The organism is Yoonia sp. MH D7 (assembly GCF_054439475.1).
Genome location: NZ_JBTJCF010000003.1, coordinates 1 through 57,671, shown reverse-complemented (window position 1 = coordinate 57,671; position 57,671 = coordinate 1). Strand labels below are relative to the sequence as shown.

Annotated in this window: 55 protein-coding genes and 3 pseudogenes (1 of these 58 running past the window's edge); 32 read left to right on the top strand and 26 right to left on the bottom strand. The window is 53.6% G+C overall.

What is annotated here, in order from left to right; all coding sequences use genetic code 11:
• The 6 genes from ACXLHR_RS17420 to ACXLHR_RS17395 all read left to right on the top strand — a co-directional run.
• Positions 1-526, top strand: partial view of a TetR family transcriptional regulator gene (locus ACXLHR_RS17420; RefSeq protein ID WP_458792750.1) — the 3' portion only. Its footprint begins 155 nt before the window's first position; the window shows 526 of its 681 coding nt (coding positions 156-681); its start codon lies off the left edge, out of view; it ends in the stop codon at positions 524-526.
• A 78-nt stretch (positions 527-604) separates the two neighbouring features.
• Positions 605-1,411, top strand: a complete 807-nt coding sequence (locus tag ACXLHR_RS17415) for an ABC transporter permease (RefSeq protein ID WP_458792749.1) — start codon at positions 605-607, stop codon at positions 1,409-1,411.
• Positions 1,408-2,472: an NAD-dependent epimerase/dehydratase family protein gene (locus tag ACXLHR_RS17410; protein WP_458792748.1), complete on the top strand. Its 1,065-nt coding sequence runs from the start codon at positions 1,408-1,410 to the stop codon at positions 2,470-2,472. Before ACXLHR_RS17415 ends, ACXLHR_RS17410 begins: the two co-directional genes overlap by 4 nt.
• Positions 2,459-3,307 carry a GNAT family N-acetyltransferase gene (locus tag ACXLHR_RS17405; RefSeq protein WP_458792747.1) on the top strand — a complete coding sequence of 283 codons (849 nt, stop codon included), beginning with the start codon at positions 2,459-2,461 and terminating at the stop codon, positions 3,305-3,307. Before ACXLHR_RS17410 ends, ACXLHR_RS17405 begins: the two co-directional genes overlap by 14 nt.
• Before the next feature lie 10 nt (positions 3,308-3,317).
• A complete protein-coding gene (locus tag ACXLHR_RS17400; protein WP_458792746.1) occupies positions 3,318-4,382 on the top strand; it encodes a dihydrodipicolinate synthase family protein in 1,065 nt (354 codons plus the stop codon).
• Positions 4,379-5,173 (top strand): ABC transporter ATP-binding protein, encoded by a 795-nt coding sequence (locus ACXLHR_RS17395; RefSeq protein WP_458792745.1) that lies wholly within the window; start codon positions 4,379-4,381, stop codon positions 5,171-5,173. The genes ACXLHR_RS17400 and ACXLHR_RS17395 overlap by 4 nt, the downstream gene beginning before the upstream one ends.
• Positions 5,174-5,544: 371 nt before the next feature.
• Here ACXLHR_RS17395 and ACXLHR_RS17390 read toward each other — a convergent pair whose 3' ends face one another.
• A complete protein-coding gene (locus ACXLHR_RS17390) occupies positions 5,545-5,718 on the bottom strand; it encodes a hypothetical protein (RefSeq protein WP_458792744.1) in 174 nt (57 codons plus the stop codon).
• An 11-nt stretch (positions 5,719-5,729) separates the two neighbouring features.
• Between ACXLHR_RS17390 and ACXLHR_RS17385 the strand changes: the two genes are divergently transcribed.
• Entirely contained in the window at positions 5,730-6,485 is a 756-nt protein-coding gene (locus tag ACXLHR_RS17385) for a globin domain-containing protein (RefSeq protein ID WP_458792743.1), read from the top strand.
• Positions 6,486-6,636: 151 nt separating this feature from the next.
• Here the strand turns inward: ACXLHR_RS17385 and ACXLHR_RS17380 are convergent, their stop codons facing one another.
• The 7 genes from ACXLHR_RS17380 to dctP form a co-directional block, all read right to left on the bottom strand.
• The gene (locus ACXLHR_RS17380) at positions 6,637-7,638 is read right to left on the bottom strand and encodes an IS30 family transposase (RefSeq protein ID WP_458792742.1); all 1,002 of its coding nucleotides are present in this window, start codon (positions 7,636-7,638) and stop codon (positions 6,637-6,639) included.
• Between the two features lie 163 nt (positions 7,639-7,801).
• On the bottom strand, positions 7,802-8,398 hold the full coding sequence (locus tag ACXLHR_RS17375) for a carboxymuconolactone decarboxylase family protein (RefSeq protein WP_458792741.1): 597 nt from the start codon (positions 8,396-8,398) through the stop codon (positions 7,802-7,804).
• An 18-nt stretch (positions 8,399-8,416) separates the two neighbouring features.
• The gene (locus ACXLHR_RS17370) at positions 8,417-8,917 is read right to left on the bottom strand and encodes an OsmC family protein (RefSeq protein WP_458792740.1); all 501 of its coding nucleotides are present in this window, start codon (positions 8,915-8,917) and stop codon (positions 8,417-8,419) included.
• An 11-nt stretch (positions 8,918-8,928) separates the two neighbouring features.
• Complete coding sequence (locus ACXLHR_RS17365; protein WP_458792739.1) at positions 8,929-9,834, bottom strand: SMP-30/gluconolactonase/LRE family protein; 906 nt, start codon at positions 9,832-9,834, stop codon at positions 8,929-8,931.
• Positions 9,835-11,145: a TRAP transporter large permease gene (locus ACXLHR_RS17360; protein WP_458792738.1), complete on the bottom strand. Its 1,311-nt coding sequence runs from the start codon at positions 11,143-11,145 to the stop codon at positions 9,835-9,837.
• A 9-nt stretch (positions 11,146-11,154) separates the two neighbouring features.
• Positions 11,155-11,703, bottom strand: coding sequence for a TRAP transporter small permease (locus tag ACXLHR_RS17355; protein WP_458792737.1), 549 nt, complete (start codon positions 11,701-11,703; stop codon positions 11,155-11,157).
• Between the two features lie 96 nt (positions 11,704-11,799).
• Positions 11,800-12,804 (bottom strand): TRAP transporter substrate-binding protein DctP, encoded by a 1,005-nt coding sequence (gene dctP / locus ACXLHR_RS17350; RefSeq protein ID WP_458792736.1) that lies wholly within the window; start codon positions 12,802-12,804, stop codon positions 11,800-11,802.
• A gap of 208 nt (positions 12,805-13,012) precedes the next feature.
• On the opposite strand from dctP, the gene ACXLHR_RS17345 reads away from it, so the two are divergent.
• A complete protein-coding gene (locus tag ACXLHR_RS17345) occupies positions 13,013-14,011 on the top strand; it encodes a LacI family DNA-binding transcriptional regulator (protein ID WP_458792735.1) in 999 nt (332 codons plus the stop codon).
• A gap of 285 nt (positions 14,012-14,296) precedes the next feature.
• Positions 14,297-14,656: a hypothetical protein gene (locus ACXLHR_RS17340; protein WP_458792912.1), complete on the top strand. Its 360-nt coding sequence runs from the start codon at positions 14,297-14,299 to the stop codon at positions 14,654-14,656.
• Here ACXLHR_RS17340 and ACXLHR_RS17335 read toward each other — a convergent pair.
• From ACXLHR_RS17335 to ACXLHR_RS17305, 7 genes are all read right to left on the bottom strand, one after another.
• Positions 14,612-15,741 (bottom strand): IS3 family transposase gene (locus tag ACXLHR_RS17335; RefSeq protein WP_458792049.1). Its coding sequence is split into 2 segments (ribosomal slippage): positions 14,612-15,495 and positions 15,495-15,741, totalling 1,131 coding nucleotides; the frame shifts between segments, so codons are not numbered across the junction. The genes ACXLHR_RS17340 and ACXLHR_RS17335 overlap by 45 nt on opposite strands.
• Positions 15,742-15,940: 199 nt before the next feature.
• Positions 15,941-16,699 carry an SDR family NAD(P)-dependent oxidoreductase gene (locus tag ACXLHR_RS17330; protein ID WP_458792734.1) on the bottom strand — a complete coding sequence of 253 codons (759 nt, stop codon included), beginning with the start codon at positions 16,697-16,699 and terminating at the stop codon, positions 15,941-15,943.
• A 55-nt stretch (positions 16,700-16,754) separates the two neighbouring features.
• Positions 16,755-18,086, bottom strand: a complete 1,332-nt coding sequence (gene hisD, locus ACXLHR_RS17325; RefSeq protein WP_458792733.1) for a histidinol dehydrogenase — start codon at positions 18,084-18,086, stop codon at positions 16,755-16,757.
• Entirely contained in the window at positions 18,083-18,862 is a 780-nt protein-coding gene (locus ACXLHR_RS17320; RefSeq protein WP_458792732.1) for an HpcH/HpaI aldolase family protein, read from the bottom strand. Before ACXLHR_RS17320 ends, hisD begins: the two co-directional genes overlap by 4 nt.
• A 1-nt stretch (position 18,863) precedes the next feature.
• Complete coding sequence (locus ACXLHR_RS17315) at positions 18,864-20,780, bottom strand: TRAP transporter permease (protein ID WP_458792731.1); 1,917 nt, start codon at positions 20,778-20,780, stop codon at positions 18,864-18,866.
• Positions 20,781-20,842: 62 nt separating this feature from the next.
• Positions 20,843-21,808 (bottom strand): TAXI family TRAP transporter solute-binding subunit, encoded by a 966-nt coding sequence (locus ACXLHR_RS17310; RefSeq protein ID WP_458792730.1) that lies wholly within the window; start codon positions 21,806-21,808, stop codon positions 20,843-20,845.
• Between the two features lie 130 nt (positions 21,809-21,938).
• On the bottom strand, positions 21,939-22,919 hold the full coding sequence (locus ACXLHR_RS17305; protein ID WP_458792729.1) for a LacI family DNA-binding transcriptional regulator: 981 nt from the start codon (positions 22,917-22,919) through the stop codon (positions 21,939-21,941).
• A gap of 346 nt (positions 22,920-23,265) precedes the next feature.
• Between ACXLHR_RS17305 and ACXLHR_RS17300 the strand changes: the two genes are divergently transcribed.
• Positions 23,266-24,615 carry a hypothetical protein gene (locus tag ACXLHR_RS17300; RefSeq protein ID WP_458792728.1) on the top strand — a complete coding sequence of 450 codons (1,350 nt, stop codon included), beginning with the start codon at positions 23,266-23,268 and terminating at the stop codon, positions 24,613-24,615.
• 354 nt (positions 24,616-24,969) lie between these two features.
• Here the strand turns inward: ACXLHR_RS17300 and ACXLHR_RS17295 are convergent, their stop codons facing one another.
• On the bottom strand, positions 24,970-28,065 hold the full coding sequence (locus ACXLHR_RS17295; RefSeq protein ID WP_458792727.1) for an efflux RND transporter permease subunit: 3,096 nt from the start codon (positions 28,063-28,065) through the stop codon (positions 24,970-24,972).
• Positions 28,066-28,074: 9 nt separating this feature from the next.
• Positions 28,075-29,172: an efflux RND transporter periplasmic adaptor subunit gene (locus ACXLHR_RS17290; protein ID WP_458792726.1), complete on the bottom strand. Its 1,098-nt coding sequence runs from the start codon at positions 29,170-29,172 to the stop codon at positions 28,075-28,077.
• Positions 29,173-29,293: 121 nt separating this feature from the next.
• Here ACXLHR_RS17290 and ACXLHR_RS17285 point away from each other — a divergent pair.
• A pseudogene (locus ACXLHR_RS17285) lies at positions 29,294-30,062 on the top strand (transposase); the annotation flags it as partial.
• A gap of 264 nt (positions 30,063-30,326) precedes the next feature.
• Here the strand turns inward: ACXLHR_RS17285 and ACXLHR_RS17280 are convergent.
• Positions 30,327-31,559: an IS110 family RNA-guided transposase gene (locus ACXLHR_RS17280; RefSeq protein WP_458790809.1), complete on the bottom strand. Its 1,233-nt coding sequence runs from the start codon at positions 31,557-31,559 to the stop codon at positions 30,327-30,329.
• Positions 31,560-31,834: 275 nt separating this feature from the next.
• On the opposite strand from ACXLHR_RS17280, the pseudogene ACXLHR_RS17275 reads away from it, so the two are divergent.
• Positions 31,835-33,026: pseudogene (locus tag ACXLHR_RS17275) on the top strand (IS3 family transposase).
• Positions 33,027-33,171: 145 nt separating this feature from the next.
• Positions 33,172-33,315: an entericidin A/B family lipoprotein gene (locus tag ACXLHR_RS17270; RefSeq protein ID WP_458792725.1), complete on the top strand. Its 144-nt coding sequence runs from the start codon at positions 33,172-33,174 to the stop codon at positions 33,313-33,315.
• A 251-nt stretch (positions 33,316-33,566) separates the two neighbouring features.
• On the opposite strand, the gene ACXLHR_RS17265 is transcribed toward ACXLHR_RS17270, so the two are convergent.
• Genes ACXLHR_RS17265 through ACXLHR_RS17250 form a run of 4 tightly spaced genes read right to left on the bottom strand, consistent with a single transcriptional unit; the run spans position 33,567 to position 37,366 of the window.
• A complete protein-coding gene (locus tag ACXLHR_RS17265; RefSeq protein WP_458792724.1) occupies positions 33,567-34,364 on the bottom strand; it encodes a heme ABC transporter ATP-binding protein in 798 nt (265 codons plus the stop codon).
• Position 34,365: 1 nt separating this feature from the next.
• Positions 34,366-35,415 carry a FecCD family ABC transporter permease gene (locus tag ACXLHR_RS17260; protein ID WP_458792723.1) on the bottom strand — a complete coding sequence of 350 codons (1,050 nt, stop codon included), beginning with the start codon at positions 35,413-35,415 and terminating at the stop codon, positions 34,366-34,368.
• 33 nt (positions 35,416-35,448) lie between these two features.
• A complete protein-coding gene (locus tag ACXLHR_RS17255; protein ID WP_458792722.1) occupies positions 35,449-36,315 on the bottom strand; it encodes a heme/hemin ABC transporter substrate-binding protein in 867 nt (288 codons plus the stop codon).
• 1 nt (position 36,316) lies between these two features.
• Positions 36,317-37,366 carry a hemin-degrading factor gene (locus tag ACXLHR_RS17250; RefSeq protein ID WP_458792721.1) on the bottom strand — a complete coding sequence of 350 codons (1,050 nt, stop codon included), beginning with the start codon at positions 37,364-37,366 and terminating at the stop codon, positions 36,317-36,319.
• Positions 37,367-37,587: 221 nt separating this feature from the next.
• On the opposite strand from ACXLHR_RS17250, the gene ACXLHR_RS17245 reads away from it, so the two are divergent.
• From ACXLHR_RS17245 to ACXLHR_RS17220, 6 genes are read left to right on the top strand one after another with little or no spacing between them, the layout of a single operon-like run.
• Positions 37,588-39,633, top strand: a complete 2,046-nt coding sequence (locus ACXLHR_RS17245) for a TonB-dependent receptor domain-containing protein (protein WP_458792720.1) — start codon at positions 37,588-37,590, stop codon at positions 39,631-39,633.
• A gap of 29 nt (positions 39,634-39,662) precedes the next feature.
• Positions 39,663-40,088, top strand: coding sequence for a hypothetical protein (locus ACXLHR_RS17240; protein ID WP_458792719.1), 426 nt, complete (start codon positions 39,663-39,665; stop codon positions 40,086-40,088).
• Positions 40,085-40,714, top strand: a complete 630-nt coding sequence (locus ACXLHR_RS17235; protein ID WP_458792718.1) for a MotA/TolQ/ExbB proton channel family protein — start codon at positions 40,085-40,087, stop codon at positions 40,712-40,714. The genes ACXLHR_RS17240 and ACXLHR_RS17235 overlap by 4 nt, the downstream gene beginning before the upstream one ends.
• 3 nt (positions 40,715-40,717) lie before the next feature.
• Positions 40,718-41,107, top strand: a complete 390-nt coding sequence (locus ACXLHR_RS17230; RefSeq protein ID WP_458792717.1) for an ExbD/TolR family protein — start codon at positions 40,718-40,720, stop codon at positions 41,105-41,107.
• Positions 41,108-41,110: 3 nt separating this feature from the next.
• Complete coding sequence (locus tag ACXLHR_RS17225; protein ID WP_458792716.1) at positions 41,111-41,500, top strand: ExbD/TolR family protein; 390 nt, start codon at positions 41,111-41,113, stop codon at positions 41,498-41,500.
• Position 41,501: 1 nt separating this feature from the next.
• The gene (locus tag ACXLHR_RS17220; RefSeq protein WP_458792715.1) at positions 41,502-42,296 is read left to right on the top strand and encodes a TonB family protein; all 795 of its coding nucleotides are present in this window, start codon (positions 41,502-41,504) and stop codon (positions 42,294-42,296) included.
• Between the two features lie 109 nt (positions 42,297-42,405).
• Here ACXLHR_RS17220 and ACXLHR_RS17215 read toward each other — a convergent pair whose 3' ends face one another.
• Complete coding sequence (locus ACXLHR_RS17215; RefSeq protein WP_458792714.1) at positions 42,406-42,699, bottom strand: DUF2218 domain-containing protein; 294 nt, start codon at positions 42,697-42,699, stop codon at positions 42,406-42,408.
• A gap of 125 nt (positions 42,700-42,824) precedes the next feature.
• Between ACXLHR_RS17215 and ACXLHR_RS17210 the strand changes: the two genes are divergently transcribed.
• The 6 genes from ACXLHR_RS17210 to hemP all read left to right on the top strand — a co-directional run bounded on the left by ACXLHR_RS17210 (position 42,825) and on the right by hemP (position 46,976).
• The gene (locus ACXLHR_RS17210; protein WP_458792713.1) at positions 42,825-43,733 is read left to right on the top strand and encodes a siderophore ABC transporter substrate-binding protein; all 909 of its coding nucleotides are present in this window, start codon (positions 42,825-42,827) and stop codon (positions 43,731-43,733) included.
• Between the two features lie 46 nt (positions 43,734-43,779).
• Positions 43,780-44,667, top strand: coding sequence for an ABC transporter permease (locus ACXLHR_RS17205; protein WP_458792712.1), 888 nt, complete (start codon positions 43,780-43,782; stop codon positions 44,665-44,667).
• Positions 44,668-44,689: 22 nt separating this feature from the next.
• On the top strand, positions 44,690-45,604 hold the full coding sequence (locus ACXLHR_RS17200) for an iron chelate uptake ABC transporter family permease subunit (protein ID WP_458792711.1): 915 nt from the start codon (positions 44,690-44,692) through the stop codon (positions 45,602-45,604).
• Positions 45,601-46,359, top strand: coding sequence for an iron ABC transporter ATP-binding protein (locus ACXLHR_RS17195; protein ID WP_458792710.1), 759 nt, complete (start codon positions 45,601-45,603; stop codon positions 46,357-46,359). Before ACXLHR_RS17200 ends, ACXLHR_RS17195 begins: the two co-directional genes overlap by 4 nt.
• 273 nt (positions 46,360-46,632) lie before the next feature.
• Positions 46,633-46,815 (top strand): hypothetical protein, encoded by a 183-nt coding sequence (locus ACXLHR_RS17190; RefSeq protein WP_458792709.1) that lies wholly within the window; start codon positions 46,633-46,635, stop codon positions 46,813-46,815.
• Entirely contained in the window at positions 46,812-46,976 is a 165-nt protein-coding gene (gene hemP / locus ACXLHR_RS17185) for a hemin uptake protein HemP (protein ID WP_458792708.1), read from the top strand. Before ACXLHR_RS17190 ends, hemP begins: the two co-directional genes overlap by 4 nt.
• A gap of 100 nt (positions 46,977-47,076) precedes the next feature.
• Here hemP and cls read toward each other — a convergent pair whose 3' ends face one another.
• Positions 47,077-48,507, bottom strand: a complete 1,431-nt coding sequence (cls, locus tag ACXLHR_RS17180; RefSeq protein WP_458792707.1) for a cardiolipin synthase — start codon at positions 48,505-48,507, stop codon at positions 47,077-47,079.
• Between the two features lie 134 nt (positions 48,508-48,641).
• Here cls and ACXLHR_RS17175 point away from each other — a divergent pair.
• Positions 48,642-50,063, top strand: a pseudogene (locus ACXLHR_RS17175) (aldehyde dehydrogenase family protein); the annotation flags it as partial.
• A 32-nt stretch (positions 50,064-50,095) separates the two neighbouring features.
• On the opposite strand, the gene ACXLHR_RS17170 reads toward ACXLHR_RS17175, so the two are convergent.
• Positions 50,096-50,812 carry an endonuclease/exonuclease/phosphatase family protein gene (locus ACXLHR_RS17170; protein ID WP_458792706.1) on the bottom strand — a complete coding sequence of 239 codons (717 nt, stop codon included), beginning with the start codon at positions 50,810-50,812 and terminating at the stop codon, positions 50,096-50,098.
• Between the two features lie 6 nt (positions 50,813-50,818).
• On the opposite strand from ACXLHR_RS17170, the gene ACXLHR_RS17165 reads away from it, so the two are divergent.
• The 3 genes from ACXLHR_RS17165 to ACXLHR_RS17155 are packed head-to-tail and all read left to right on the top strand — an operon-like array spanning position 50,819 to position 52,243.
• Positions 50,819-50,956 carry a hypothetical protein gene (locus ACXLHR_RS17165; protein ID WP_458792705.1) on the top strand — a complete coding sequence of 46 codons (138 nt, stop codon included), beginning with the start codon at positions 50,819-50,821 and terminating at the stop codon, positions 50,954-50,956.
• 34 nt (positions 50,957-50,990) lie between these two features.
• Positions 50,991-51,920 (top strand): DnaJ C-terminal domain-containing protein, encoded by a 930-nt coding sequence (locus ACXLHR_RS17160; protein ID WP_458792704.1) that lies wholly within the window; start codon positions 50,991-50,993, stop codon positions 51,918-51,920.
• Entirely contained in the window at positions 51,920-52,243 is a 324-nt protein-coding gene (locus ACXLHR_RS17155) for a chaperone modulator CbpM (protein ID WP_458792703.1), read from the top strand. Before ACXLHR_RS17160 ends, ACXLHR_RS17155 begins: the two co-directional genes overlap by 1 nt.
• A gap of 23 nt (positions 52,244-52,266) precedes the next feature.
• Here the strand turns inward: ACXLHR_RS17155 and ACXLHR_RS17150 are convergent, their stop codons facing one another.
• Positions 52,267-53,202, bottom strand: a complete 936-nt coding sequence (locus ACXLHR_RS17150) for a LysR family transcriptional regulator (RefSeq protein ID WP_458792702.1) — start codon at positions 53,200-53,202, stop codon at positions 52,267-52,269.
• Between the two features lie 123 nt (positions 53,203-53,325).
• On the opposite strand from ACXLHR_RS17150, the gene xdhA reads away from it, so the two are divergent.
• The 3 genes from xdhA to ACXLHR_RS17135 form a co-directional block, all read left to right on the top strand.
• Positions 53,326-54,783: a xanthine dehydrogenase small subunit gene (gene xdhA / locus ACXLHR_RS17145; RefSeq protein ID WP_458792701.1), complete on the top strand. Its 1,458-nt coding sequence runs from the start codon at positions 53,326-53,328 to the stop codon at positions 54,781-54,783.
• Between the two features lie 55 nt (positions 54,784-54,838).
• A complete protein-coding gene (gene xdhB / locus ACXLHR_RS17140) occupies positions 54,839-57,211 on the top strand; it encodes a xanthine dehydrogenase molybdopterin binding subunit (RefSeq protein ID WP_458792911.1) in 2,373 nt (790 codons plus the stop codon).
• A partial coding sequence (locus ACXLHR_RS17135) for an XdhC family protein (protein ID WP_458792700.1) occupies positions 57,204-57,671 on the top strand: 468 nt, incomplete at its 3' end. The genes xdhB and ACXLHR_RS17135, both read left to right, overlap by 8 nt.

Here is a 57,671-nt window from a genome sequence, read left to right as displayed (position 1 = left end):
GGATCGTATCGCCCGCCTTGCTGGCGTTAATAAGCAATTAGTTTATCATCACTTTGGCAGTAAAGCCGATCTCTATCGTGCCACGCTGGAAGAGGTCTATCGCGAGATTCGTGCGCGCGAACAGCAGCTTCATCTTGAAGAGCATGAACCGGTGGCCGCGATGCGGGTTCTCGTAGAGTTTTCGTTTGATTATCTTGCAGAACATCCTGAATTCGTCACTCTAATCAATGATGAAAACCGAATGGAGGCGGTTCACTTAAAAACGTCTGATAAGGTCACAGATATGCATTCTCCGCTCATACACCTGGTTGAGGAAACGCTGGATCGTGGTGTAACTGCAGGTGTTTTTAATAATCGCTTTGACCCGATCGATCTATACCTCTCGATCGCAGGGCTTACCTATTTCTACTTTTCTAATCGCCACACCGCCTCGGTTATTTTTAATCGAGACATAACTACAGCCAAACAGATGCAGCAACGGCGCGCTCATATCGTAGATTTCGTACTATCGTCTTTGCGGCGCTAATAAATCACCTGTCAACCAACTGGTTGGTTGACAGGTGATTTCCTATTGTCTAGCCTTCTTTAAAATAGGGGGCGCAAGATGAACTCAGAAACCGACACAGGACTAGACGAGCGCGCGCGGCTGGAGCGTCGCCAGCGCAACCGCAGCAGGCTGGTTGCATTCATGTCTCACGTCATGCTTCTCTTCGTTTGGGAGTTGGCTGTTAAACTCTTTGAGGTGCCACGCTTTATCCTTCCCGCGCCGAGCGAGATTATTATGACCCTTGGTTCCAGTCGTTATGACTGGGTCGGCAACACTTGGGTAACAGCGCTGGAAATCTGCGGCGGCTATTTCTTTGCCATAGTTTTGGGCGTTATTACTGCGTTGATCTTCTCATGGTCCAAAACACTCTCCATGATGTTTTTTCCCCTGCTAATTACACTCAACATGATTCCAAAGGTGGCACTTGGCCCGTTGGTGATTGTTTGGTTTAGCTATGGTATCTCTACCAACATCCTGATCACCTTTTCACTTTGCTTTTTCCCCATCCTACTGACGACTGTCAGGGGACTGCGCGAAGTGGAGCCTGATCTGCTTGATTTGGTGAAATCGTTGCGTGGATCACGTTGGCAAACCTTCTTTTACATCCAGCTACCCGGCGCGCTTCCGTACATATTTTCTGGCATGAAAGTTGCGGCGATCCTTGCTGTTGCTGGTGCTGTTGTCGGTGAATTTATTGCCTCTGACCGCGGGCTTGGCTACTTGATGATCCAAGTGCAAGCTGCCCTTGATACACCCGCCATGTTTATGGCTGTAACCTTAATCACGCTTATCGGCATTGCGCTTTACATGGCAGTGCTGCTTGTCGAACACATTGTACTCCCTAAAGACGCGAGGATGTCATGAACGATATCAATAAAACACCTGTTACTCTTCTAGATGGGGCATGTCTGCCCGAGCGTTTCGAAAGTGTTGAAGCTTTAGATGCCTTCATCGCACAGCCTTCTCAGGCGCTGATTGATGATCTTGCTGCCATCGATGGCGACATTATGATCCTCGGCGCGAGTGGCAAGATGGGTCCATCTCTTGCGCGCCTTGCACACAATGCGGCTCCTGACAAAAAAATCATTGCCGTGGCGCGGTTTTCCGATCTTGCCTCAAAAGTCGAACTGGAAGCGAACGGCATCGAAACTATTACCTGCGATCTGTTTGATGCTACCGCGATTGAAGCCCTGCCTAAGGTCAAAAATATCATCTTTATGGCAGGTCGTAAGTTCGGGTCAGACGGAAATCAGCCTCTTACATGGGCGGCAAATACACATATTCCTGCGCTCGTTGCACAGGCATTCCCGTCGTCACGTATCGTCGCTTTTTCTACAGGGTGCGTTTATGCGTTTTCACAGGTTGACAGCATGGGCTCTGACGAGGGGGACCTGCTTGATCCGCCCGGAGAATATGCGCAATCGTGTATCGGGCGTGAGCGAATGTTTGAACATTTCTCTGCTGTCCACGACACGCCGGGTAAAATTTATCGCCTCAACTACGCGATCGATCTACGTTACGGTGTTCTTCACGATATCGCTGTGAAAGTCCGTGATGGACTGCCTATTGATGTCACTATGGGCCATGTCAACGTGATCTGGCAGGGAGATGCGAATTCAATTGCTCTGCGCTGCCTCAAGCAGGCGACGACTCCGACAAGTCCGATCAATGTCACCGGTCCCGAAGTGATTTCCGTACGTTGGTTGGCCGAAAAGTTGGGCGAAAAGTTGGGCTGCACTCCTGTCATCACGGGCGAAGAAGCCCCTGAAGCATGGTTGTCAAACACGCGCGTATCTAACGGTATTTTTGGTTACCCAATCGTGCCGCTTGATCGAATGATGGATTGGACTGCCAGTTGGGTTTCTGACAATTTGCCGTCGCACAACAAACCAACCCATTTTGAGGCACGTGATGGGGCCTACTGAGACGGCTTCTGCTTCAGACATCATCACATTGTCGCTAGACGATATTGGTGATTTGATGGAGCTTTCAATCGAAGCAGCTTGGAACCAAACTGCAAAGGATTGGCAACTTTTTTTAGGCCGCGGTGCGGTGTTTGGCATCGTGGAAGATGGCGTGTTGTCTGCCAGCGCAGCGATCATGCCTTATGGTACTGAGGTTGCGTGGATTAGCATGGTCCTCACACGCAAAAGCAGACGCGGATGCGGTTTGGGGACAAGACTGCTTAAGCACTGCCTGTCACAGATTGATGCCCAAGGCCGCACTGCCGTGCTGGATGCCACACCCGCAGGGGAAATCATCTATCGCAAGCTGGGCTTTGAAGGCTATAAGGCCTTTACTCGTTGGGCTGGAACTGGTGGTGATAAACCGTGCCATGATGTTATGGAACCTGATTTTGATGCTGCGACTTTAGCTGCAAACCAGGTCTTTGGTGCGGATAGAACAGGGCTACTCTCTAACTTTGCTCGCCGTCGCTCGGATCTATGTCGTTATGAGCCTGACACAACGCTGTGGGCCTTCGGTCGAAATGGCCGTCTGGCCACTCAGATTGGCCCTGTTGGGTCGGCTTCACCACTTTCGGATGGCGCTAAAATCGCTGCCCTCGTCGCTGATCTCATAGGTACTATATCTGGGCCAGTTTTTATGGATGTGGCTGATGACTGTATGCCGCTTACCGCCCGCTTGGAAGCGCTGGGGTTCGAGCCGCAACGACCTTTTTTACGCATGAAACGCGGCCCGTGGCTGCACCCTGAAAATGGATCGACGATTGCCGCAATCGCCGGACCTGAATTTGGATAGGAACAAATAAATGGGTCTTCACCACTCTGATCTTCCCAAAGATGTTATTGCACTTTTGCGTAAAGGGGCTGTCATTCCTGCGCATCCGTTAGCGCTTGACGAAAATCGTGAATTCGACCGCGCGCGCCAACGCGCATTAACCCGTTACTACGTTGATGCTGGGTCAGGGGGGCTGGCTGTCGGGGTTCACACAACTCAATTCGCCATTCGCGACACCGGGCTCTACGAGCCTGTGCTGAAAGCCGCAGCAGAGGATGCTCGCGCATGGACAGATCGCCCAATGGTGATGGTTGCAGGCGTTGCAGGGCAAACGAAACAGGCCGTTGCGGAAGCAAAAATTGCCTGTTCACATGGCTATCACGCTGTCCTTGTGTCTATGGGGGCCTTGCGCGGCCAATCTCCAGAACAGTTGATTGCGCATTGCCGTGCCGTTGCCGATGAAATGCCAATTATTGGTTTTTATATGCAGTCCGCAGTGGGCGGAATTGATTTGGATGCCAATTTCTGGCGTGAATTTTCCGGCATAGACAACGCGGTTGCGATTAAAATGGCGCCGTTCAATCGTTATAAAACTTTAGACGTTATGAAGGGCGTTGTGGCAGCCAACGCTGAAGATCGCATCACCTTATACACTGGCAATGATGATCATATTGTAGCCGACTTGATTACCCCTTTTGATATCCCGCGCGGTGATCAAATTGTGCGGCTGCGCATTCGTGGTGGTCTTTTAGGACACTGGTCGGTTTGGACGCGCAAGGCAGTTGAGCTGCTGGATCGGATTCATACTGTAGTCGACAGCGGTGTTGATTTGCCTCTTGATCTTGCCGCGCTTGATGCGCGCGTCACAGACTGCAATGCGGCATTTTTTGATGTCGCCAATAACTTTCACGGCTGTATCGCTGGGTGTCATGAAGTGCTGCGTCGCCAGCGTTTACTTGCAACGATCAATTGTCTTGATCCCGACGAAGGGCTTTCTTTGGGACAAGCAGAAGAAATCAACCGGGTCTATGCGGCCCATCCTGATCTCGCCGATGATGATTTCATCGCTGACAACCTCGAAAGGTGGCTTGCATGACCGTTAATACTAAATCCGATCCTCTGAGCGAAGAACCGTTCATCCAAATGCAAAACGTGCGCAAGGTTTACCGGACTGGCACTAAAGAGCATGTAGCTGTGTCCGATGTGACGCTGAATATCAATGATGGTGAATTGCTCTCAGTAGTCGGGCCGTCGGGCTGCGGCAAGACGACGATGCTTAAAATCCTCGCGGGATTGCACGAGACTGATGGTGGCACCGTAAAGATTGGTTCAAGTGTGGCCAATTTTGAAGAGGGGCGTGATGTCGGCATGGTGTTTCAACAACCCATGCTTCTCAAGTGGCGCACAATTGCCGAAAATGTATTGCTGCCAGCCCAAATCCTCGGCCTGCCAATGAAGGCGGCGCGGGAGCGCGCACAAGATTTGTTGCAGATGGTCGGGTTAGGCCATGCGGGTAAAAAATATCCGTTTGAACTCTCGGGCGGCATGCAGCAACGCGCCGCAATTGCTCGTGCGCTGATCCATGATCCAAAACTAGTGCTAATGGATGAACCTTTTGGGGCGCTTGATGCTATGACGCGCGAAAAGATGAACCTCGAAATGCTGCGGATTTGGCAAGAAAGTCAGAAAACAATCGTCTTCATTACGCACGGTATTCAAGAAGCGATTTTCCTTGGATCTCATTGCGCAGTGCTCTCGGCTGGTCCCGCACGTATGGCCGATCATTTCAAGATCGACCTGCCTCATCCTCGAACACTCGACATTAAAACGACTGATGCATTTGGCGAATATGTTAAACGGGTCTACCGCCAGCTTGGGATGCACTAAATGCTCATTTAAACGCTTCGCCAATGGTTGTATTTTGTCTTTTGGCCGGTAGCAGAACAACAGCGACCAAAGGCAATTTTAATGGGCTGCGGTGCAGAATTATAGTCCAAGTATGATGCCCTGTTTGGACCGCGGTTTGTCGGTCTGAAATCCACTGACGTTGGTATCATTTAATGGCCGTTTCCGCGACTTGGGCTGCATCGCAGCACGAAATATGCTGCGTGAGCAATAGCCGCGCGGGCACAAGGCCGCTTAGTCCGCGTTATGTCAGTTCGTGCGTCGTGCAGCGAATGTCTGCATCACCGGAAGACTTGATCCTATCAACTTTTCGATCCTAGATTGGCCAGCGTAAGAACTCGCAGCAGCTTTCCTTAGGACACTTCGTAAAACACTTCTCCGAGGGAGGATCGCCTGTTTGCACCTATTGCCCCCTCAAATGCCACGAGGGTTGAATGTCCTGCGTTCTCTTCATACGTCATCGGTCCGCCACCAAGCCAAGCCTCGGTGAAATTCAATCCAACATCATAGAGAGCGAAATATCCCACGAAAGCACATCATGGCACATGTTGACCTCCCCAAGTTCCCGACAAAACAGGGCTATATGACCGAGAAAATCCAGCGGGATTACATTCAGGCTGTGATGGCCAAGGACCTATTGCCCGCACAAGCGCATCGCATGGCTGACATTCTGTCACTGACGGCCCCAAGTGATGTGTCAAAACCGATCCAGTTTTGGCAACTGTACTCTGTGCTTGGTCAGGACCCTATCGTGGCGATCGTCCAGAGCTTCTATCAACGTGTGTTTGAACAAGACGAATGGTTCAGATCTGTTTTCGAGCGCGTCGGAGGTACCAACCACCACATCAACACACAAGCATCGATGTGGATCGACGTGATGGGTGGCGGGCCGTATTACCATGGCGCTGAGTTCCGACTGAACTTTCATCATACGCACAACGCAATGCCGCTGATGAACGACAAGGGGGCGGAGCTTTGGTCCAAACTCATGCTAGAGACCTTGGATGCCTCAATGCATCTGATGGCAGATGACCCCCGCATTCGGACAAGCATCAATACGTTTCTGTCGTTCTTCATGGGTAAATACGCCGACGAGTTTGCATTTGAGAACCGTAGCTTTTTTGGGGCAACGAACCCGCCGTACAAACGCAAGATTAACTTCATGAAGATGACAGAACAAGCGATCGAAGCGCTGAGCGAAGCTGAACTTGCTGAGGCACTGTCTCAGCAAGGGGTGGATCTTACTCAATATGAGGGCAAAGCCGCAAAGGTGAACAAGGCACTGATGATGTAATCTGACACCGCCCCTCGCCTGCAAGCTGGAATGGGGGCGGCACATCTCATGAAGATTGGTCCAGAGCCGCGTCCAACTCACCGTTTTCGCGTCAACTCGAAATGTGCGCGATACGTGAACCGCGACTCTTGTAATGGTCAGGGTAGGGCGGTCATCGCATTTCCTCCATCATCTTTTCGCGGAACACCTCGGCGGGTGTCTTCCATCCAAGGCATTTGCGGGGCGTGTTGTTGAGGCGGTCACTGATCTCTTTGATATCGTGATCTGACATGGAGCGGATGTCGCGTTTGCGCGGCAGCCAGCGTCTTGCACGTCGATTAGTGTTTTCAACCGTGCCTTTTTGCCAGGGTGAGGACGGATCGCAGAACCAGGTTTGCGTGCCTGTTTCTGCCTGCAGATGTGGCCAGTTCATAAACTCTGAACCACGATCGAAGGTGATCGATCTGCGCGCGTGATGGGGCAGGTCTTTGATCGCTTTGATGATCTTTCCCATGACTGGTTTGGTGCGTCTGTTCGGGTTTTTGAGAATTACGGTGAACCTGCTAACGCGTTCAACAAGCGAAGTTACGTTGTTCTGACCAAGCTTCTGTTTAAATAGCATTAAATCTCCCTCCCAGTGGCCAAACTCACGGCGGTGCGCCACATCATCCGGACGGAATAGAATGCTGACATCACGGTGGAATTTGGGTTCTCGGCGTTTGCGGGTGCGTCGTGGTCTGCGCGCGACGCGATGCGTTGGCAAGTACCACCACAGATCCTCTCGCATGCCTTCTTTGGAGTAGATGTAACGATAAATGGTTTCTTGGCAAACCCGCAGCTTTGCCCGTTCTTGGATCATCCGATTGCCGATCTGTTCGGGTGTCCACCCATCTTTGATCCGTTCGATCACACGCTTGCACAGCTCAGGATGTTTGATCAACTTACGATCTCGCGCACGTCGATTAGCCTGCATCAAATGTGCGGCTGCACCATAGTAGCCATCACATTTTGGCATGCTTTCATCACTGAAATAATTACGATTCAGCTCACGGAAAATCGTCGACCTGCAGCGCTTCAATACGCGCGCCATCTCATCGACAGGGACTTTTGCGTGCCTCCAGCGTTCTATTCTACGTCGTTCTATGGTACTAAGTTGCTTGTAGACGGCTCCCATACCGATTCCTCTCGCTAGATAAACTACTGTTTTCTAACAAGAGTCGCAGTTGGGGGTAGCGCGCGCCCTTTGGAAGGTTTTAATCGTATAATGAACATTATGTTAAGTAGTTTAATTTTCGATGCACATGACTCTTCAGTTTCGTGAAGTATTCAGTCGGATATTATTTATGTTGTCCAATCTGCCAACCTTTCTCACCGATAGTTTTCTCAGCTGCGGTACGTGGGCCTTCCTCCAGCGTCGTTGCCAAAGTGTCGTTCCAGCGATTCATGAATCCCATCACTGAGATACAGGCAAGTATTTCAACGATCTCATCATTCGAAAAATACTCCCTCATTTCATCCACCATTTCATCTGTGACTAAGTTTGGCACGGCAGCCGCTGACATAGCAAACCGCAAGGCAACTTTCTCGGAAACAGAAAACAAGTCATCTGTTTCAAACTCCCAGATTCTGGTCATCTTCTGCTCGTCTTCATCCAACTCCGCCACGATTTTTGCCGTATGCGCCTGACAATAGAGACAACCGGCAGCATAGCTGGCCATATGTTGTACCATTCGGCGCAAAATAACTGGCGTTGTCATTTCGGGACCGAAAATTACAGCGTCTGACAATTTTACATAGGCTTCGCCCACGCTCGGCCGCCGGGCCATAACCTTTATCGAATTGGGTACAAAGCCCAACACCTCTTCGCGGGCTTTCAGGAAGGCATCTGTGGCCGGCGAATAATTTGCTGGGTCAGCTGGGGGTATACGTGTCATAGTTTTTCCAATGCTTGTTCAGGACGCGGTGGCACGCGTACGCCATGTGACGTTCATCTCGACATCCGCACTCTCGAATAGATTCATAACAGGACAGCGCTGCTCGACGTTCCTTCGTAGAAGTTCGAGCCTTCTGTCGCCCTCATCTGTCGTCAACTCAATTGTCATCGTAACCGATGAAAAATATGGTCTAACGCCTTTGACGCCGCGTGCGCCCCGCATGTCAGCGGTACCTTCACATTCGATTGTCAACTCGTCGTAGGCAAAACCAATCGCCTCGGCGACCAGTTTCAATACGACACTTTCGCACCCCACGAGCGAGCCCAGCAAAGACTCTAGCGGAGTCGGGCCGAGGTCGGAGCCGCCTTTGATTTCGGGTTCATCTACAATCCAACGATGAGAGCGGGAACTTACAGACACATACGTCCCGCTTGTGCTGCGCGACTTGACCGAGGGATGAACAAGTGTAGCGGTTTTGGTATTTTCAATAGTCGGGGCTATTTCATATTCGGTTTCCATACTGGGCTCTCCTAGAACATTGCAAGGCCGGTAAGGCCGGTTTGAATTCGGTAAACTGATGTTGATGCTGTGATGTACAGCGTGCTGAAATCGATACCGCCAAAACAAAAATTCGTCGATTTTTGCGGTGTCAAAATCACTCCCAAACATTCGGCATTTGCATCGAATATGTGCACACCACCCGGACCGTTACATAGAATATGGCCGTCTGTTGTGGTTTTCATTCCGTCGGGAACGCCTTCGCCGTCACCTGTGACGTCGGCCCAAATACGGTCATTGCTGACACTGCCGTCATCCGCAACGTCCATGACACGAATATGCCCGCCCCAGCTGTCGTTGACAAAAAGCCGAGTTTCATCAGGAGAAAAGCACAACCCATTGGGTTGCTGAAAATTGTCACTCACAAGATGGAGGGTACCGTCAGTATCTAGACGAAAGACGCCCTGATATTCCAACTCCTGATCGCGCAGGATCCCCAAATCTTCGCGGATGCGCCCAAAGCTGGGGTCGGTAAACCAGATACGTCCCTTACTGTCACAAACGACATCATTGGGGCTGTTAAATTCCCGTCCTTGAAACGTCGTGGCTATAGCGGTCACCCTCTTTCCACCATGATCATGACGGACAAGATGAGAGCTTGCATGTTCGCAACTGATGATCTGACCGTCTCTGTCAAAACAATTGCCGTTGGCCTGATTTGACGGGGTACGGAAAACGCTCAATCCCTCTTTCTCGCTCCATTTGTATTGATGGCTTTCCTGTATGTCCGAAAACACCAGCCAGTTTTCTGTAGGATGCCAAATGGGACCTTCTGTAAATCCTAGAGAGCTGGCAATTTCTTCCAACGGAGCGCTTTCAGAAAGAACCGTATTAAATTTGTCCGAACGAATTTCGAATGGCATATTGATTTCCTTCATTTAGCCAGCGCCTAAAACTAGGGTTGGCAGAAACAACGTGATTGATGGGAAAATGATCAACAGTGCCACAGTTACGATGTCGATCATGACAAAGGGCCAGATGGCGCGGAAGATACTATTTATCGGGATGTCTGGTCGAATGCCCCCAACAACATACACATTCAGGCCAACTGGTGGAGTGATGAACCCGATCTCGACCATCTTGATAACAAGAATACCAAACAGGATCGGATCAATACCAAGCTCAACAATGGCCGGAAAAATGACTGGCAAGGTTAACAACATCATGCCCGACGCACTGAGGAACATGCCCAAGAGCGCATAGCCTGCCAAAATGGCAATTAGGATAACGGTTGTGGGGTACGGCAGCGCGACCAACCATTCCGCGATCTCTGTAGGCAGGCGGGTAAAGGCGAGAAAGCGGGAGAAGATAAACACACCCCAGAAGGTGGAGAAGATCATCACAGTCAGCTTTGCAGTTTCGATCAAAGAGCTTTGAAGTCCCGCGAAAGAGAGTTTTCGACGCAAGATCGCATATGTAAACACAATCGCAGCACCTGTAGCGCCCGCTTCCGTAGGTGTGGTCCATCCTGTGGACATGCCGCCCAAAATCATCAGCATCACAAGAAAAATGGGCATAACACCGCCAATAGATTTCCCACGCTCTGCCCAACCAATTCCTTTGATCGGCCGCCCTAGTTCTGGGTTTGCAGCAAAGCGAAACATGATGAAGCCGGCATATAGAAAGGCCGAAAAAATGCCCGGAATAAATCCTGCCAACAGCAGACGTCCAATGCTCTCATCAACAATCGCCCCATAGATCACCAATGCGGCGGATGGAGGGATTAATGACGCCAGAGTTCCCGATGCAGCCACAGCGGCAGCCGACACGGACGGGTTATATTTGAACTTCAGCAATTCGGGGATGGCGACACGTGCGAAGACTGCGGCAGTTGCCTGACTTGCACCGGACACGGCGCCGAACCCACCTGCCGCCAATACTGTGGCAACAGCAAGACCACCAGGCATCCAGCCGATCCAGGCGCGGGCCGCCCTGTAGGCCCCCTGTACCATCCCGGACGAATGGGCAAAGAACCCGATCAGAATGAACATTGGCAGCACGCTGAACAAATAATTAGATCCAGCGCTATGCGGAATGATGCCCGCGATATTAACGGCGACAGTCCATCCTTTTAAGGCAACTATTCCTAAAAATCCGGTGACGGCGGTTGCAAAAACGATGTGTACTCCGCTCATCACCATGATGACGAGACCGATGAAACCGATCGCTCCAATTGTTGAAGGGTCCATGATTTTTCCTTACACGTCCATGTCTTCGAGGGGGTTGGGCACACACGGTACGCCCACTGGTTTCAGCGTAGGGTCGACAACGAGGCGGCCGAATACCCAAAGCTCAAGCGTTAGGCGCAAAGCCAGAATGCCCAGCCCGACCGGAGCGGCGAGTTTTGAAGGCCACGTCGGCAATCCGATGCCGATGGTACTGTCACCCAGTGTCCAGGCCCGCATGAAGTGTGTCCAGGTTCCCGGCAAAATTGCTATGATCAGAAACAGGCCAACGCATGTTGCGAATAGATGTGTTCCCCATCCCAACCGCCCGGTGAATGCCTTTTGCAGCATGTCCATACGGATGTGACCCGCTTGACGGTAACAATACGAAATGCACAGCAAGCTAAATGTGACCATTGCGAGGGAGACGAAGTCGACTTGCCCCTGAATGGGGGCATTGAACAGTCGCCGCATAAGAACCTCAGCGGTGACCAGCAGCATGACAACCAGGATTGTAAGGCCCGCAATCCAAGCACTAAGGTATTCGACCCGCATGAGGGCCTTATCTAATTTGTCCAGCATGATACCTCCTGTCCGCAAGATCGCGAACTTGATAAAAAGGGGGGGTGAGTAAAAAGCAGGGAGCGGCGCGCGCTATTGGCGCGCCGTTCTCTTTGCTTAGGGTTTTGCGTTCAACACAAGATCCAGAAGCTCTTGGCCCGGTAGATTCTTGGAGGCCATGTCTGCGACATATGCATCCCAAACCGGCTTAGCGGCCTCTGTCCGCAATTTGTCGATAGTCTCTTCGCTGATCTCTACTTTTTGCAGTTCGTGCTTCTCGAAATCCGGCTCATAGCTGGCAGCAGCACCATTCTGCGCCTTTATTGTTTCAGCAGTTGCATATGCATTCGCTTCAACAAATAGCGCCTTCATGTCATCTGGAAGGGCGTCATATGAAGCCGCATTGCCAACTAAAGTAACATGGGCAGTGCCAGCCTCCATGCCCACGGTGTACCAATCCGATAATTCAAACAGTTTATATCCGCCGAGTGCCGAGGGCGATGCGGCAACTGCATCGATCACACCAGTCTGAAGCGCATTGTACTGTTCGGGCCCACTGACATCGACAAGCCTTACCCCGTAAACAGCAAGCGCATTCCCGATTCCGCTGGTCGCCTTCATCCGCATGCCGGAAAGCGTCTCCAGATTCTCCGGCGGTGCGCCCTTGCCCATCATTTCATAGTTGGGCTGCACAACAGTCATGATCGGCACCACGCTCCAGCTCGCGAACTCTTTCTTCACCGCTTCGTGCTCATAAACCAACTCGGCAATGGCAACACGGTCTTCCATTGTTTCAATTGGCAAAAATGGCAAATCCAAAACTGACAGAAGCGGGTTTTTACCGGGATGGTAGCTCGAGATTACATAACCAAGCTCGAATGCGCCAATGGATACGTTGTCCAGAATTTCGCGCGACGGCGAGAGAGTGCCATTGTGAACTGTGATCTCCATCTTTCCGTTGCTGTTCGCGTTTACATACTCGGCGAATTTTTCGCCGGCGACACGGAACGCAGGGCTGCCATAAATCGCCATATCCCAGGTGATCTCTTGGGCGTGGGCCCCTCCAGCCATTAACCCCATCGTGATGCCGACAGCGAGACCTTTGATTTTTACAAATTTCATGTGTTTTCCTCCCGTTTTTTTATGTGCAGCCTCGCCTCCTCGCAAGACATGCACACGCGTGCAATAAAATTGCGTTGTGAGCAAAATTTAGTCAATAAATATATTGTTCACTGAAATATTTCGCTGCACGCGGTTGCATGGATTTCACTTAGTAAGACCTGTGCAGGCGTCACAGTATAGTGTACTGCAACTTTAAGGAGGGCTTCAGATGACTGATGAAAGAGTGACCGCAGATGATGTCGCATTGCGAGCAGGCGTGTCACGTTCCACCGTTTCCCGCGCCTTTTCACCGGGGCGCCCCGTTCAGGAACAGACCCGGCAACGAATCCTGAAAGCCGCAGAAGAACTTGGGTATCAGCCTAATGCCTTAGCTCAGGCACTTACCTCACGCCGTTCACAGATTGTCGGCATTCTGATGGGTGAGCTCAGCAATCCGTTTCATGCCGTCCTGCATCAGTCTCTAAGCCACGAATTGCAGTTGAGCGGCTTTATTCCAATTTCCGCGCAAATGGGTCCTAAAGATGACGTAAAGAAAATCATTTCCACCTTCCGTCAATATCAAGTTGGGGTTGTGATACTGACCTCCATGAATATCCCGACGAGTTTGGTTCGGGTATTTCAAGATGCGGGGCTTCAGGTTCTTCTGGTGAACCGTGTTGATGTTGATGGCACAACCGCCTCTGTATGTGTCGATGTCACACAAGGCGGATCACTCGCTGCACGTCTGCTCGTAGAAAAAGGGTGCAAGCGCATTGTCGTGGCTAAAGGAGCCCCGGGCAGTTGGACAAGCGAGGCAAGATTGGCTGGCCACCTCGCAGGGCTTGATCAACTTAACTGCGCGCCCATAGAAATTGTCTCTGGCGGATACACATACGACGACGGTGCAAAAATGGCGAATAATATGTGCGCCTCAACTGCAGAACGGCCTGACGGTATACTGTGTCCAAACGACCTATTCGCCATCGGCTTCATGGACCGCTTCAAGGCGGCTTCTGGGGGATCATTTCCCGACGACATTCGCCTTGTAGGTTTTGACGATATTCCGATGGCATCTTGGGAGAGTCAGCAATTGACGACCATTAGACTGCCCGTTTCCGTCATGGCCAAGCGTGCGGCCGAGATGATCATACGCATCTCTAATGACACTGAGGCGGTAGAGGAAAAAATTTGGATTCCCTGTCGATTGATCGAACGACGCTCGACCTGAGTAACAATTACTTTTTACATCATTTGAAGCCAGGTCGATCAACAGGCGCGACCGTTCCATTGGAGATGGAAATGATTAGTTCTGCGGTCGCTTCAGGATCCGTCAGCATAGCGTCATGCCCTGCGTCTTGTTGAAGATGATATTATGGAGCAGTTCGGGGCCACGCGACATCATGTAAGAATTGCCCTTGAAGGTCTTGTGCAGGAAGGCCTTGCAAGAAAACTGCGCAACAAAGGTGTTCAAGTGCGCAGTTTTACGTCGTAAGAAGTCGAGGAGTTATACGAAATTCGCGACATTCTGCAGACTGCGGCAATCCAACGAATGCCTCTTCCTTGTTCGCAATCATTTGTCGAAAGCTTGCAGGATCTATGCGATGAGCATCGCAATGCAGTCACGCCGCAAGAACTGCTGCTTTTCAATAACCGCTTTCACGAATATTTCTTCGGACTATGTGAAAATAAAACTCTCGTGACAGAGATCGCGGCGCACACCCGCGCAACACATCCTATCCGGTCACGTGGTTTTTTTGATGCAAACTATATCGAGATAGCTCGCTCTGAACTGGTCTTGTCGCGTTTACGTTCCGGTCTCTCAGTTCATTTAGGCAGCCTTTCGTTCGAAGGCCAAGGGGCTTTTACCTCCTAACGACGAGTGCCGGCGTCGTGGATTGTAGAACCCATTGATATACTGAAATATCGCCCCTTCGGCTTGACGTCTGGTTTCCCAACGGTTGCGCCAGATCAGCTCAGCCTTGAGGGATTTGAAGAACGTTTCAACCATGGAATTGTCGTAACAATTGCCTTTTCCGCTCATCGATACTTCGAAGCCACGTTTGTTCAGGCGCTTCTGATAGTCGCCTGAACAATATTGCGACCCGCGATCCGTATGATGAATGCAGCCCTTAGGCGGCTGTCGCAGCGCGACAGCCATATCCAATGCCCGGATTGCCAGGTCCCTCTTCATACGATTGCTGACCGCCCAACCGATGACGCGTCGGGAGTATAGGTCGAGAATGACCGCCAGATACAGCCAGCCTTCACTGGTCCAGATATATGAAATGTCGCCTGCCCATTTCTGGTTTGGGGCATCAGCAGAAAAATCCTGATCCAACAGATTGGGGGCGATGTTAAAGGTGTGATTGCTGTCGGTTGTAGCCTTGAATTTACGAGTTCTGACAATCTTTATGCTGTTGTCTCGCATCAAGCGCCCCACACGCCGGTGGCCTACCGCCAGCCCCAGTTCCTGTAACTCTTCAGTCATCCGGGGGCGGCCGTAGCTTTGCAGGCTGAGACGGTGTTGGGCACGAATATGAGCTAAGATCACCATATCATCACGCTGTCGCTGACACATTGGGCGGACCCGCCACGCACGATACCCACGTGATGTGACCTGCATAACCCAGCACAGAAACTCAACCGGCCATTCTTCTCTCCAGGCGTCAATGAAGGCAAACCTCACCGACTTTGGCCTGCAAAGAAGATCGCCGCTTTTTTTAACACTTCCCTCTCCTCTCGCAGCACGCGGACTTCCTTGCGAAGGCGTTCGTTCTCCCGCTCCACATCTTCATGAGGACCCGACATCAAATCATCATGCTGGTGTTTCTGAACCCATTTGTTCAGGGTCGAAAGCCCAACACCCAAATCAGATGAAACCTGAGGGCGTGTTAAGCCGCTGGTCGTGGCGATGCGTACCGCATCACGTCGAAACTCGTCTGTGTATCTCGTTGCCATTTCTTGTCTCCTTCATAGCAAACATTGCTCGAAAGAGACCGGAACTAAACCGGGACAAGACCACATCAAAAAATCGTCGATGCGCTTGGTGCAGGTGATCGTGACCGTTTGGTTCAATTAAATTCACAGCACATTGATCGACCCAAACAGATGTATATTGCACAGCAATTCTCATAAGTTGACCTATGGTTAACAACAGCTAGTCCGCCGTCCACCCGCCATCAATCAGCAAGGAAGTTCCAGTCACCATCGCTGATGCGCTTGTAGCGAGATAGGTGACAGCGCCCATGATGTCCTCCACTTCGCCGACGCGCCCGAGTTTTATTTTCTCTGCGATCCATGCTGCTCTTTCGGGGTCATCAAACGTGGCTGCGGTAAGAGGTGTACGGATGAAGGTTGGGCAGACTGTGTTGATCCTGATCTGCTCAGGTCCCCACTCAATCGCCATCGCTTTGACCATTCCTTCCAGACCATGTTTAGCTGCGCAGTATACCGCACGGTCAATGCCGCCCACATGACCCATTTGACTTGAAATATGGATAATTGAACCGCCTTTACCCAGCATTCCTTTCGCCGCACCTACAGATAGAAAATAGGCAGCCCTGAGGTCGAGGTTCATCACGGCATCATAATCTTCGGGCGTTGTTTCAAACGCGGGGCCGTGCCGGGCAAGTCCTGCAGAATTAACCACAACATCAAACGGTCCCTGAGTTGCAAACATTTCCGTGACGGCTGGAAGGTCGCTCATATCTAGCGCCAAGGCCTCTGCTGACCAACCTTCAGCAATCATTGCATCCACGCTTGATTGCAGCTTGTCCAATCCACGAGCGGCACAGACAACATGCGCGCCCGCCTCTGCCAAGGCCACCGCGCAGCCCTGCCCGATACCAGAGGATGCACCCGTCACAAGCGCTCGCTTACCATCAAGTCGTTGGGAAGGCGTTCGAGGTAGCGTCATCATTTTTCCTTTGTTCTATCAGAACGGCACCATTCCTGACGCCGTTCCGTTTGCATTATTCCGCTGCGATACGGGCGGGCGCGGCTTCACCGTAAGGCACATTTGTCCCGCCATAACGTCGAATTCGGACATTGCATTGCTCTGCATGGCCAACAAATCCCTCTAGCATGCATAGGCGCGACCCATATTCAGCGATCATTGCCGCAGCCTCATCTGTCAAAACCCTTTGATAGGAGTGAGTCTTTAGGTACTTTCCGACCCATAAACCACCCGTGTAACGACCTGCCTTTTTGGTAGGCAAGGTGTGGTTGGTCCCGATCACCTTGTCACCGTTGGCAACATTCGTGCGCGGCCCAAGGAACAACGCGCCGTAGCACGTCATCTTTGCCAAGAACCAGTCATCGCGATCGGTCATGACCTGCACATGCTCAGAGGCATAGTCATCGGCTACCGCAAGCATTTCATCGTAGGTATCGCAAACGATGACCTCTCCATATGTATCCCATGACACCCGCGCGGTTGGCTCTGTCGGTAAAATTGAAAGCAGGCGATCAATCTCGGCCAACGTCTCTTCCGCCAATTTCTGTGAGGTCGTCAGCAACACGCAAGGACTGTTATAGCCATGCTCTGCCTGCCCTAGCAGATCAGTTGCACAGAGTTCTGCATCGGCAGCAGTTTTATCTGCGATCACCATTGTCTCAGTTGGTCCCGCGAACAGGTCAATCCCGACACGACCAAACAACTGACGCTTTGCCTCGGCTACAAATGCGTTACCTGGTCCGACTAATAGATGCACCGGATCAATTGTTTCTGTCCCGATCGCCATTGCGCCAATCGCCTGAATGCCGCCCATAACATATATCTCATGGGCGCCGCCCAGATGCATTGCGGCAATCACAGCGGGGTTGGGTTTGCCGTTGAACGGCGGGGTGCAGGCGATGATGCGCGGCACACCTGCTACGGTCGCGGTGGCCACGGACATATGTGCCGAAGCCACCATCGGAAACTTACCACCGGGAACATAACAACCCACGGATTGAACAGGGATGTTTTTGTGACCTAAGATCACACCCGGCAGTGTTTCAATTTCGATATCCAGCATCGAGTCCCGCTGCGCCTGCGCGAATTTGCGAACCTGCTCTTGTGCAAATTTAATGTCATGCAGTTCTTGATCGGTAAGCTGCGCCATCAACTCCTCAATCTCACTCTCGGAGAGCCGGAAAGAGTGCGGAGAGTAATTGTCAAATTTCTCGGACAACTCCCGCACAGCGGTATCACCACGCGCTTCAATGTCCTTTAATGTCGCTTCGACTACAGTACGAGTCTGGGCATCATCTTCGGCTCGGTCCGCTTCGGGTTTGCCTTTTTTAAGGTAGCTTACGGTCATTTCAGTGTATCCTTCATGCTGCGTAGTGTGTTGAATTTTTCGGAAAGAGCGGCGCCGCCAGAGGTCATCAGCGAATGTTCAGACCCGACGACAAACAAAGACCCCCCAGCAGCTTGTAGAGGCTCCATGTTTTCGCTTGGAGGGCAATATAATCCGGTGGCCGCCCCTGAGCTGCACAGTATTTTTTGCGTCATCTCAGCCACTTCGGGGGCAAAGAAATCTGTGTATCCGTGCGACACGGCCAGATCAGCCCGCCCAATGAACAGTGCATCAACACCGTCAACCGCAGCGATATCTGCGTGATTGATCACGCCGTCAGGATCTTCGATCTGGCAGATAAGCGACACCTCATCGCGCGCCTTCTCTAGATGTTCAATCAAGGGGCGACGTGCGTAATCTGCCGCCCTCGATGTACCTGCAAATCCGCGCCCGCCGGGACCGTAATTGACTGATTGGGCTAGTTTTTGTGCTTGCTCGGCTGTCTCGACATGCGGCACCATAATCCCAGCGGCGCCTGCATCCAAAACATTGAGCACCCATTCTGGTGTGGAATTTGGAACTCGGACAATGATCGGGCAGTTTTCTGCGCGGCCCGCGATTAACATCATATCGATGGTAGTTCTGTCAAACGGAGCGTGCTCCGCATCAAGAACAAGAAAGTCAAATCCGGCGTTTGCCATGATCTCAATGATGATGGGGTGCGGGGTTTTGATGAAAGTTCCTAAGAGCGGTACTTTTGCGATCAACTTTTTCTTAAACTCAGAATTTACAGACATATCATGCCCCTTCTTGAACTGTGGCGATTGCGGTGACACTTGAACCCCGTGTGGACAACATCCAAAACACTATTACCAAGCCAACCCCGATGAGTGTTGCGGACCAATATGGGAACAACAGCAAGACCGCTGGAGCTGCCCAGAGTAGGAATGTAAAACGTCCAAATATCTGTTGTCCTGCAAAGAATGCCGCGACGCTGAGGGTGAAGCCGACGCCCGCGAGTACAGCCATAGCAATAGCAGCGGCCCCGCCTTGCAAGAGAAGTCCGGGATAGATCAACATCAGCATTGGAATTGCGTAGGCGGTTACACCAAGCCGCAATGATTGGCTGGCAACGCCAGTCCAATTTGTCTTAGCAATAGTCGCGGCAACGAATACAGCCACACAAACAGGTGGCGTGATGACAGACAGCACCGCGTAATAAAGCACAAACAAGTGCACGGTGATCGGCTCTAATCCTTGTTGGATTAAAACGGGCGCAAAAACTGCAGCAACCAGAACGTAAGCCGCTGATGTGGGCAGGCCCATACCGGCAATCAAACACACGACGGCCATGATAAGTGCGATCGCGATCAGATTGCCCTGCGCCAATGCGAGGATGGATGACGTCACCGCAACACCAACACCTGTCAAATTTATTATGGCGACAAAAACCTGTGCTGCGACCAGCAAGATGCCGACGATCACAACCCCTTTGCCTCCGTCCTCAAGTGCACGAACAAGAGTAAGGACAATTTCTCGAATGGTGCCGCCAGAGGCTAAGGTAGCAACTGTGTAAGAGATAATGATACCAACCATGCCGTAGCAGGCGGTCAACTGGATTGAGTTACCATTCATAATTCCAAATGCTAGACCCGCTACACCCGCGATGATCGGACTCATCCGCCGCCAGTTTAGCGCAGCACGCCAGTCAGGGAGTTCGTTTTGTTCAACGGCGCCCAATCCCGTGCGTTTCGCGATCAGATGAATGGTCGTAAAGACACCAAGGTAAAACAGAAATGCAGGAAGCACGGCTACCGCAGCGATGGTCCAGTAATTGACACCTACAAGCTCAGCCATGACAAATGCGGCGGTACCCATAATTGGCGGTGCAATTTGACCGCCAGTGGATGCAACAGCCTCAACCGCGCCAGCAAAGGAGGACGGATAACGAAGGCGTTTCATCAATGGGATCGTGAAATTACCAGTTGTCGCAATGTTGGCAACCGACGAACCCGATATCGATCCAAAAAGACCAGACGCGATTGTCGCAATTTTTGCAGCTCCACCCGGGCTCCTTCCACCGGCCCGTGCGCTTAAATCAAAAAACGTTTGGCCCGCGCCAGTATGCAACAACAATGCGCCAAATAGAATGAAAGCGGCCAACGTAGTAGAAGCGATGGAAACCAGCATCCCCCAAAGACCGCGATCGGACAGGAAGATAACTTCGGTCAGGTAATCCGCTCCAAATCCTCGATGCCCAAATGCTCCGGGAATTTTGTTGCCAAAATAGGCATAGACTACAACGGCGCCCACGATCAGTGGAAAGACAAACGACGCACTACGACGGGCCATTTCAAGGATTATCAACAAGGTACCGAAGCCCAAAACCACGTCGATCTGTTCCGCAAAAGGGAGATCGTTCATGATGCGCTCGAAATTCAACACAATGTAGCTTGCTGAAACGATGACGAAGACAGAAATTGCTACGTCAATGATCGCACCCAGCGGTCGCCATGCTTTACCGCGCCCTAATGGGAACAAGAGCACACTCAGCGGCACAATCATGGCAACGAATACCGCGCGTTGGATCAAAGTCTCGAACGAACCAAAATACGAGGTGTAGAATACAAAAAGGCCTATCCCCACTGCAAGCCCCGCAGCAAGCCAGTCGAGCCATGTTTCTGGCGCTGCAACTTTTTCTGAAAACTCTGACATGATTAGCCCCTCCCGAACAAAAACGCCTGACGCCACACATAGACGTCGTCAGGCTGATTAATTTACTTTAACGCATCGGGAACTGTGAGACCGATGTCCTCAAAGTAACGGATCGCACCAGGATGCAATTTGGAAGTGGCATATTGCAGTGTTAGCTCCGCGAGGTTCTGCCCCTTTACGTTAGGAAATGCAGTTGCTTGCTCAACGGTATCCTCCATGACGGCCTTAACGATATTATAGGCCACCTCATCAGGCAGGTCGGGACGCGCAGAGACGCCAATCATAAAGCCCCATGCGGTGTAGGGACCAGAGTTCTCCATTTCGCCGCCCGGCATTTGAACAATCGAAAGTTCTGGTAGCTCAGTTTTGACGGTGTTCACTTGCTCTTCGGTTAGGCCCAGCACCTGGACTGGCGTAAAGGTTGCAATATCAGTCGTCAGGGCATCAAATTTGGTACCAACCGCAGACTTTACAAAACCCGACGATCGGTTGTCTTTTATCGCGGCTGCAAGCTCGCTGTTCGAGCCGCGCACCCAATCGGGTTCGATACCAAGCGTGGACAACACATCCAACGCTGTAGCTTCGGTCGAGCTGCCGCGCATGCCGGGACCAAATCGTGCATCCGCCAATTCGGACAATGACGTAATTCCGGAATCTTTACGAACCACCACGTTTTGGGGGGCAAGCGAATAAGCCCAGAGTAACTTGGATTCGATAGGGTTTCCCTCAAACGTCTTAATGCCGTTGTTGGCGTGGTAGAGGGCACTCGTTGTAATCAAGCCAATATCAAGCTGTCCGCGTTCCATCCTCTTGAGATTGTCAACCGTGGCACCGGTCTCAACAATGGAAGCCTGGTAGTCAGGATAAGCTTGGTTCACGATCTTGGTAAGAGCAGCAAAATACGCATAGTGCGCACTCTGTGCGTTGGTCGCCCCAAACGCGAGCCGCTCCTCTGCCGCGGCGGAAAATGGCATAATCGCGGTAGCCATTACCAGTACCGCTGGCTTCAATATTCTTGGAAATTTCATGATGCACTCCTCCTTACATGAATGTGGAAGAGCAAATGAACTTCACGAACCTTTCCACGACTCTAAGAGTTAGCGATGTTGAAATATACTGCAATATTAAAATTAAATTGTGAAATATTTCACTGGCAAGTTATCCGCTCGTACGTTCGACCAGACCGCATCTGACCATGCGCAACGCTCCTTCGGTTTCCGGATTCTCCCACACCTCCTCAACCAAACTGACAGCATCTGACACCATCTGCCCTATGCGTTGCCTGAAGGTAGTGAGCTCGTAGGCAGTCCATGCCGCCATTGGCACGTCATCGAATCCAAGCACCGAGATGTCTTGCCCAACGACCATCCCAATGCGCCGCGCCGCATCAATGGCGGCAAACGCCATGATATCATTTGCACAAAACAGGCCATCCGGCCGCTGCGAACCTTCCAGAAGGTTGCTGACAACGTCGAATGCAACATCATAACTATATGCTCCCTCCCCTTCAAAAGTCAGGTCAGAATTCTGACGTGCTAACTCATCCAAAAAACCGCGCCTGCGCTCCAGATGTGTAGAGGTGTCGCGTATCCCCCCCAGAAATCCAATGGATGTACAATTACGTGACAAAAGTCGCTTCGCCGCCAATAAGCCGCCATTATAATTATCCGCACAGACAGCGTTTGAATTGGGATCAGCTTGCACCCGGTTGAACAAAAGTACTGGCATTCCGCGGAGTTTGCACTGCCTGGCCAGTTCCGATGACAGGTTTGCAGACGCAATAATAGCGGCGTCCGACCCACTTCTGAGCACCTGAGAAATGGTGCTATCTACCGTCTCGCCCTGAGGCACGACGTGTACAAGCATATAGTGATTGCGGGCCTCAATTTCCTTTGCAAATCTCTCAAGAACACTTGGATAAAACGGATTTGCAACGTCGCCGACTACAATTGAAATCGTTTTCCGTCCCTCCGTACGCTTCGTCCGTTTCGCTGGTGGCGCATAGCCTAATCCCCTTGCTGTCGACAGAATCGCTGTCCTTAGTTCGGGATTGATTGTCGCCTCCGCTCTAAACGCGCGAGAAACGGCAGCGGTAGAAGTATTGCACCGCTCGGCGACATCTTTTGCTGTAATTTTCATATTTGGCCTTGCAAATTTTACCTCCATGAATGACGTATAAGGTTGAAAATTGCAAGGCAATCACAATGCACACTTGTTAGGCGCCACGCAGAATGGGGCGAAAGCTTGCGGGCCAATTCGGACCTTATGCTTTTTTGCTTCTCAAAAATGCTGTTGATCCCAGCCATCAGCTCCCGCACGGATCTTAATGAAAGATTGAAATGGAAAATTCAGATTTTTTTCTCACAGCATGCGTTAAACATAGCATTCTAAAATTCTCGGAAGCGCGTTTCTACTTTGTGTGCTCTTGCTAGGGGGGTGCGCGCGCCGAGATCGCGTTGGTGGCATCCTGATAGCAGGAACTCTTTTGACCACCATTCCGACCGAATTCTGGCACGCCCCTTTCCTGTCATACTTGGCCATAGGGTTTATGGTGGCCAGTCTGGTTTGCTTTGCCCCTCAGGTTACACGCTCAGGGCAGATGTTCCTCGCAATTGGCTTAGCATTACTTTTCCTTGCGATGGTTATACTTGACGATTGGCAAGATGCGCTTCTCGTTGCTCTGTCACGTGCCAGCTTTATCGCCGCTTTCTTCACCGCACTTAGCACTATCCGCAGCGCCGCCATCACCGACACCGGCATTCTTGAATGCGGACGCTTCTTAGTCAATCAGCCTCCTGGACGACGGTATCTCGCACTCACGTTGGGCGGAAATTTATTTGGCCTTCTACTCACATATGGCTCAATTTCCCTCCTGGGAACGCTCGCCAAAGAAAACGCAGATCGAGAACCAAATTTGGAAATTCGAGGACATCGGACCCGCAGGGTGCTTATCGCCATTCAGCGCGGCTTCATCTCGACATTGCCTTGGTCACCGCTCGCTTTTGCTTCTGCAATCACATTGCCGATCGTACCGGGTGCAACTTGGTCCGCCGCCGCCCCGTTAACAATCGTGAGCGGGTTTATCCTTGCCGGTACTGGCTGGGCGCTTGATACGGCTTTCAAGCCGCGTCTTTCGATACAACCTCCTCTGCGGGGCCCAGCAGAGGGGCAGTGGTTTAGCCATATGAAACCACTTTACTTTTTACTCGCCACCCTTGTTTCGTCGACCGCTGTAGTACACTTTTTGACAGGGGTTCGAATTTTCGGTGTCGTGATGACCCTCGTGCCACTCACCGCCCTCATCTGGGTCGCAGTGCAGCACAGCAGCCGTATAGGTACTTTGCCAAACCTAGGGCGACGCGCTCTAGAGTTTACAACAACTGACATACCTAAATTAAAATCGGAGATTGTTATTCTGGTAATGGCGGGCTTTATCGGTTCGTTGGGCGCCGCGACCTTATCGCCCCTCATGACGGGAGAAATGGGTTCAAACTTAGCTGCAGTGCCGACCTGGCTGCTGTTGCTTTGTATTTTCTGGATCGTCCCCATAACGGGACAATTTGGCATGAACCCGATCCTGTCGGTGTCCCTGTTCGCACCGTTCCTACCAACTCCGGAAGTGCTTGGGGTCGATCCTGCAATCGTAGTTTGCGCAATTACTAGTGGATGGGCACTGAGCGGCGTGACCTCGCCATTCACAGCTTCAGTCCTACTCGTCGCCGCTCTCGGGAAGGTGAGCCCAACACACGTAGGGCTACATTGGAACGGATTGTACGCATTTGTCTGTGGTATAGCTATGTCACTTTGGCTCCTTTTACTGAAACAAATGTTATAATATAGGCGGTAAGGTGGCACCTTCGGTGTTATGATTATGCTCACAGCGGTATAATACTGCCGCGAACTCTTTCGTCGGCCTCTTTGCAAACAGACCCACGAGAGTAGCATCAGGCACCAATTTTTGGATTTAAAAACTCCTTTCGAAGTGTCTGACGTCAGCGCCTATGGGTCCAAATAGGGTAAATTGCTAAGAGAGTGTTCTTGGCTCATCGTAACCACTGATGAGTGGAAGATGAGACAGACAACTGGTGGCTTATGCGCTGACTTTACCTGCAATCGCAGTATTGCTCACGGTAAATATGCTGGCACAATAGGAAAGTGTACGATGGTGCGCCGCTGCACCATCGTAGCTCTATTCAACTTTTGCCGCGTCAGGATCTGCAAACATTTTCTCATGCTTGGCCGTCGATTTGCGGTACGCTTCATCTGATTTTGAAATCAGTGTATAGAACATCGGTACCACAAACAGGGTAAACATCGTCCCGATTAACAAACCTGTAAAGATTACCAAGCCCATGGTTTGACGCGCCGCAGCCCCCGCCCCTTCTGCGATCATCAACGGCACAACAGCCAGCGCCATCGCAGCGGTCGTCATCAAAATCGGACGCAGTCGGGTTTTTGCAGCGGCAACAATAGCCTCACGGCGGGTCAAATTATGCTCATGTCGTTGCTGATTGGCAAATTCCACAATTAAAATACCATGCTTGGTAATCAAACCAATCAGTGTAATCAGACCCACCTGCGAATAGATATTCAGCGTGCCAAGACCCAGATTCAGCGGCAAAATCGCGCCAAAGATTGACAGTGGCACCGACATCAAAATGATGAACGGATCGCGGAAACTCTCGAATTGTGCGGCCAGCACCAGATAAATCACCACAACTGCTGCCGCAAAAGCAAGCAGGATCGTGTTGCCCTGCGCTACCTCCAAGCGGGATTGGCCCGCGTAATCCAGGAAAAATCCGTCGGGTAGCGCTTCCAAGGCGATTTCTTCGAGTTGGGCTAAACCGTCACCGGTTGAGGTGCCGATTGATGGCAATGCGGTCAATGTCGCAGAATTCAACTGGTTAAACTGCTCGATCGAGGCCGCACTTGCGCCGGTTTTGACAGATACTACAGAGGACAAGGGAACCATTTGGCCAGTCGAAGAACGCACAAAAAACTGTCCCAAACGCTCGGGGTTGTTGCGCCATTCTTGAGGGACTTGCATGATAATATCATAGCTGTTGCTATCCAGATCGAACTGCGACACGGCGTTGCCGCCCACCAGTAACGCTAGCGTGTTACCGATTTCCGAAACTGGTACGTTCAAACTTGCCGCCCGTTCGCGGTCAATGGTGACGGTGATCTGTGGCGCGTCAAAACTTAGCGAGTTTTGCACAACGATGAAACGTCCTGAGGCCATCGCTTTGCCGCGGATTTCCTCGGCAACCTCGACCACACGTTCGGGCGCATAGATCGACTGAATTACCAGCGATACAGGCAATCCGCCTCCTGCGCCTGGCAACGATGGCGGCGCAAAAACAAAGCCTTCCAAACCGGTATTTTTACCCAGACGCGCCTGAATATCTGCCTGCACTTCGGATTGACTACGGTCGCGATTTGCCCAGTCTTTTAAAGACCAGATATAGATGCCCGTGTTCTTCGCGCCGCCAAATCCTGCGATGGAAAATCCAAGGTCCACTTCCGCGATGTCGGCAGTATCTTCAGTGACCTTGTCGATATACATCGAGGTGTAATCGGTTGTCGCATAGCGCGGCCCGTTCAGGAACGCGAACAGCGCGCCTTGATCCTCTTCGGGGGCAAGTTCGGTGGTGGTATTGGTAAACATAAATGCGGTCGCACCAAGCAAGGCAAGCACCATCAAAATGGTCACAGGGCGATAATCCAGCGAGGATTCAACCCGCCGCTCGTACCAGTTTGACACGCGGTCAGAAGTACGGTCCACAACTTGCTGGAATTTGCTGGTGTTGTCATGTTTCAGCAAACGTGCCGCCATCATTGGCGTGATGGTCAACGCGACAATGCCCGAAATAACCACCGCACCCGCGAGGGTTAGCGCAAATTCCGAAAATAACGCTCCCGTCAGACCGCCGGTAAAGGCAAGCGGGGCAAGAACAGCGGCAAGGGTAATGGTCATCGCGATTACGGGACCGGTGATTTCGCGCATGCCGACAATAGATGCGCGCGCAGGGGTCATGCCCTCTTCGATGTGACGGTGAATGTTTTCAACAACCACAATCGCGTCATCGACCACCAGACCAATCGCCAGCGTCATCGCCAGCAGCGTCAGCAGATTGATCGAATACCCCAACGCCAAAAGGATCGTACACACCCCGATCAGTGACAACGGAATAGTGGCCACAGGCATCAACACCGACCGGAACGATCCCAGGAACAGGAAAATCACCAGGACAACAATAACCACTGCTTCCGCGATGGTTTTGAACACCTCTTTGATCGAGGCACTGATGGTCTCGGTCGAATCGTACACCATCGACAGCGTCATACCCTCGGGCAAACTTTCGCTCAGCGCAGGCAATTCCGCAATCACAGCCTGCGCCGTGGTCAGCGGGTTGGCAGCGGGAGTCGCGGTGATCCCGATAAAAGTGCCGCCTTTGCCGTCGAACGTGACGATTTCGTTCTGGTCTTTCGACGCCAGTTCGACCCGTGCGACATCGCGCAACCGCACCACACCGTTGCCGGTGTTTATAATCGGCAGGCGGCCAAAAGCCTCTGCCGTTTGCAAGGTGGATTCCAGCGTGATCGCATAGGTCACGTATTCGTTTTCGGTTTTGCCCGGTGCGGACAAAAAGTTAGAAGCGCGGATCGCCCCCAAAACTTCACTCGCTGTCACGCCGCGTGCAGCCAGCCGCAGCGGATCAATCCAGACCCGCATCGCATAATTGGCACCACCGATGATCTGCATTTCGGCAACACCTTCGATGGTCGACACGCGCGGGCGCACGACGCGTTCCAGATATTCGGTCAACTGCTCGGGCGTCATATTGGGGTTTTGCGCCGCGAGATACATCAACGCAAATGTCTGGCCAGTGCCTTTGGAAATCACAGGATCCTCGGCATCACCCGGTAGCTGTCCGCGCACTTGCTGCACTTTTGACAACACCTCGGTGAGGGCGACATCCGGATCTGATCCCAGCTTCATCTGCACCGACACAACTGATGCCGAAGGGCGCGACTGGCTGGTGACATAGTCGATGTTTTCCGTGGTCGCCACCGCAGAGGCGATGGGTGCAGTCACAAATCCCTGAATCAATTCGGGCGCGGCCCCCGGATAGACGGTTGTAATCGTGACAACGGTTTCCTCAACTTCGGGATACTGCCGCACGGGCAGGTTCATAATCGACTGCAAACCCAGCAAAATAATCAACGCGGCCAGCACGGACGACAGCACAGGGCGGCGGATAAATATTTCGGAAAAACTCATGATGTGATCCTATTCCGTCGCCAATGTGGGAGACACAGTGTTGTCGATCACCACAACCGCGCCACCGGTCAACCGGTTCTGCCCCGCGTTCACGACCTCGTCGCCGGCGGACAGGCCACTGGTAATTTCAACCATCCCCCCTGCTCTGCGACCGACCTCTACGAACACCTGCGCCACCCGCAATTTATCGTCGTCTTCACTGCTGCGCACCACAAAAACGGAATCGCCATAAAGCGATGAGCTGACGGCGGTTTGCGGCAAGGCCAGGATGCCGGTCTCAACGGGCAGGTTCACGTTGACGCGCAAAAACTGCCCCGGAAACAAGGTGCCGTTGGTGTCGTCGATCAATGCACGCACACTGACCAGACGCGACACAGGATCAACGCGCGGCTCTACGGCGATGATGCGGCCCTGAAACGTCAGATCGCCCACTTCGCTAGAGGCGGTCACAGTGTTGCCGATCGACACCTTATTGATGTCTTGCTCTGGCACGGTAAAATCGACCTGCATTTCCTCGAGATTCTGCAAGGTCGCGTAGATCATGCCGGGGGTCACATATTGGCCCGGCTCGACCTGTGAAATCCCAATCACGCCGCCAAATGGCGCGCGCATCTCTTTTTGGTCCAGCACGGCAGTCAATTTGGCAACCTGTGCACGCGCGCTTTTTTCCTGCACTTCGGCAGTATCAACAGTGTTGGTCGTGCTGATGCCGCGCTCCTGCAGCGTCTTGTTACGCTCTAATTGGGTCACGGCCAGATCAAGGGCAGCTTGAGCGGCGCCTAGATCGGCGCGCTCGATACGCTCGTCGATCTGGACCAACTTTTGATCTTGCGTTATTTTATCATTGGCTTGAAAATTAACTTCGCGCACAAGACCTGCGGCCTCAACGGCCAAATCAACGCCCTGCGCGGATAGCGCCGTGCCGATCGTCTCGATACCGGAGCGCCAATCGATCGGGTCTACGGTCACAACCGAGACGGCCACGGGCGGAGCTGTGCGTCCTGCAAAAAACTCGGCGATCATTTTGTCGCGAAACTGATTGAAACCAACAATGCCACCCACAACAAGGATGAGCAGCAGAATTGCTAATGCGAGACGTTTTTTCATAGTGGACTCCAATTTATGCGCACTACAAGCACTGATCACGCCAATAGTCTAGCATTTGAACGCAGACCGGTCCTATATGGCGTCCTAAGAGTCAATCGAATTTGTTCGAAACTGTCGGTAACTGTGTTTTTCCTGTCAAGGCAATGATGGTACGACGGTTGCGGAGATTTGCCGTAAGTCTGGGATAAGTCCGGCGACGTATTTCAACTGGTAGAAAAAACACGAAGGGCTGATGCCGTCAGAGATGCGCCGGTTGCGCGATTTGGAAAATGAGAACAATCGGTTGAAACGAATTGTCGCTGATTTGACGTTGGATCGCGAGATGTTGTGAGGCACGTTATCAAACGAAAGCTCTGAGGTCGGATCGAAAGCGTGAGCTTGTCGACGAGATGTGTTCTGATTGGCGTGTGTCTATCCGAAAAGCGTGTGGTGCTTTGCGGTTTGACCGGTCGACATTTCATTATAAATCGCGTCGCACCGATCCGTCCGCGTTAAAAATGCGCATTAAAAAGATTTGCGAGACACGGGTGCGATATGGTTATCGCCGTGTTGACTTTGTATTTCACAGAGAGGGGTAGCATGTGAGTATCAAGAAAACTTTCCGTATTTAGGGCTTCAATTGCGTAACAAGACGCCGAGGCGGGATGTGATAGCCAAGTTACGTGATGACAGACAAGATGCTGTCAGAAGCAATGATGTTTGGGCAATGGACTTTGTGCACGATCAACTGGCAATGGTTCGCAAATTACGCGTTCTGACAGTCATCGATACGCGTCCGTCGCTACGTTCCAGTTCTGGATGTAAAGTTGCGCTATCGCGGCGAAGATGTCGTAAATTCCTTAGAAAGGTTTTGTCTTGAGATTGGTTACCCCAAAACCATTCGCGTGGATAACGTCCTATGCGCGGAATATTTGGCTGATTTGGCATCAGGTCATTGTCGTGTCGAGGCGTCTCAACACGTTCAAAGCATGGCTTAGTTCGGCTTTTTGGTCAACGACAGTCTCTCCCATAACAAACACAGAGTACGCTTTTGCGGCTCTCACCGTCCTTAAGACGAGATCATCGGGTCGCTAACACAGAAGGCCTGAACATTATCTACGAGGTCAGTTGCCTGCCTCCACGGCCCTTACAGAGAAAGGTCCTTCTGCGATCGATCACCCCTCAAAGAAGGGGCGATAGGGTTCGCCATGTTTAATGATCCCATGAACAGTACGGGCCATCTTGGCGGCGATTGCGGTATACGCTTTGCGGCGCAAATGTTTGTTGTGGCGGTCCTTCGCGATGTAGCGTTCGAACTTGTCTCGAAAGCTGTTGGTCCGCTGCAGAATGGCGACCTGGCCTGCCATCCAAAGGGTCCGGCGCAGTCGGGCATTACCATATTTTGACAGTTTGGTTTGGCCCCGGAATGTGCCCGATTGGATCGTCGCGAGGTCCATTCCACAGAACTTTAAGAACTGTCGGTGATGTGCGAACCGGCGCAGGTCACCTGCTTCCGCCAGAATGGTCAGGGCGTTAATCGGACCTATCCCAGGGACCGATGTCAGCAATTGATAGTCAGGCAGATCTTTGAGAAGCGCCACGGCACGATTCTCAATCTGATTGCGTTGCGCGATGAGACTGCGACCTTCACCGAGGACCAAACGGAACATGCCGATCGCGTCAGAATCGGGAGCAACAGGCAGCCCCACAGATGCTTTGGCGGTCTCATAAATGTCAGCAAGCAAACGTTCTTTTGCAACCTTGCGGCCTACAACGTCCCAGGCGTCAGCGGTAAATGCGTCCTTGCTCATGGCTGAGATAAAGTGTGGTGATGGATAGCGCTCAAGGAATGCAAAGAACCAGTCGCTGCGCGAGCTGCGGTGAAAACGGTCGGCTTCGGGGAAATACAGCGGCAGGTAATGTGTCAGTACGCGGTGCCACAGTTCTGTCTTTGACTTGGACACGATGTCATGGGTTTTAGACAGCTCTTGGATGTCGTTCGTTCCACACACCAGTGGGTCGTGATAAAACTGCTCATTCCCGATCTCCATCATGTGAAGGATGACCTGAGCGTCCTTGGGGTCGTTCTTGTCCCAGCTGTTATGCAGAGCTTCCCGGGTACGCGCCAAAGCCACTGACGACACCAACTTCACCTCAAAGCCTGCGGTTGCGAGGTGATAAGCAAAGGCGCGGTGGTAATTACCAGTCGCCTCAAAAGCTGCGCGCACTGGACGGCCATAACTGGCCAATGATGTGATCAACCGCTGGAAGTCCTCCATTTGGTTGAGGACAGTCAAACGGCGGCGGCGCTTTTTGCCTGGGATGGCTATCAAAACTTCATGCCGTGCTTTGGCGATGTCGATGGCCACTAAAACTGGTGCATCTTGTGCAATAACAATCTCGGTCATAGTCGGTCTCCTTTGCAGTGTGGTTTGTTGCAAAAACCACTGTAGGGACCTGAGGCGAGGCTATGACCACCTGCTGCGCTATTTGGGGGCTGCGCAGGCGGTCATAGCCTCTCAACCAGCATCATTCCGAAGGTGTTACGGGCCGGAATTTATCTCACGGGACCTGGACCTGTGTGCATATCACAAGGGCGTGGTCCTGCCTTTTAGGACAGTTGAGGTGCCCCTAGATTTGTAGACGCTTTGCTTGGTAATTTTGGAACCAAGGAGAGACGGATATGAACAAAGGAATACGGTTTACAGACGAGTTCAAACAGGACGCTGTGGCGCAGGTTGTTGAGCGTGGATATGCGGTCAGCGAAGTCGCCGAGCGGCTGGGGATAAGCACCAAGTCGCTGTACACTTGGAAGGCGCAATTTGCGAAGTCGCCACGTGTCAGATCGGAGGTTGCGGAGCAGGCTGCTGAGATCAGACGGTTGAAGCGAGAGCTGGCCCGCGTCACCGAGGAACGCACAATCTTAAAAAAGGGCGCAAATTGTCCGCCATTGGTCCGAGGACAATGCCGCGCGCGTACTTCGCGCGAGAGTCTCAGTGAGGTACGCGTTTATTGAGGCTCATCGTGCGGAGTTTTCGGTGCGGTCGATGTGTCGTGTGCTGGCTGTGCATTTCAGCGGGTTCTATGCATGGCTTAAAGAACCGTTAAGCGTACGCGCGCTTGAAGATGCGCGGCAGACAGAGCTGATCCACCAAGCATGGACAGATAGCGAGAAGGTCTATGGCTATCGGAAGCTGGCCGATGATCTACGTGATGCTGGCGAGACCTGCTCCGAGAACCGTGTGGCACGATTGGCTAGCCTTGCGGGCATCACAGCACAGATCGGATACAAGCGTCGGCCTGGTCGCTATGGCGGCAAACCTGCTGTTGTCGCTGACAACACGCTGGACAGACAGTTTGAGGTTGCGGCACCTGACGCGGCTTGGGTGACCGACATTACCTATATCAGAACCCGTGAAGGCTGGTCATATCTCGCTGTGGTCATCGATCTGTTTTCACGACGTGTCGTTGGTTGGTCGATGCAATCTCGCATGACAACTGACCTGGCCTTGCAAGCCTTGTTGGCTGCTGTTTGGCGGCGCAAACCAAAGCAAAAAGTCATGATCCATTCAGACCAAGGTTCACAGTTCACTGGCAAAGAGTGGCAGTCGTTCCTTAGCAAACACAATCTGGTTGCCAGCATGAGCAGACGTGGGAATTGTCATGACAACGCGGTCGCAGAAAGCTTCTTCCAGCTTTTGAAGCGGGAGCGCATTAGGCGGCGAACATACCTCACACGCGACGCCGCAAGGCAGGATGTGTTCGATTACATCGAGATGTTTTACAACCCTACACGCAAGCACACGAACAACGGCATGCTGTCACCGGTTGACTATGAAATGAAACAGCAGAAAATGAACGAGGCAGGCGTCTAGGAAGTTAGGGGCACCTCAATTTCACCTAAAGGCCTCTTAAAATGTTACCCCTATAATTGGAAGATTCTGGCAACGTCACTTATAGCTGGAACTAAATCTGGTTCTTTGATGTTGTCCATGTGAAACTCTTGGTAGGAATATCCCAATGTATATCATTCGAATCTCAACACTGATTTTTGGCCTTGTCACACTCGTCGCGTGTGAGACCGTTCAGGGTGCGGGTCAGGATTTATCATCTGCTGGCGCGGCAATCAGCGATGCAAGTAACGAAGTTCAACAGGACCTATAAACCTAACCATTCTTTGACGGGTCTGTTGCTTTAATTCGACTGGTCTGCATCGCGTCGTTATATTTTCGTTTGTGAGGCAGTCAGTCAAATGACGCTCTAAACAAAACTGAATTCGCCCATGTCTATGGATCCCTCTCTTAGACATGGGCATGCCTGAGAACTGCGCGGTTGGTACAATTGGACAATTTCAAGCGCCTTGTTTAGGAAAGCGCCTGCTATACCCCCTTCAACTAAACATTAACTTGCATCGATTAGTGAATTCCTTTGACCGATGCCATATGCGGCAAAACGTAAGGCAGACAATGTATTGCCGCAGGTGCAACATTCACGCGAAGATCGCATCTATATGCCGCCGATAAATAGTCGTTGGTCAGGACGTTGACTGGCCTGTCTTGAGCGACCACGCGCCCCCCTGCTAGCAATGCAACGCTGTTTGAAAACATCGCTGTCAAATTGAGATCATGCATAACAGCAATCACACTTCCGCCCTTATCAGTAAAATCACGCGCGATTTTCATCACTTCCAACTGATGTCCAATGTCGAGCGCCGACACGGGTTCATCAAGCAACAACCATGAAGATTTCCCATCGCGTATAGGTTCCCACACTTGCACCAAAACACGGGCCAACTGGCAACGCTGTTGCTCGCCACCTGAGAGATCGTGATAAAATCGCCCCTCAAAACCCGCCAAACCCACATGGGCAAGCGCAAGCCCTGGCAGCCTGTTATCGCCCCCATGAAGCCCGTTCAGCAGCCCCATGCGGATGACTTCTAGCACCGTGAAAGGAAACGCAAGGACGGCGGCTTGCGGTAAAACAGCCCGACGCGCAGCTAGGGCTGTGCTGGAATAACGTCGCATATCCGCCCCATCCAACGAAATTGTTCCGTCATAGGGAATTTCACCTGTGATCGCTTTCAATAGCGTTGTTTTCCCCGATCCATTCGGGCCGACAATCGAGGTCAGCTGACCTGCTTGCGCTCGGAACGAAAGCCCGTTCAGGATCTTCGTTCCTGAGATCGTTACCGTTATGAGATCTGCCTCAATCATATCACATATCCAATATGCCGCGATTACGCAGCAAAATATAAAGGAAAAATGGCCCACCAATGGTCGCCGTGACGATCCCGATTGGTAACTCGGCAGGCGCAATAATCACGCGAGAAATCATGTCCGCAATCAACAGCAAGGTCGCCCCTAAAAGCGCAGAAGCGGGCAAGAGATACCGATGATCCGGCCCAATCGCGAGGCGCAGCAGATGCGGGATAACGATCCCGACGAAACCAATCCCACCAGAGACAGCAACCGCCGCACCCGTCGCACCTGCAACGGTCAGAATCGCCACATTCTTCATACGCTGAACACGAATACCCAAATGCTCTGCCGTCGCTTCGCCCAACGTCAACCCATTTAGTCCTTTGGCCAAGAAGGGTGTCGCGCAGAGTGAAAGAATAATCAACGGCGCCGCCACCGCGAATTTACCCCATGTGGCTCCTGCCAACGACCCCAATCCCCAAAATGTAAGGTCGCGCAGTTGCGCATCATCAGCCATGTAAACTAACACACCCGACAAAGCCCCCGATAACGCCCCGACCGCGATCCCCGCCAACAACATCACCGCAACAGAGGTGCGGCCTCGATTTGTCGCGACTTTGTACAATAGCATCGTAGTCAACCACCCCCCTAAGAAAGCGGCAATCGGGACGGTGTAGATCCCGGTCAGGGATGCAATCGCAGGCGGTAACATTCCGCCTAGGACGATGGCAAGGATCGCGCCTAGCCCTGCCCCCGCGCTTACACCAACCAATCCCGGATCGGCCAACGGATTGCGAAATAACCCCTGCATAACAGCCCCGGATACCGCCAACGATGCACCAACAAGCACGCCCATCAACGTACGAGGTGCGCGGATATCAAACAGAATGACCCGCTCTCGCAGGCCAATGTCCTGTCCCGTGACCCAGTCCATCAATGCCGCGAACAACGACGTGCCAGACGCGCCAACTGTGAGGCTGGCCACAATGGTTACGATCAAGGCAAGCCCACTCAGCCAAATAACGCGTATCGCCAATTCACGGCGGTCCCCTGTGGGTCGCCGCATGCCAGTCAGGGATGTATCTATTGCAACCATAACTCACTGGCCGCCGTAAAGTGCGTGATGCAACTGCGCTACAGCTTGGGGTGTACGCGGCCCAAACCCAAGCAAAAGCAATCCGTCGATGCGCACAATACTTTGCGTCTGCGCAGCAGAAGTGGTCGAAATCGCAGGGTTCGCCCAAAGATCTGCGTCCTCGGCGGCATGGTCCCCGCCCCTGTCCATCATCACGATCACATCAGGGTTCGCCGCCGTAATGGCCTCGTCGGTCAAGGGCTTGTAGCCTTCAAATTCGGTGATGGCATTCACACCGCCTGACAACGCAATAATACCCGCAGCACCTGTGTTTTTTCCCGCCGCAAGCACACGCCCACCCTGCATCGACAAGATGAACAACACATCTTTCGGGGCCTGCGACGTGGTGTCCAACGCCGCCATCTGCGCCTCAATATCCAAGGCAAGCGCCTCGCCTTTTTCCGGCACACCCAAGGCCTCGGCGACCGAACGGATTTTGACACCAATCGCCGCGCTATCAAAGCCCTCGGGCACAGTGGTAAACGCGATATTGGCCGCTTGCATCACCGCGATTGTCTCCGGTGGGCCACTGCCTTCCTCCGCAATGATCAGCTGCGGATCGACCGACAAAATACCCTCAGGGGACAAAGCACGCATATAGCCCACATCAGGCAATGCCTCAGCTTGGGCAGGATAAGACGATGTCGTGTCGCGAGCGATCAAACGATCCTGTTCACCCAAAGCATAGATAATTTCGGTCACCGATCCGCCAATCGACAACACCCTTTCCGCTTGTACGGCCTCGGCATTGGCGGTTGTGATACAAAGGCCAATCGCAATCGCGGCGACTGTCACCGTCACGGGAATCTTAAACTTCAACGCAGGGACCATCTCACACCTCCTCGACATGAAGCGCGGGTAAGGTCTCAACCAACGCACGGAAGGCTTCAGAATGATCAACTGCGCCGGTCTCTTTACGATGAGCGAACATCTGTAAAATCAACGCACCATGTTGATCAAACGCCTCGATCGAATAGGCGGGCCCGCGCTTTGTAGGCTTTTGAACGGCCCAAACTTCGGCCACATGATCCGCGCGCAGATGCAGGTTGAACCCCGGATCCATGATATTCTGCCACGGCCCCATCGGCTTGACCGTATGCACAAGACCGCTGTGGATCTGGATGCAACCACGGTTGCCGACAAACACCATGATCTCGACGTCCAAACCCGCCAAAGCCACAATCGCATCGTTCAATGCCCAAGGGGCCAACGCTTTCACAAATGGCGCGCCGGCCATGCGGTACGCGCCTAAACGGTTCATCTTCAGCTTCGACGTCAGCCGCATAAACTGATGCGTATCTGACATCTTGGTCCATTCTTGACGCAAAATATCCGCCTTGTCAGCATCGCCTTTAGCCACCTCAACCGCCGCACGCGCAGACAGGTCGATGGTCTCGGATGTGTTTCCAGTCGCAAGGGTTTTCATCATCGCCTCAAAGGCCTGCATGTCCGTGCCATCACGGCTGTAAACCTTGTGGATCGCATCACCCGCCGCATCAAACACCTGCACCGAATGGCGTGGCCCGTTATCAGTATCGGTCGTGACAGCAAATCCATGCACCCAATGACTGCTGAAAATCCGCAAATCAATGTCGGTGTTCAACACCATCGAAGCGTGATCGCCAGAATGGTAATTATCGTAAATACCCACCTTTTCATGAACCGCACTGTTGTTGCGGGTCAGCGCCATAACAGGGCCGCATGTTTTAAGTGCGGGCATTAACGCATCGGGGGCAGGCGTGATGCGGCGCGCACCCTGCGCCGCCAGCAACGCGGCCTCGCCCACGCCGATCTGGTCAGCAAGATCGCGAGCGCGCATTTTAGGGTTTGTCGCAATCTGCTCGCGAATTTCGGAAGCAGTGATAAGGGCGTCGAGAGGCATAGGAACGGATCCAGTCTGAAGTTAAAACGAGTTTCAATCAAGCTGGCTACGTTTGTTCGCTGGCATTTTGGATGGACCAATTTTGACCCCATCCAATTCTTGACTGTTTTAATAAGTTATTCTACTGGAGGTCAAGTAAACAAAAAAACTAACCAGCAAGCCACCGCGTATTTCCGGCCAGCCAGTCAAAACATGACCATGCCAAGGGCGAAGGAAAACCGATGACGAATTGCAAAAGCGCACTGCTAAGCGCTACTTTTTTAACCTCTGTGACACTGCTTTCGACTACAGCCGCAATAGCACAGACAGCGTCCGATGCAGGCACGCCACTGGGGCGAATCGTCTTGGGCGTGGGTGGCGACAGGAACGTGGCAATCGACACCCCACAAGCGGTATCAGTGATCAGCGACGAAGAAATCGACCGCGAACAAGCCACAACAGTCGGCGAACTTTTTGAACTGGTCCCAGGTGTTCAGGCAATCGGCTCGGGCCGCGTCGCGGGTGAATCGTTCAACATTCGCGGTATCGGGTCGCTTGGTAACGCGGATGAATCGCGCATTATTATTACGGTCGACGGGGCGACAAAAAACTATGAACAATATCGCCTCGGCTCTTTTTTCTCTGATCCAGAACTTTACCGTCAGGTAGAAGTGCTACGCGGGCCAGCATCCTCTACACTATACGGATCGGGCGCATTGGGTGGGGTCATCAACTTTGAAACCAAAGACGCCGGTGACTTTCTAACAGACGGCAAAAACGCACTGCGCACACGACTATCTTACGGCAGCAACAGCAATGCATTCGCCACATCACTGATCTATGCGTCACGCCCTACCGCAAATATGGAAAACCTCGTTGCATTAAACTATCGCGAAGCTGACAATTATAGCGACGGTGACGGCACCGAAATCAGCGGGTCCGCATTTGACTCTGTGTCAGGACTAATCAAGTCGCGCCTGTCATTTGGCGAAAGTTTGGATCAATCCGTTACCGTGTCTTACACCCGCTGGAATAGCGAGCTCGACGATACCGAATATTCCCAAACAGGCACGCTTGGCTTTGGCACTGTGGACCGCAAAATCGTCGACGACACTTTAGCGATCCGCTACGAAAACCCTGTGATCGGGAACAACCTCATCGATCTGGACGTGGTGCTAAGCTACTCCAACACGCAGGTCGAACAATCCGACGCGCAACCCCCCTTCCCGTTCTTTGGATGCACCGAAGCCTCGCTCTTTTGCGATTCAACCTATGGCTATGAAACAACCAGCCTGAAAATCGAGAACACTGCCGAATTTAGCGGCGCCAATTATCTGGCCTACCTGACAACAGGCGTGCAATTATCCAACCAAGACCGCAGCGCCTACACCCCTGCTGGCGGGTTAGGCCACCACCCCGAAGGCAACGACCAACGATTGGGCATCTACGCGCAGGGCGAGCTTGTCTACAACGAACGCCTGACCGTCATTCCAGGTATTCGCGCCGATTTTGTCTCTTTAAACGATGCAACAGGGTCGGACTTTGCAGATTACGACGAAGTGGCCGTCTCCCCGAAAGTCGCCGTTCACTACAAGCTAGATGACACCTACAGCATCTTCGGCTCCATCGCGCAAACCCAACGCGTACCCACATTGGACGAGATTTTCTCGTATGACGCCGACGAGCCGAACAGCCCCGACCTGTCGACGGAAACCGCCAATAGCGCCGAAATCGGGCTTAGCGCCTCTTACCTCGGGTTGATGACCCAAAACGATGCTTTCGACGTCAAAGCGACATTCTTCTACTCTGAAATCGACGACCTCATTGCGCGCGATAGCGCAGTTGATACGCCATATTACGAAAACATCGACACCGCAAAAATCTACGGCTTGGAACTCGAAGCAGCTTATCAATCAGATAAAATGTTTGCACGCGCGGCCTATTCCGATGTCCGAGGTGAAGACCGGACAACGGGCGAAACACTAACCTCCATTCCGGCACGCTCCTTGAACTTGACTGTTGGCGGGATCTCCCAAGACCTTGGCCTGAAATACGGCTGGCAAGGGAATTTCGTTGACGAGATCAGCTATGCCGCAGACAAGTATGCGAGCTACACCGTGCATGACCTGTTTGTTGATTATCAAGTTCAAACGGGTGCAATGCGCGGGATAGAGGTCGGGTTCCGCGTGAACAACTTGCTCGATACCCAATACCAAAACTCATTGGCAGGTGACGCGGGCGAAGGGCGATCCTACGATATCAGCCTGACACGTGCGTATGAATTCTAATGATGTTTACACGCACAGCAAGAATGCAAATGACCCGCTTGGTCGCGGCTGCCCTCGTGGCCGCGCCTTTACCTGTCATTGCACAGGAGGACGCGGTGAAAACCGCGCCCTCCATTTCAGTCGAGCTGAATAGCATCGTCCAAGGCGACCACGCTTGCCAATTAACATTCCTGCTGTCCAATTCACTGGACGTAGATATCGATGGATTGGTACTCGAAACGGTCCTCCTGACCAAAGACGGCGCCGTTGACCGGCTCACCCTTTTTGACATGCGCGACGTGCCCTCAAACCGGCCACGGGTGCGCCAATTCAGCGTGCCACATCTGACCTGCGATGACCTCGGGCAAGTCTTGATTAACGGCATAGCCACCTGCGAAGGCAGCGATTTAACCCCGACTGCCTGCACCGATGCCGTCACCCTTTCAAGCCGCACAGACATCGAGGTATTGGGATGACCGTCATAGCCACCGTGCAAATGCAGCTTATCGCGATTTACGAATTGGGCGGGCCGGTTGTTGCCATTCTGATTGGCCTCTCGCTAATTTCACTGTCCATGATCCTGTGGAAACTCTGGCAATTTGGCGCGCTAGGTGTCGGACGCCACCAACAAATCAACCACGCTGTCGCCCATTGGGACACCGCCATGCCCGTGCAAGCACAAACCGCATTGGCGCAAAGCCGGAACGCTTTGGCGCTTTGCCTTGCGCGCGGGGTCGACACCGCAAAACAATCGCGGATCGAAGCAGACACAAACGCCCATCTGACGCGTCTTGAAGGCGGATTTCGTCTACTGGATAGTATCGCACAAATTGCACCACTTCTTGGACTGTTCGGAACCGTTTTGGGCATGATCGACGCGTTCCAAGCGCTGCAAAACGCAGGCAGCTCGGTCGATCCATCGCTTCTTGCTGGCGGAATCTGGGTTGCGCTGTTGACCACGGCGGCAGGGCTCGCTGTGGCAATGCCGACCTCACTGGCGTTGTCCTTTTTTGACGGGCGCGTCGCTGCCGAACGGACCTTGGCCGAAACCGCAATCGAGGCACGCTTTTCCCCGATCAACGCGCACAAGGGAAAGATATAAATCGTGGCTATTCGGTCAGCGCAATCCAGACGCAAAGGCATTTCAATGACATCGTTGATCGACGTCATTTTCCTGCTGTTGCTGTTCTTTATGCTAAGTTCGACGTTCTCGCAGTTTTCAGAAATTCAACTGTTTGCGGCAAATGCCGGAACATCCGGATCAGCAACCCCCAACGCCCCACTCTTCGTGCGCCTGTCCGAAGATGCGGTGCAGCTTAACGGGCAAGAATTCGACCTGACAACACTCAACGATGGCATCACCGCCCTGCGAAACAGCGAAACGCAAACTGTTGTGATCGCGCCGCAAAAAGACACGGCGACCGCGCAACGCTTGGTCGATACGCTGGTGGTTCTAGCTAAACTGCCTGATCTCAATATTGTAGTATTGGAATAGATTATGGCCCTGCGTTCCCCATCCGCCAGATCACGGCCTGAACCCACGATCGCCCTCATTAACATCGTGTTCTTGATGCTGATCTTTTTTATGATCGCAGGCACATTGGCACCGCCGCTTGATGACCAAGTCAAATTAGTCTCGACCGAAGACCTAGAAGGGCGCGACCCGCCTGATGTTGCCATTCTTACATCTGCTGGCGATCTTTTTTACCGTGGGGCCCCGACCACGACACCAGACATTATCGCCCGTGCACAAAATGCGGGTGACACAATTGATATCCGGATCGTTGTTGACCGCGACGTGCCTGCGACCGTTTTGATGCGCCATGTGTCAGAGCTTCGTAGTCAGGGCGCTGCCTCGGTTTGGATCGTCACAGAGCGAGGTCTATAATATGTGGCTCAAGCCCGCAGCATTCGGGTGCATCGTTGTTTCATGCGCAGTTCACGCCGCCGCAATCACCCAAGTTACCGCGCCAGATGACACGCTCAGCGCCGCCAGTCCCCCGCCTGGCATTGTAAGTGCGGGCAATAGTTTTGCCGATATGGTTATGGGGTCTGTTGCCGTGCCGACACCAGTTCCCATCACACCGCAAGAGACGCAAACGCCAACCGTCACCACGCTCACGCCCCAAATGACCGAACCGCTTAAAGCGCAGATCACTGCGGCTGTTGAACCTCTAACACTTCAAGCATTGCCAGACATTATCATCAACGATGTCACATCCACCTCGGTACGCCCCCCAACGCGGCCAGAAAACCTCGGCAAAACGCCACCACCGCGGCGCCAAACGGCAGCGCCCGCCCCGTCTGGAAATGCCCAGCAAAATACAAAGCGCGGCGCTGCCAGTTCGACCACACGCTCTAGCGCCAGCACTAGTCAGGGACAGGGCCAACAGGTCGATCAAGCTGCCATCGCAGCGGCACGCGACGCTGCAGCAAATTATCCCAATCAGGTCGTGCGACAGATAAACAGGTCGCGCCGCGAACGGACCCGCGCACGTGGCGTGGCCACGGTCAGTTTCAGCATTGGAAGTGGCGGGCAGCTTTCGGCCGTCGGCATCGCGCGTAGCTCTGGAAACGCAGAACTTGATCGACTAGCGGTCAACCACATTCGCCGCGCGGCACCTTTTCCCACGCCGCCGCACGGCGCACGCACATCATTCACTTTTGAATTTCAAGGCAGTTAGCGCACCCTTTGCGCGGTGCAACAGCGCCACACAGCCCTCGCCTACCAATCAACTTTTCGCGACCAGACACCCGATACCTCAACCGCACCACGCTCTTGACCAAAGGTTCCTAAACGGAATGAACTGTCCAGTTCATCGCTTCAAATTCCTCTCGGAATGCGAATTTCTGAAGATGGCTATCGATCACATGTTTGCCTTGGTCGACCTTGTCGTCAGCAATTAATGCAATCGAAACAGTCAACCCTGCCCCAGTCGCCAGCATTTCCGCGTTCCCGCAAGGAAGCATCACATTGCCGCTATTTTCGTCATACGTCGCATCAACTTTGTGGGCAAAATGCTTGCACAATTGCTGAAGATATTTCGAAGCGTGGGCAGTCTCAAAAGTGCCGATCAGACGGGTCATAACTATTACCTTATTGTTTTAGTCAGATTAATCTCTGGACGCGGGTTGCGCAAGCTACTATTCAGCGGACAAATCATCCAGCCAGCATCAAGCCAGCCAAAAATCACATCAATCAGGAGGGACCGATGTCCATTTTTCCTAAAATAACTGCTGCGCTGGCAATAACCTGCATGGCAGCGCCCGTCTTTGCGGACCCCACAATCATCCAGACTGCTTTAGGTAAAGCGACTGTCGCACAGGTTCCGGAAACCATTGCAGTTCTTGACATCGCCGCCGTCGATACGCTTGCTGCATTGGGCGTGACCGTGGACGGTATCCCTGCACCGCATTACGTCAAATACCTTGATGATATCGCCGCAACAGCCATCCAAGCCGGATCGCTGTTCGAGCCAGATTTTGAAGCTCTTGCTAACCTCAATCCTGATTTGATTATCGCTGGCGGACGGTCATCGACACAGGTTGAGCCACTCTCAGAAATAGCACAAACCATCGATATGACTATCACCGGCGACGATCACATTGAACAGGTCCTCGCGCGCCTTGAAACCTACGGTGATTTGTTCGGGAAACAGGACGTAGCCGCAGAACTGCAGGTTGCCTTCAGCGAAAAACTCGAAACGTTGCGCAGTGCAATCGACGGGCGTGGCACGGGTCTCGTCGTGATGACAAACGGGCCGAAAATCTCCGCATATGGCGCAGGATCTCGTTTCGGTTGGGTACACGCTGGCACAGGCCTGCCCGAAGCAGTCGACGGTGTTGACGCGCAAACCCACGGCGAGGCGATCTCGTTTGAATTCATCGCAGAGGCTAATCCCGATTGGTTGATTGTGGTTGATCGTGGCGATGCCATTGGACAAGACGGCGACGCCGCAGCGGCGACGCTCGACAACCCTTTAGTCGCGGGCACAACTGCGTGGACAAACGACCAAGTTATCTACCTGAACTCGGCCAACGTCTACATTGCGGGCGGCGGATACACCGCGATGATGGAAACCATGGATACCCTAATCGCTGGGTTTGGCGGCGGTGCGTAACCACCCCTACATAACGACAATTGTCAGCTTGCTCATCCTTTCGGGGGTGAGCGTTTTTATTGGCGTGGGAACATTGGACTGGAACGATGACGCGGTGCAACTCTTGCTGATCAGCCGCCTGCCCCGCACTTTTGCGATCCTTTTAACCGGAGCAAGCATTGCCGTCGTCGGCGTAATCATGCAGCTTCTGGTGCGTAACCGCTTTGTTGAACCCGCGACGACAGGCACCTCAGAGGCCGCAATGCTGGGCCTGCTGGCGGTCTCGATCTTTGCACCTCAATGGCCACTTATCGCAAAAATGTCAGTGGCAAGCGGCGCAGCCTTGCTAGGGGTGCTCGGGTTCTTTGGACTGACAAGACGCTTGCCGCCACAACAACCACTACTCATCCCATTAGTCGGGTTGATCTACGGTGGCATTTTGGGTGCCGCGGCCACGTTCATCGCGTTTCAAGCAGATATGATCCAGTTCTTGGGCATCTGGATGAATGGCGAATTTTCTGGTGTTTTAGCTGGACGATACGAACTGTTGTGGGTGGCGGGCGGCTTGGCTCTTCTGGCTTATTTCGCAGCGGATCAATTCACCGTCGCAGGACTTGGACGAAATGCGTCCCTTTCGCTAGGCCTACGCTACGGACACGTCATGGCGCTAGGAATTGGCGTTGTAGCCGTGGTATCTGCGCTGGTCGTTTCAACCGTGGGCATGCTGCCGTTTGTCGGACTTGTGGTGCCCAATATCGTGTCACGACTGATGGGCGACAACCTACGACATAGCCTACCTGTTGTCGCCGGTATGGGCGCGGGGTTTGTGCTGCTCTCCGACATTATCGGTCGGATCGCACGCTATCCATACGAGATCCCCGCCGGCACTGTGTTTGGCGTCATCGGCGCGGTGATATTTCTGTGGCTGTTGCTCGGGCGTAGATCCCATGCTTGATCGCAAAATAATAGTCTTATTGTTGGCTACTCTGGTTGGCTGCATTATCTTCTTAACGTGGGGTCTTCAGGGCCGCATCTGGTTCATTCTAGAGCTACGCGCCGTAAAACTTGCGGGCCTCTGCGTCGTAGGCGCGGCAATCGGAATTTCGACAATCCTATTCCAAACACTTAGCGGCAACCGTATCTTGACACCCTCCATCATGGGGTTTGATGCATTGTTTTTATTGATGCAAACCACGATGGTCTTTGCTTTCGGCGGATTAGGGTACGCCACTTTGCCCGGCCCGATCTTGTTTGGCATCAACGCGGTCGTCATGATGATTGCTGCTGTCGCATTGTTCGGCGCATTGCTCGCACGCAGCCGCAACGACATCCAATTAATGATCCTTGTCGGGGTCGTATTCGGCCTTCTATTTCGGTCCCTCGCGGGCTTCATTAACCGCCTGATCGACCCCTCAGAATTTGCCATGATCCAAGGCGCGATGTTTGCGCAGTTCGGCGGCATCAATCGTATGGAACTGGCCATGGCGTTCTGCGTGCTGGTTGCGATTTGCCTGTGGCTCTGGCGATTATTGCCAGTATTGGATGTGATGGCATTGGGTCGCACGCCTGCACGGCATTTGGGCGTGCATTACGACCGCATTCAATTTCAAATTCTATTTGCGATCTCCGCCTTGGTGTCGATCTCGACCGCCCTCGTTGGCCCGATCGTCTTCCTTGGACTGCTGGTATCGGCATTGGCACATAGCCTGATGAAAACCCATCGCCATGGCGCTTTGTTGCCTGCCGCCGCACTGATCTCAATGCTCATCCTCGTCTTCGGCCAGACCCTGTTCGAGCGCATCCTACGCCTGCAATCCAGCCTCGCTGTGGTGATCGAATTTGTTGGTGGCCTCCTGTTTCTTATCCTACTCGCCAAAAGGAAAATTCGATGATTACTGTGCAAGGCCTGACCCACCACATTGGTAATTCCACAATTCTGAACGAGATCAACGTGGATATCCCAAAAGGCGGCGTGACGGCGTTAATCGGACCGAACGGCGCGGGCAAATCAACCCTTTTAAATTTGATAGCACGGCAAGATCCAACGCAATCGGGACGCATCCTCTTAGACGATCAAGACCTGGCGCAAATGGATCATCGCGACTTAGCCCTGCGCGTGGCGGTCGTGGCCCAAGACGTCGGTGTGGCGAGCCGCTTGCGGATTCGTGATCTGGTCGGGTTCGGGCGGTGGCCCCACGCCCAAGGGCGCCCAACTCCAAAAGACGCTGAATTCGTCACACGGGCACTTGTACAATTTGACCTGACAGATTTTGCTGATCGATTTCTGGACGAGGTGTCAGGCGGCCAACGCCAACGCGCATTTCTGGCAATGGCTTACGCGCAAGACACCGACTGGCTACTCCTTGATGAACCGCTGAACAATCTCGACCTGCGATATGCACGCGAACTGATGGCCGAGCTGAGTACACTCGCCAAGATAGCAGGCAAAAGCATCGTGATCGTACTACACGACCTGAACTACGCAATTAGCTGGGCTGACCGGATCATTGCGATGAAAGGCGGACAGATTGCTTTTGAAGGCGAGACTGCAACTGTAGCGACCTCTGCTGCCCTTAGCGACTTATATGATACGAAAGTAACGGTCGATCGCAGCCAACAAACACCTTTTATCAGACACCACGACTAACGGCTCAAACACCAGCACGTTGATCACAGCGGTGAAGTGACGGGTTTGGTTTGCTTACGATTAGGTCGTCTTTCGCTCAAAAAAGGCATGTGCGGGACCCAACCGGTACATAGTCTTTAATTTACTAAACACTCATCCCAAACGTTTAATAATTTACCCAATTGACATATCCGACTAATTCACTCAGATATAGATTTAGTCAAGCCACCCCGATTCCAATCAAAGAACTCGGCTGGGGAAGCCCGACACGTGAATAATGTGAGGACTTCCGACATGCAGCGACCCAGCCCCGCGCAACACTTCAATGATGATGCTGAATTTTACAGCCGCAATACGACGTGCGACCCATTCGAAGTGCTGCATTCCTCATCCACCGCCGAAGGGATGCCCGTTGAATGGACGTTTGATCGCGCAGTTATGTCTGCCAAACATCAGCAATCCGAGGCCCGGTCATGACGTTCCATGCTGCCCCCCCCAAATCCACACCTAACGACACTTTACCGACCTATCAGGCAAAGGACCTCACCGAGGGCGGTGATCTAGCGCAGATAATCCTAAACGACCAAACCTATACCCTACGCGTCACCCGCGCTGGCAAGTTGATTTTGACGAAATGAACTGCACATAACCACCCGCCATTGCCCACATATCAGCTTAGACGCCATCTATGACGCATGCGACTGGATGTGAGCCGCAAATGACCTGTGCACCATTACCTCAAAGAACCGGACCGATTGTCGCGACCACATTATTCCAGATTCGCCTGTAAAACCGCCAACCCAAAACATCCGCCAGCGACACCAGATCGGATTGACGAATATAATCCGCCTGCCGGCCACGCACTGCCAAGGTCAGCGGCTCATCCTGAAACAGAATATTATTTTCGTAATTCAGATCAAAACTGCGCATATCAAGATTGGACGACCCCAACATTCCAATCTTACCATCAATCGTTAGTGTTTTTGCATGCAAGAGACCATGTTTGAACTCGTAAATGATGCACCCTGCGTCCAGCAACTTATGATAATAACTGTGGCTGGCGGCGGCGACAATCCAGCTGTCATTCGCTTTTGGAAACACCAAAGTGACCGTAATACCGCGATACGCGGCAGCACATAACGCCTCTACGACTGTGGGATCAGGCACAAAATACGGCGTACTCAGCGTGATCGTCTCGCGCGCACAGCCCATGGCACTGGCAAATACCTGCGGCGTCGCTCCCTTCCGCTCGGTCGGTCCGTCGCCAATCACCAGCGCGGGAAAACCCCCGTCGACAGGTTCGGCAATCAGCTCGAATAGCGCAAGGCTCTCACCGGTCGCCAAAATCCAGTCACTCGCAAACAGCAGTTGGTTTTGCGCAACAACCGGGCCTTCGAACCGCGCCATAATATCAACCCAAGGAGCGTATCTCGCCTTGGGCAAAAACGCCGGATCCGCCGCATTGCGACTGCCGCAATAGGTCACCTTGGCGTCAATGATCGTAAGTTTGCGGTGATTGCGCAAATCAATGCGGCTGGTCAAAAGTGTGCCAATGATATTATCCAAAGGAAACGCAACCGCCAGCTGAACGCCTGCCTCCTTCATCGAAACCCACAGCGGTGAATTTATCAACGACCGCGACCCCAACCCGTCAGCCATCGCGCGACACGTCACACCGCGACCAACCGCCCGCATCAGCGCATCAGCAATCGCCACGCCCGTCACATCGTCCAGCCAGATGTAATACAGCACATGCACATGATCCGTAGCCGCATCAATATCCGCGATAACCCGCGTCAGCGTTTCATCCGCATCCGCCATCAACACGGCCGTATTCCCCGCCACCGGTTGAAACCCGTTGATCGAGGCAGCATATTTGAACGCAGGCAGGTAATCGGAATCAATCAGACCCGGCAGCGCGGAAGCATCACCAAAAAACGGCGCAGCAGACTCTTGGATATCGTTAAAAATCGCTTCGCTACGCGCCTTAGACGTCCGACCAAGATCGACCTCGCCAAAAAGAAAATACACCGCCGTGCCGACAAAAGGCAAAAGCATCAGCACGATGAACCACGCCAGACGCGCAGGTGGCGACAGATCATCGCGCAACAAAATGCGCAACGTGATCGCAATGACTAGCAAACCGTGCAGAAATAAAATGACGTTCATGTTGTGCCTTTCAAGCCTGCAGATCAATAATCACGGGAATAGCATGAACGTTCAACCCTTTACACCGCACAGACGCCACGTCGCCCTCGCCAGACCCGCAGCAATCAGTCAGGCTCGCATCAGAGCCTTCAAGACAAAACCGGAGCATGACTTTTATGAACGATATCGCAGCACAGGCAAATGCAGCTTTCGACACCCAAACCGCTGGCATCGCGGCGCGCAGGCAGGATTTCGACCTGACCAAACGACGCGACGCACTTGCACGCCTCGGCACTGCGATCCGTGAAAACGAAGATGCCCTAATCCGCGCAATGGCAACCGACTTCGGCAAACCGGCGTCAGAGGTGATCCTGACAGAATTCATTCCCATAATGCAGGAAATCCGCCATACGTCACGCCACCTGCGGCGCTGGATGCGACCGCGCCGCGTGGCCCCCACACTCGGAACACTCGGCACCTCCGCACGGATCAGGTCCGAGGCACGCGGCGTTTGCCTGATCATCGCGCCGTGGAATTACCCGTTCAGCCTCGCGCTTGGTCCGCTGGTCTCGGCACTCGCGGCAGGCAACAGCGCGATCATCAAACCCTCCGAAATGACACCCGCCATATCGGCCCTGATCACGCGGCTGATCAAGGACACATTCACCCCCGATCTTGTCACCGTGATCGAAGGCGGCGTGGACGCCTCCCAAGCCCTTCTCGCCCTGCCCTTTGACCACATCTTTTTCACAGGCAGTCCCGCAGTAGGCAAAATCGTCATGGCCGCCGCCGCGAAAACCCTCGCCTCCGTCACGCTCGAACTCGGCGGCAAATCCCCCACCATCATCACCCCCGACGCCGACCTGAAGGACGCCGCAAAATGGATCGCCTTTGGCAAATTCGCTAACGCGGGCCAAACCTGCATCGCGCCCGATCATGTTTATGTGCATAACGACATCAAGGCCGATTTTCTGACTGCCCTGCGCGCGCAAATCAGCACCTCTTACGGCAGCGGCGCGGATAGCCCCAACCTCGCAGGGATCGTCAACAACCACCACGCAAAACGCCTGAATGATCTGGTGCAGGACGCCACTAGCAAAGGCGCCACCGTCACGCTCGACGGCACCGCACAAGGCACGCGCATGGGGCCAACCCTGATCGAAACCCTGACCCCCGAAATGGACATCAGCGAAGAAGAGATCTTTGGCCCCATCTTGCCAATCATCCCCTACACCGACCTCACAGAGGTCATCAAACAGATCAACGCACGGCCGAAACCCCTCGCACTCTATATCTTTGGAAAATCGCGCGACGTGACCGACCAGATCATCACCGCCACCAGTTCGGGCAGTGTCGGGATCAACCTGACCGTAGCACAGTTCACTCATCAAGGGTTGCCGTTTGGCGGGGTCAATTCCTCAGGCATCGGCGCCGCACACGGGCACTTCGGCTTTCAAGCATTCAGCCACGAACGCGCGATCCTCGCAAACCACTTTTCTGCCTTGCCGCTGATCTTCCCACCCTACACAACACGGGTGAAACGCCTAATCGCGCTTATAAAACGGCTGCTAGGGTGAACGATGTTTGGCCACAACCAACACACCACGCCCTAAGCGCCCCGCAAACCTTTTCCTGCCAAAAGACGAAATCTGGCATGAACAGGGCGATGATCAGAGGCATTAACCGCACTACGATCCGCAATAACATGGCTCTCCATCAGCTCGAACTCGTTGCTGAACGCTAATCTGTCCAGATGCAGAAACGGACGCCCTGCGGGAAAACTAGGACCGGGGCTATGGATCTGCATCCAATCCGGCACGGTCTCCAATCCGAACGCACCTCGCCATTCATTATAGTCACCCGCAACGATAATCGGCCGCCGCTCCAGTTCTGCCAACCTCTGCGCAATATAGGTAAACTGCTTGCGGCGATTGCCACGCAAAAGGCCCAGATGCACCCCGACAATCCGCACCTCGCGATCCCCAATTGTCAGATCCACTACCACCGCCCCACGCGGCTCTAACGCAGGCAAATCATAGCGGTGGATCGCATCAATCTGCACATCCGGTCGCTTAAGCATCGCAATCCCGTGCCACCCCAAACCAACGCCCGTTGGCGTTAAATCAACAACCTCGAACGGCCCGATGCGACCATGCGGGCTAGGCAATGCGGCGGGGCGCGGGTGACGCCGAAAATCAGCCTCCTGCAACAACACAACATCCGCATCAAAACCGGTAATCGCCTCAATCGTGCGCAACGGACGGCGCTTGAGATCCCGACCAAGACCCGCACGAATATTCCAACTCACCAGCTTCAGCTCTGTCATTCACACGTGTCCAATTCTATTCTTGATGGCCAAAAGCCCAACCACCTGATACCCGATGCGGTCAGCATCATCCAGCTACTCAACATCAAAGATGCGCCCCGACGATTGCAAATCAAGACGCGCTGCGCCAAACTCGCCAAATGAAACCCACGAAACGCCGGATCAAAGGGTGCCACAAATGACCGATAACCCCTACAAGGTTTTGGGCGTCAACGCTGACGCCTCGCAAGCCGACATCAAGGCGGCCTACCGCAAACTGGCAAAAGCATTGCACCCCGACCTGCACCCTGGCGACAAAACCAAAGAGGCCGCGTTCCAAGCCGTCACCGCCGCCAACGATATCCTAAGCGACGCAGAGAAACGCAAACGCTTTGACGCAGGCGAAATTGATGCCAGCGGACAAGAAAAACCCCAACGGCAATACTACCGCCAACAAACCGGCGCCGACCCGCAGGGCCGCTACGACTCGCAAGCAGGTTACGAAGACTTCGAGGACATGTCCGGCGTTTTCTCTGATCTGTTTGGCAGGAACACCCGCGCTCGAAACGCTCAACAAGGCTATGCCGCAGGCGGCTCTGACGTGCGCTACAATCTTGAGGTCTCGTTTATGGACGCGGCCATCGGGGCCAAACGCACCCTGCCCCTACCCGACGGCAGCGCGATTGATCTGAACATTCCGGCAGGCGTGCGCGACGGCCAATCGCTCCGGCTCAAGGGCAAAGGGCAGGCAGGCATCGGCGGCGGCCCCACAGGCGACGCCTATATCCAGATCTCTGTGCAACCGCATAGCGTCTTTACCCGCGACGGAAACGACATTGAGGTCACAGTGCCAATCGGCTTTGACGAGGCCATTCTGGGCGCAAAAATCGACGTGCCTACCCTCGCCGGCAAGGTCTCGATGACGATACCAAAAGGCGCGTCAACCGGCCAGAAACTGCGCCTGAAAGGCAAAGGCGTGGCCCCCGCAAAAGGTACGGCAGGCGATCTTTACGTGCGGCTCAAAATCGTAACACCCGCCAAGACCACCGCCGAAATGGACGCAATTGCACAGCAGTGGCGCGATCATGTCACCGATGATCCACGCGCCAAACTCTGGAGGGATTTGTGATGATGAACGAACGCGATGTTGTTGCAACCGTAGCCCGCGTAGAACTGCATGAACTCCGGCTCTGGATCGCCGAGGGTTGGATCAGACCCGCACAAGGCGGCGACGACCCGACATTCGACGACCTCGACGTGGCCCGCATCAGGTTGGTCTGCGACCTTCGCACCGACATGTCGCTGCCCGATGACGCAGTACCTGTTGTTCTCTCGCTGCTCGATCAGGTCCACGGGCTCAGGCGCGAATTGCGCAGCCTGACTCACGCGGTCGACACCCTGCCCGCAGACGTCAAACGGGCCATCGTCAACGCCCGCAATACCGCGCGCTAAACGCAGTCACGAAACATCGAAACTTACGAACGTGTCAGCTCTGATCCGTTCGTTTTTTCGATCTCTGTCAGCTTTTCGCGGCACCGCTGCATCACAAAATCAATAAACAGCCGGACCTTGTTATCTTGCAAACGGCGGTGCGGATACAAACAGCCAAACATCGCAGGCTCAGGCGGCGTTTCCGGCAAAACCTCGACCAGCGCCCCGCTGCGCAAATGCGCGATCACATCAAACTTCGGCTTATTGATAATCCCGCGCCCCGCCAGCGCCCAGCCGGTCAAAACATCCCCGTCATCGGAATCGTAACTGCCCGTCACATCCACCCGCAAAGGTCCCGCCGCCGTGGCAAGCGTCCAGAACCATTCGGGCGAACGCGGATAACGCAGCAACAAACAACTATGGCGGCGCAGATCATCTGGCGTCTGCGGCGTTCCGCGCTTTTCAAAATATGACGGCGCCGCACATAACACACGCGGCGTGTCCATAATCTTGCGCAGCTTCAGATTGGAATCCGGTGGCCGTCCGACAAATAGCGCCACATCCAGACCATCCTCCAGCAGGTCAACCTTGCGGTCCGACAACCGCAACCTGATCGTCACATCAGGGTAAAGATCAACAAATTCGGGAATCAACGGCGCAATCAGCCGCTTGCCTACACCCAGCGGCGCCGTCACATGCACCGTGCCATGCGGGTGCTGCGAAAAACTCGAAATCGCGGCCTCTGCATCTTCCAGCGCCTGCACCACCAAACGGGCATGATCGTAAAACGCCTGCCCGACCTCGGTTGGCGACAGCTTTCGGGTCGTGCGGTTGAACAAACGCACATCCAGCCGACGCTCCAACTCCTTGATACGGTTGCTCGCCACCGCAGGCGTCAGGCGCAAATCGCGCCCGCCCGCAGTAATACTGCCCAATTCCACCGTCCGGACAAAGACTTTCAAGCTTTCGAGATAGGGCATTATCATCTCCGATTATCAACGATTCGTTGAAATAGCATACGCGACTCCACCGTATTTTAAGCAGAAATTTTCAGTCATAATGACATCAAGCGCAGAATCCTGACTGCACCAAGGGAGCAAACCATGACATCTAGATCCGAAATCCGGTTCATTCTGAACGACCGCGACATCAGCCTGAACAGCGTCGGCGCAAGCGATACATTGCTTGATTTTCTGCGCATCGACCAACGGTTAACAGGATCCAAGGAAGGCTGCGCCGAAGGCGACTGCGGGGCCTGCACAATTCTGGTCGGGCGTCTGCATAACGGCACATTGCGCTACGAACCGGTCAACGCCTGCATCAGATTGACCGCCTCGCTGGACGCCTGCCACGTTGTTTCTATCGAATATCTGTCCGGTCCCGAAGGCCGCTTGCACCCTGTGCAGCAAGCCATGGTCGACCACCACGGCAGCCAATGCGGCTTTTGCACCCCTGGTTTTGTCATGTCGCTTTACGCGCTGTGGATGGGCAACCCCGACCCGTCCGAGACTGAAATCGAAACCGCCCTGCAAGGCAACCTGTGCCGCTGCACCGGCTACGCGCCGATTATCAAAGCCGCCCGCGCCGCCACTCAACTCGGCAGCCCCGCCGACGATGCGCTGATCAAGGAACGTGACGCAATTACCGCAAAACTCGACGCGTTGAACGATGGATTGCGCGTCGACGTCCGCAAACAAAACAGCCGCTGCATCCTACCCGCCTCCGTTGATGATCTGGCAGAGGTTTTGCTGGAATTGCCCGATGCAACAATTGTCGCAGGTGCCACCGATGTGGGGCTTTGGGTCACCAAATTCTTACGCGATATCTCGCCCGTTGTGTTCCTCAACCACCTCGACGCCTTGCGCGAAATTACCGTTGATGCCACCACGATCCAGCTCGGCGCAGGGGTCAGCTACACCAACAGTCGCGACGTGATGGCCGCCGACTACCCACATCTTGGCCCGTTCTGGGACCGGATCGCTGGCTGGCAAATCCGCAGCATGGGCACCATCGGCGGCAACGTCGCCAACGGCTCGCCCATCGGTGACACCCCCCCCGTGCTGATCGCACTCGGTGCAACGATCACCCTGCGCAAAGGCAAAAACCGCCGCTCCATGCCCGTCGAAAACTTCTTTATCGACTACGGAAAACAAGACATGGCCAAAGGCGAATTTCTGGAAAGCCTGACAATCCCGCGCCCCGCAAAACACGACATCCACGCAGCTTACAAAATCTCGAAACGGCGCGACGAAGATATCTCCTCGGTCTGTGCCGCCTTCAACATCACCGTGACCGACGGCAAAATCACCGACGCGCGCATCGCTTTCGGCGGCATGGCAGCAACCCCGAAACGGGCCGCCAACGCCGAAGCCGCCCTGACCGGCGCCGACTGGAGTGAAGCCTCATTCCTCAACGCCGCAGCGAAACTTGGTGACGACTTCAGCCCGCTCTCCGACTGGCGCGCCTCTGCAGATTACCGCATGCAAGTGTCGAAAAACCTGTTCCAACGCTTCTGGCTGGAACATCAAGACAACGCCGCTGTTGTCCGTCTTAGCGCGTAAGGAAGGATCAGAAATGACCACGAAACCCACAATCACCGCGCCCATTGACACCAATATGCGCAAAGACCCGCCAATCTCCGAAGATCTCGTGCGTCCGGACCCAAAACGCAAAACCATCAAAGGCACGGTTGGCACCGACCTGCGCCACGACAGCGCAATCAAACACGTCACGGGTCGCGCGGAATACTGCGATGATATCCCCGAACCCGCAGGCACCCTGCACGCCTATCTGGGCCTATCGACCCGCGCCCATGCCATAATAAGTGACATCGATTTTAGCGCCGTGCGCGCAGCCCCCGGTGTGATCGGCGTCCTGACCGCGGACGACCTGCCGGGCAGCAACGATGTCTCACCAACAGGCCGCGACGACGAACCGGTTTTCGCCGTCGAAAAGGTCGAATTCTGGGGCCAGCCTATGTTTGCCGTCGTGGCCGAAACCCGCGACGCTGCCCGCCGTGCCGCACAACTGGTGCAAGTCACATATGACGACCTGCCCCACGCGCTTGACGTGGATTCCGCGCAAGCGTCCGGCATAGGCTACGTCACCCCGCCCCTGACCCTTAAACGCGGCAAGGCCGCCGACGCCATGGCCAACGCCAAAAACCGGATCAAAGGAAAATTCCGCGTCGGCGGTCAGGATCACATGTATCTCGAAGGGCATATCGCCTTTGCGATCCCGGGCGAAGACATGGACGTCACCGTGCATTCCTCGACACAACACCCCTCCGAGGCACAGCATATGGTCGCCCATGTGCTCGGCGTGCCATCCAACGCGGTCACAATCAACGTGCGGCGCATGGGCGGTGGCTTTGGCGGCAAAGAAACCCAGATGAACCTGTTTTGCGCCGTGGCTGCGGTCGCTGCGAAAAAATGGAACCGCGCCGTGAAAATCCGACCCGACCGCGACGACGACATGTCCGCCACAGGCAAACGGCACGATTTTGTCATCGACTACGAAGTCGGCTTTGACGACGACGGACGTATCGAGGCGGTGATTGGCGATTTCGCGGCGCGTTGCGGCTTTTCATCGGACCTGTCCGGCCCCGTGACCGACCGCGCGCTGTTCCACGCCGACAACGCCTACTACTATCCAAATGTCTTGCTCAACTCGCACCCGCTCAAAACAAACACCGTCTCGAACACCGCCTTTCGCGGTTTCGGCGGCCCGCAAGGCGTGATTGCCGCTGAACGGATCATGGAAGAAATCGCCTACCACCGCGGGCTTGATCCGCTGGAAATACGCAAGCGTAATTTCTATAGCGACAACGGCCGCGACGTCACACCCTACCACCAAACCGTCGAAGACAACATCGCTCCACGCATTGTTGCCGAACTAGAAACAACCGCCGACTATCAAGCCCGCCGTCAGGCCATTCTGGACTGGAACGCAAAGGGCGGGATCATCCGCAAAGGGATCGCACTCACGCCAGTGAAATTCGGCATCTCCTTCACCGCGACATGGTATAATCAGGCGGGCGCATTGCTGCACGTCTACTCCGATGGCTCGATCCACCTGAACCACGGCGGCACCGAAATGGGACAAGGGCTAAACACCAAAATCGCGCAAATCGTGGCCGAGGAACTTCAGGTCGATTTTGACACCATAAAAATCACCAAAACCACCACCGAAAAAGTGCCAAACACCTCTGCCACCGCCGCATCCTCAGGCTCTGACCTGAACGGCATGGCCGCCCTCGACGCCGCTCGCCAGATCAAGGACCGGCTGATCGCCTTTGCCGTAGATCACTGGAACACACAGCCCGCGAACGTGCGCTTCACCAACAACACAGTCGAGATTGACGACGAGACGCTGACCTTCGCTGAACTGATCCGCGCCGCCTATATGGCGCGGGTTCACCTCTCCGCCGCAGGTTTCTACAAAACCCCGAAAATCCACTGGAACCGCGAAACCGGCAAAGGGCGACCCTTTTATTACTACGCCTACGGGGCCGCCTGTTCCGAAGTCTCCATCGACACGCTTACCGGCGAATACCGCGTCGAGCGCACCGATATCCTGCACGATGTCGGCAAATCCCTGAACCCGATCCTGGATATCGGTCAGATCGAGGGCGCGTTTATCCAAGGCATGGGCTGGCTCACCACCGAAGAACTCTGGTGGGACGCCAAGGGCCAGCTGCGCACCCATGCCCCGTCCACCTACAAAATCCCGCTGGCCTCCGACAGACCGCGCATCTTCAACGTCAATCTCGCCACATGGTCCGAAAACAAGGAACACACCATCAAGCGGTCCAAGGCCGTGGGCGAACCCCCGTTCATGCTGGGTATTTCAGTATTCGAGGCCCTGTCTCACGCAGTGGCAAGCGTCGCTGACTACAAACATTGCCCCCGCCTTGATGCACCAGCGACACCCGAATGTGTGTTGATGGCCATCGCACGCTTGCAAGGGACCGCGCAACCTGATGCATGATGATCTGGGCACCTTCCTGACACGACACACGGACATCATCCGCGTCCGGATCACAGACGTGCGCGGCTCTGCGCCGCGCGACGTCGGCACCGATATGTTTGTGGCAGCAGCGGCACAATATGGCACCATCGGTGGCGGGCAACTGGAATATATGGCGCTCGATACCGCCCGCGCAATGCTGACATCCGGGCGCAATACCGGCGAAATGAACGTGCCGCTTGGGCCTGAAATCGGTCAATGCTGCGGCGGTCGGGTCGAAATCAAACTCGACAGGCTTGATGCCGATCTGCGCAGCCAAACCCTGACACAAAACGACGTAACACGTGCCGCTTATCCCGAAGTCTACATTTTTGGCGCAGGCCACGTCGGCCGCGCCCTCGCGGGATTTTTCGCACTGCTACCAGTACAAACCATCCTGCTAGACAGCCGTCAGGATGAATTGGCGCTGTGCAATGCACCC

What these genes read in the sequence shown, in the direction of transcription:
- ACXLHR_RS17415 (WP_458792749.1), top strand. Translation starts at nt 605, where the DNA reads ATGAACTCAGAAACCGACACAGGACTAGACGAGCGCGCGCGGCTGGAG.
- ACXLHR_RS17410 (WP_458792748.1), top strand. Translation starts at nt 1,408, where the DNA reads ATGAACGATATCAATAAAACACCTGTTACTCTTCTAGATGGGGCATGT.
- ACXLHR_RS17405 (WP_458792747.1), top strand. Translation starts at nt 2,459, where the DNA reads ATGGGGCCTACTGAGACGGCTTCTGCTTCAGACATCATCACATTGTCG.
- ACXLHR_RS17400 (WP_458792746.1), top strand. Translation starts at nt 3,318, where the DNA reads ATGGGTCTTCACCACTCTGATCTTCCCAAAGATGTTATTGCACTTTTG.
- ACXLHR_RS17395 (WP_458792745.1), top strand. Translation starts at nt 4,379, where the DNA reads ATGACCGTTAATACTAAATCCGATCCTCTGAGCGAAGAACCGTTCATC.
- ACXLHR_RS17385 (WP_458792743.1), top strand. Translation starts at nt 5,730, where the DNA reads ATGGCACATGTTGACCTCCCCAAGTTCCCGACAAAACAGGGCTATATG.
- ACXLHR_RS17380 (WP_458792742.1), bottom strand. Translation starts at nt 7,638, where the DNA reads ATGGGAGCCGTCTACAAGCAACTTAGTACCATAGAACGACGTAGAATA.
- ACXLHR_RS17375 (WP_458792741.1), bottom strand. Translation starts at nt 8,398, where the DNA reads ATGACACGTATACCCCCAGCTGACCCAGCAAATTATTCGCCGGCCACA.
- ACXLHR_RS17370 (WP_458792740.1), bottom strand. Translation starts at nt 8,917, where the DNA reads ATGGAAACCGAATATGAAATAGCCCCGACTATTGAAAATACCAAAACC.
- ACXLHR_RS17365 (WP_458792739.1), bottom strand. Translation starts at nt 9,834, where the DNA reads ATGAAGGAAATCAATATGCCATTCGAAATTCGTTCGGACAAATTTAAT.
- ACXLHR_RS17360 (WP_458792738.1), bottom strand. Translation starts at nt 11,145, where the DNA reads ATGGACCCTTCAACAATTGGAGCGATCGGTTTCATCGGTCTCGTCATC.
- ACXLHR_RS17355 (WP_458792737.1), bottom strand. Translation starts at nt 11,703, where the DNA reads ATGCTGGACAAATTAGATAAGGCCCTCATGCGGGTCGAATACCTTAGT.
- dctP (WP_458792736.1), bottom strand. Translation starts at nt 12,804, where the DNA reads ATGAAATTTGTAAAAATCAAAGGTCTCGCTGTCGGCATCACGATGGGG.
- ACXLHR_RS17345 (WP_458792735.1), top strand. Translation starts at nt 13,013, where the DNA reads ATGACTGATGAAAGAGTGACCGCAGATGATGTCGCATTGCGAGCAGGC.
- ACXLHR_RS17330 (WP_458792734.1), bottom strand. Translation starts at nt 16,699, where the DNA reads ATGACGCTACCTCGAACGCCTTCCCAACGACTTGATGGTAAGCGAGCG.
- hisD (WP_458792733.1), bottom strand. Translation starts at nt 18,086, where the DNA reads ATGACCGTAAGCTACCTTAAAAAAGGCAAACCCGAAGCGGACCGAGCC.
- ACXLHR_RS17320 (WP_458792732.1), bottom strand. Translation starts at nt 18,862, where the DNA reads ATGTCTGTAAATTCTGAGTTTAAGAAAAAGTTGATCGCAAAAGTACCG.
- ACXLHR_RS17315 (WP_458792731.1), bottom strand. Translation starts at nt 20,780, where the DNA reads ATGTCAGAGTTTTCAGAAAAAGTTGCAGCGCCAGAAACATGGCTCGAC.
- ACXLHR_RS17310 (WP_458792730.1), bottom strand. Translation starts at nt 21,808, where the DNA reads ATGAAATTTCCAAGAATATTGAAGCCAGCGGTACTGGTAATGGCTACC.
- ACXLHR_RS17305 (WP_458792729.1), bottom strand. Translation starts at nt 22,919, where the DNA reads ATGAAAATTACAGCAAAAGATGTCGCCGAGCGGTGCAATACTTCTACC.
- ACXLHR_RS17295 (WP_458792727.1), bottom strand. Translation starts at nt 28,065, where the DNA reads ATGAGTTTTTCCGAAATATTTATCCGCCGCCCTGTGCTGTCGTCCGTG.
- ACXLHR_RS17290 (WP_458792726.1), bottom strand. Translation starts at nt 29,172, where the DNA reads ATGAAAAAACGTCTCGCATTAGCAATTCTGCTGCTCATCCTTGTTGTG.
- ACXLHR_RS17280 (WP_458790809.1), bottom strand. Translation starts at nt 31,559, where the DNA reads ATGACCGAGATTGTTATTGCACAAGATGCACCAGTTTTAGTGGCCATC.
- ACXLHR_RS17270 (WP_458792725.1), top strand. Translation starts at nt 33,172, where the DNA reads ATGTATATCATTCGAATCTCAACACTGATTTTTGGCCTTGTCACACTC.
- ACXLHR_RS17265 (WP_458792724.1), bottom strand. Translation starts at nt 34,364, where the DNA reads ATGATTGAGGCAGATCTCATAACGGTAACGATCTCAGGAACGAAGATC.
- ACXLHR_RS17260 (WP_458792723.1), bottom strand. Translation starts at nt 35,415, where the DNA reads ATGCGGCGACCCACAGGGGACCGCCGTGAATTGGCGATACGCGTTATT.
- ACXLHR_RS17255 (WP_458792722.1), bottom strand. Translation starts at nt 36,315, where the DNA reads ATGGTCCCTGCGTTGAAGTTTAAGATTCCCGTGACGGTGACAGTCGCC.
- ACXLHR_RS17250 (WP_458792721.1), bottom strand. Translation starts at nt 37,366, where the DNA reads ATGCCTCTCGACGCCCTTATCACTGCTTCCGAAATTCGCGAGCAGATT.
- ACXLHR_RS17245 (WP_458792720.1), top strand. Translation starts at nt 37,588, where the DNA reads ATGACGAATTGCAAAAGCGCACTGCTAAGCGCTACTTTTTTAACCTCT.
- ACXLHR_RS17240 (WP_458792719.1), top strand. Translation starts at nt 39,663, where the DNA reads ATGACCCGCTTGGTCGCGGCTGCCCTCGTGGCCGCGCCTTTACCTGTC.
- ACXLHR_RS17235 (WP_458792718.1), top strand. Translation starts at nt 40,085, where the DNA reads ATGACCGTCATAGCCACCGTGCAAATGCAGCTTATCGCGATTTACGAA.
- ACXLHR_RS17225 (WP_458792716.1), top strand. Translation starts at nt 41,111, where the DNA reads ATGGCCCTGCGTTCCCCATCCGCCAGATCACGGCCTGAACCCACGATC.
- ACXLHR_RS17220 (WP_458792715.1), top strand. Translation starts at nt 41,502, where the DNA reads ATGTGGCTCAAGCCCGCAGCATTCGGGTGCATCGTTGTTTCATGCGCA.
- ACXLHR_RS17215 (WP_458792714.1), bottom strand. Translation starts at nt 42,699, where the DNA reads ATGACCCGTCTGATCGGCACTTTTGAGACTGCCCACGCTTCGAAATAT.
- ACXLHR_RS17210 (WP_458792713.1), top strand. Translation starts at nt 42,825, where the DNA reads ATGTCCATTTTTCCTAAAATAACTGCTGCGCTGGCAATAACCTGCATG.
- ACXLHR_RS17195 (WP_458792710.1), top strand. Translation starts at nt 45,601, where the DNA reads ATGATTACTGTGCAAGGCCTGACCCACCACATTGGTAATTCCACAATT.
- ACXLHR_RS17190 (WP_458792709.1), top strand. Translation starts at nt 46,633, where the DNA reads ATGCAGCGACCCAGCCCCGCGCAACACTTCAATGATGATGCTGAATTT.
- hemP (WP_458792708.1), top strand. Translation starts at nt 46,812, where the DNA reads ATGACGTTCCATGCTGCCCCCCCCAAATCCACACCTAACGACACTTTA.
- cls (WP_458792707.1), bottom strand. Translation starts at nt 48,507, where the DNA reads ATGAACGTCATTTTATTTCTGCACGGTTTGCTAGTCATTGCGATCACG.
- ACXLHR_RS17170 (WP_458792706.1), bottom strand. Translation starts at nt 50,812, where the DNA reads ATGACAGAGCTGAAGCTGGTGAGTTGGAATATTCGTGCGGGTCTTGGT.
- ACXLHR_RS17160 (WP_458792704.1), top strand. Translation starts at nt 50,991, where the DNA reads ATGACCGATAACCCCTACAAGGTTTTGGGCGTCAACGCTGACGCCTCG.
- ACXLHR_RS17155 (WP_458792703.1), top strand. Translation starts at nt 51,920, where the DNA reads ATGATGAACGAACGCGATGTTGTTGCAACCGTAGCCCGCGTAGAACTG.
- ACXLHR_RS17150 (WP_458792702.1), bottom strand. Translation starts at nt 53,202, where the DNA reads ATGCCCTATCTCGAAAGCTTGAAAGTCTTTGTCCGGACGGTGGAATTG.
- xdhA (WP_458792701.1), top strand. Translation starts at nt 53,326, where the DNA reads ATGACATCTAGATCCGAAATCCGGTTCATTCTGAACGACCGCGACATC.
- xdhB (WP_458792911.1), top strand. Translation starts at nt 54,839, where the DNA reads ATGCGCAAAGACCCGCCAATCTCCGAAGATCTCGTGCGTCCGGACCCA.